The organism is Bradyrhizobium jicamae, assembly GCF_018130215.1.
Classification (GTDB): Bacteria; Pseudomonadota; Alphaproteobacteria; order Rhizobiales; family Xanthobacteraceae; genus Bradyrhizobium; species Bradyrhizobium jicamae_A.
Map to the genome: position 1 here is coordinate 1 of NZ_JAFCKQ010000028.1, position 57,671 is coordinate 57,671.

General features: G+C 64.6%; 48 protein-coding genes and 1 pseudogene (1 of these 49 running past the window's edge). 25 read left to right on the forward strand and 24 right to left on the reverse strand.

All coding sequences use genetic code 11. The features are described 5' to 3' along the window. Nucleotides 1-534: 534 nt before the first annotated feature. Nucleotides 535-1,488: an oxygenase MpaB family protein gene (locus JQ586_RS25625; protein WP_212397396.1), complete on the reverse strand. Its 954-nt coding sequence runs from the start codon at nt 1,486-1,488 to the stop codon at nt 535-537. A gap of 336 nt (nt 1,489-1,824) precedes the next feature. Here JQ586_RS25625 and JQ586_RS25630 point away from each other — a divergent pair, with 336 nt between their 5' ends. The 5 genes from JQ586_RS25630 (at nt 1,825) to JQ586_RS25650 (ending at nt 7,179) form a co-directional block, all read left to right on the forward strand. Continuing rightward, on the forward strand, nt 1,825-3,423 hold the full coding sequence (locus JQ586_RS25630) for an FAD-binding oxidoreductase (RefSeq protein WP_212397467.1): 1,599 nt from the start codon (nt 1,825-1,827) through the stop codon (nt 3,421-3,423). Nucleotides 3,424-3,588: 165 nt separating this feature from the next. Next, the gene (locus JQ586_RS25635) at nt 3,589-4,626 is read left to right on the forward strand and encodes a L,D-transpeptidase (RefSeq protein WP_212397397.1); all 1,038 of its coding nucleotides are present in this window, start codon (nt 3,589-3,591) and stop codon (nt 4,624-4,626) included. A gap of 188 nt (nt 4,627-4,814) precedes the next feature. Then, a complete protein-coding gene (locus JQ586_RS25640; RefSeq protein ID WP_212397468.1) occupies nt 4,815-5,834 on the forward strand; it encodes an amino acid ABC transporter substrate-binding protein in 1,020 nt (339 codons plus the stop codon). Between the two features lie 15 nt (nt 5,835-5,849). Next, entirely contained in the window at nt 5,850-6,737 is an 888-nt protein-coding gene (locus tag JQ586_RS25645; RefSeq protein ID WP_212397398.1) for a L,D-transpeptidase, read from the forward strand. A 61-nt stretch (nt 6,738-6,798) separates the two neighbouring features. Then, nucleotides 6,799-7,179, forward strand: coding sequence for an HdeA/HdeB family chaperone (locus JQ586_RS25650; protein WP_212397399.1), 381 nt, complete (start codon nt 6,799-6,801; stop codon nt 7,177-7,179). Between the two features lie 136 nt (nt 7,180-7,315). Here the strand turns inward: JQ586_RS25650 and JQ586_RS25655 are convergent, their stop codons facing one another. Further along, complete coding sequence (locus tag JQ586_RS25655; protein WP_212397400.1) at nt 7,316-7,486, reverse strand: hypothetical protein; 171 nt, start codon at nt 7,484-7,486, stop codon at nt 7,316-7,318. Between the two features lie 215 nt (nt 7,487-7,701). On the opposite strand from JQ586_RS25655, the gene JQ586_RS25660 reads away from it, so the two are divergent. Further along, nucleotides 7,702-7,965 (forward strand): hypothetical protein, encoded by a 264-nt coding sequence (locus JQ586_RS25660; RefSeq protein WP_249148137.1) that lies wholly within the window; start codon nt 7,702-7,704, stop codon nt 7,963-7,965. A 36-nt stretch (nt 7,966-8,001) separates the two neighbouring features. Here JQ586_RS25660 and JQ586_RS25665 read toward each other — a convergent pair whose 3' ends face one another. Beyond that, nucleotides 8,002-9,651, reverse strand: a complete 1,650-nt coding sequence (locus tag JQ586_RS25665) for an ATP-dependent acyl-CoA ligase (protein ID WP_212397402.1) — start codon at nt 9,649-9,651, stop codon at nt 8,002-8,004. A gap of 152 nt (nt 9,652-9,803) precedes the next feature. On the opposite strand from JQ586_RS25665, the gene JQ586_RS25670 reads away from it, so the two are divergent. Continuing rightward, complete coding sequence (locus JQ586_RS25670) at nt 9,804-11,426, forward strand: AMP-binding protein (protein WP_212397403.1); 1,623 nt, start codon at nt 9,804-9,806, stop codon at nt 11,424-11,426. 4 nt (nt 11,427-11,430) lie between these two features. On the opposite strand, the gene JQ586_RS41345 is transcribed toward JQ586_RS25670, so the two are convergent. From JQ586_RS41345 to JQ586_RS25700, 7 genes and pseudogenes are all read right to left on the reverse strand, one after another. After that, nucleotides 11,431-12,090 carry an ABC transporter substrate-binding protein gene (locus tag JQ586_RS41345; protein WP_409411012.1) on the reverse strand — a complete coding sequence of 220 codons (660 nt, stop codon included), beginning with the start codon at nt 12,088-12,090 and terminating at the stop codon, nt 11,431-11,433. Continuing rightward, nucleotides 11,981-12,589: pseudogene (locus JQ586_RS41350) on the reverse strand (ABC transporter substrate-binding protein); the annotation flags it as partial. The pseudogene JQ586_RS41350 and the gene JQ586_RS41345, both read right to left, overlap by 110 nt. 34 nt (nt 12,590-12,623) lie before the next feature. Next, on the reverse strand, nt 12,624-13,406 hold the full coding sequence (locus JQ586_RS25680; RefSeq protein WP_212397404.1) for a cyclase family protein: 783 nt from the start codon (nt 13,404-13,406) through the stop codon (nt 12,624-12,626). A gap of 26 nt (nt 13,407-13,432) precedes the next feature. Continuing rightward, nucleotides 13,433-14,674, reverse strand: a complete 1,242-nt coding sequence (locus JQ586_RS25685; protein ID WP_212397405.1) for an SDR family NAD(P)-dependent oxidoreductase — start codon at nt 14,672-14,674, stop codon at nt 13,433-13,435. Next, nucleotides 14,671-15,849, reverse strand: coding sequence for a thiolase family protein (locus JQ586_RS25690; protein ID WP_212397406.1), 1,179 nt, complete (start codon nt 15,847-15,849; stop codon nt 14,671-14,673). Before JQ586_RS25690 ends, JQ586_RS25685 begins: the two co-directional genes overlap by 4 nt. Before the next feature lie 23 nt (nt 15,850-15,872). Beyond that, entirely contained in the window at nt 15,873-16,673 is an 801-nt protein-coding gene (locus JQ586_RS25695; RefSeq protein WP_212397407.1) for an aspartate/glutamate racemase family protein, read from the reverse strand. 477 nt (nt 16,674-17,150) lie between these two features. Further along, a complete protein-coding gene (locus JQ586_RS25700; RefSeq protein ID WP_212397408.1) occupies nt 17,151-17,972 on the reverse strand; it encodes an alpha/beta fold hydrolase in 822 nt (273 codons plus the stop codon). A gap of 82 nt (nt 17,973-18,054) precedes the next feature. Here JQ586_RS25700 and JQ586_RS25705 point away from each other — a divergent pair, with 82 nt between their 5' ends. The 4 genes from JQ586_RS25705 to JQ586_RS25720 are packed head-to-tail and all read left to right on the forward strand — an operon-like array spanning nt 18,055 to nt 22,780. Then, a complete protein-coding gene (locus tag JQ586_RS25705) occupies nt 18,055-19,215 on the forward strand; it encodes an ABC transporter substrate-binding protein (protein ID WP_212397409.1) in 1,161 nt (386 codons plus the stop codon). A 45-nt stretch (nt 19,216-19,260) separates the two neighbouring features. Next, nucleotides 19,261-20,304 (forward strand): branched-chain amino acid ABC transporter permease, encoded by a 1,044-nt coding sequence (locus JQ586_RS25710; protein WP_212397410.1) that lies wholly within the window; start codon nt 19,261-19,263, stop codon nt 20,302-20,304. Continuing rightward, entirely contained in the window at nt 20,301-22,070 is a 1,770-nt protein-coding gene (locus JQ586_RS25715) for an ABC transporter permease subunit (RefSeq protein ID WP_212397411.1), read from the forward strand. The genes JQ586_RS25710 and JQ586_RS25715 overlap by 4 nt, the downstream gene beginning before the upstream one ends. Further along, nucleotides 22,067-22,780: an ABC transporter ATP-binding protein gene (locus JQ586_RS25720; protein ID WP_212397412.1), complete on the forward strand. Its 714-nt coding sequence runs from the start codon at nt 22,067-22,069 to the stop codon at nt 22,778-22,780. Before JQ586_RS25715 ends, JQ586_RS25720 begins: the two co-directional genes overlap by 4 nt. Nucleotides 22,781-23,457: 677 nt before the next feature. On the opposite strand, the gene JQ586_RS25725 is transcribed toward JQ586_RS25720, so the two are convergent. The 7 genes from JQ586_RS25725 to JQ586_RS25755 all read right to left on the reverse strand — a co-directional run bounded on the left by JQ586_RS25725 (nt 23,458) and on the right by JQ586_RS25755 (nt 31,084). Continuing rightward, on the reverse strand, nt 23,458-24,888 hold the full coding sequence (locus JQ586_RS25725) for a PAS domain-containing protein (protein ID WP_249148139.1): 1,431 nt from the start codon (nt 24,886-24,888) through the stop codon (nt 23,458-23,460). A gap of 196 nt (nt 24,889-25,084) precedes the next feature. Next, nucleotides 25,085-26,062 carry a 3-hydroxybutyryl-CoA dehydrogenase gene (locus tag JQ586_RS25730; protein ID WP_212397414.1) on the reverse strand — a complete coding sequence of 326 codons (978 nt, stop codon included), beginning with the start codon at nt 26,060-26,062 and terminating at the stop codon, nt 25,085-25,087. Further along, nucleotides 26,059-27,150 (reverse strand): NAD/NADP octopine/nopaline dehydrogenase family protein, encoded by a 1,092-nt coding sequence (locus tag JQ586_RS25735; RefSeq protein WP_212397415.1) that lies wholly within the window; start codon nt 27,148-27,150, stop codon nt 26,059-26,061. The genes JQ586_RS25730 and JQ586_RS25735 overlap by 4 nt, the downstream gene beginning before the upstream one ends. Before the next feature lie 20 nt (nt 27,151-27,170). Further along, nucleotides 27,171-27,818, reverse strand: coding sequence for a flavin reductase family protein (locus JQ586_RS25740; RefSeq protein ID WP_212397416.1), 648 nt, complete (start codon nt 27,816-27,818; stop codon nt 27,171-27,173). A gap of 10 nt (nt 27,819-27,828) precedes the next feature. After that, entirely contained in the window at nt 27,829-28,740 is a 912-nt protein-coding gene (locus JQ586_RS25745; protein ID WP_212397417.1) for a fumarylacetoacetate hydrolase family protein, read from the reverse strand. A gap of 4 nt (nt 28,741-28,744) precedes the next feature. Continuing rightward, nucleotides 28,745-29,878: a cupin domain-containing protein gene (locus JQ586_RS25750; protein WP_212397418.1), complete on the reverse strand. Its 1,134-nt coding sequence runs from the start codon at nt 29,876-29,878 to the stop codon at nt 28,745-28,747. A gap of 30 nt (nt 29,879-29,908) precedes the next feature. Beyond that, a complete protein-coding gene (locus JQ586_RS25755) occupies nt 29,909-31,084 on the reverse strand; it encodes an acyl-CoA dehydrogenase family protein (RefSeq protein WP_212397419.1) in 1,176 nt (391 codons plus the stop codon). A gap of 274 nt (nt 31,085-31,358) precedes the next feature. On the opposite strand from JQ586_RS25755, the gene JQ586_RS25760 reads away from it, so the two are divergent. The 7 genes from JQ586_RS25760 to JQ586_RS25790 are packed head-to-tail and all read left to right on the forward strand — an operon-like array spanning nt 31,359 to nt 39,155. After that, entirely contained in the window at nt 31,359-33,521 is a 2,163-nt protein-coding gene (locus tag JQ586_RS25760) for an indolepyruvate ferredoxin oxidoreductase subunit alpha (protein WP_212397420.1), read from the forward strand. Next, on the forward strand, nt 33,518-35,062 hold the full coding sequence (locus JQ586_RS25765) for an indolepyruvate oxidoreductase subunit beta family protein (protein WP_212397421.1): 1,545 nt from the start codon (nt 33,518-33,520) through the stop codon (nt 35,060-35,062). The genes JQ586_RS25760 and JQ586_RS25765 overlap by 4 nt, the downstream gene beginning before the upstream one ends. Before the next feature lie 2 nt (nt 35,063-35,064). Continuing rightward, on the forward strand, nt 35,065-36,027 hold the full coding sequence (locus JQ586_RS25770) for a PDR/VanB family oxidoreductase (RefSeq protein ID WP_212397422.1): 963 nt from the start codon (nt 35,065-35,067) through the stop codon (nt 36,025-36,027). An 11-nt stretch (nt 36,028-36,038) separates the two neighbouring features. Next, nucleotides 36,039-37,352: an aromatic ring-hydroxylating dioxygenase subunit alpha gene (locus tag JQ586_RS25775; protein ID WP_212397423.1), complete on the forward strand. Its 1,314-nt coding sequence runs from the start codon at nt 36,039-36,041 to the stop codon at nt 37,350-37,352. 1 nt (nt 37,353) lies between these two features. After that, on the forward strand, nt 37,354-37,866 hold the full coding sequence (locus JQ586_RS25780; RefSeq protein WP_212397424.1) for an aromatic-ring-hydroxylating dioxygenase subunit beta: 513 nt from the start codon (nt 37,354-37,356) through the stop codon (nt 37,864-37,866). A 6-nt stretch (nt 37,867-37,872) separates the two neighbouring features. Then, nucleotides 37,873-38,607 carry an SDR family NAD(P)-dependent oxidoreductase gene (locus tag JQ586_RS25785; RefSeq protein ID WP_212397425.1) on the forward strand — a complete coding sequence of 245 codons (735 nt, stop codon included), beginning with the start codon at nt 37,873-37,875 and terminating at the stop codon, nt 38,605-38,607. A gap of 20 nt (nt 38,608-38,627) precedes the next feature. Next, complete coding sequence (locus JQ586_RS25790) at nt 38,628-39,155, forward strand: MarR family winged helix-turn-helix transcriptional regulator (RefSeq protein WP_212397426.1); 528 nt, start codon at nt 38,628-38,630, stop codon at nt 39,153-39,155. A 99-nt stretch (nt 39,156-39,254) separates the two neighbouring features. On the opposite strand, the gene JQ586_RS25795 is transcribed toward JQ586_RS25790, so the two are convergent. From JQ586_RS25795 to JQ586_RS25805, 3 genes are all read right to left on the reverse strand, one after another. Further along, the gene (locus JQ586_RS25795) at nt 39,255-41,402 is read right to left on the reverse strand and encodes an alkaline phosphatase family protein (protein WP_212397427.1); all 2,148 of its coding nucleotides are present in this window, start codon (nt 41,400-41,402) and stop codon (nt 39,255-39,257) included. Beyond that, entirely contained in the window at nt 41,402-43,108 is a 1,707-nt protein-coding gene (locus tag JQ586_RS25800) for a multicopper oxidase family protein (protein ID WP_212397428.1), read from the reverse strand. The genes JQ586_RS25795 and JQ586_RS25800 overlap by 1 nt, the downstream gene beginning before the upstream one ends. A gap of 377 nt (nt 43,109-43,485) precedes the next feature. Further along, nucleotides 43,486-44,142 (reverse strand): hypothetical protein, encoded by a 657-nt coding sequence (locus JQ586_RS25805; RefSeq protein WP_212397429.1) that lies wholly within the window; start codon nt 44,140-44,142, stop codon nt 43,486-43,488. A 372-nt stretch (nt 44,143-44,514) separates the two neighbouring features. Here JQ586_RS25805 and JQ586_RS25810 point away from each other — a divergent pair, with 372 nt between their 5' ends. The 7 genes from JQ586_RS25810 to JQ586_RS25840 all read left to right on the forward strand — a co-directional run bounded on the left by JQ586_RS25810 (nt 44,515) and on the right by JQ586_RS25840 (nt 52,698). Next, nucleotides 44,515-44,889, forward strand: coding sequence for a hypothetical protein (locus JQ586_RS25810; RefSeq protein ID WP_312017024.1), 375 nt, complete (start codon nt 44,515-44,517; stop codon nt 44,887-44,889). Between the two features lie 250 nt (nt 44,890-45,139). Beyond that, the gene (locus JQ586_RS25815; protein WP_249148142.1) at nt 45,140-45,862 is read left to right on the forward strand and encodes a TetR/AcrR family transcriptional regulator; all 723 of its coding nucleotides are present in this window, start codon (nt 45,140-45,142) and stop codon (nt 45,860-45,862) included. 20 nt (nt 45,863-45,882) lie between these two features. Further along, nucleotides 45,883-46,854 carry an ABC transporter permease gene (locus JQ586_RS25820; protein ID WP_212397430.1) on the forward strand — a complete coding sequence of 324 codons (972 nt, stop codon included), beginning with the start codon at nt 45,883-45,885 and terminating at the stop codon, nt 46,852-46,854. 41 nt (nt 46,855-46,895) lie between these two features. Next, entirely contained in the window at nt 46,896-47,912 is a 1,017-nt protein-coding gene (locus JQ586_RS25825) for a sugar ABC transporter substrate-binding protein (protein WP_212397431.1), read from the forward strand. A gap of 75 nt (nt 47,913-47,987) precedes the next feature. Continuing rightward, entirely contained in the window at nt 47,988-50,111 is a 2,124-nt protein-coding gene (locus JQ586_RS25830) for an ABC transporter permease subunit (protein ID WP_212397432.1), read from the forward strand. Then, a complete protein-coding gene (locus JQ586_RS25835; protein ID WP_212397433.1) occupies nt 50,108-51,205 on the forward strand; it encodes a hypothetical protein in 1,098 nt (365 codons plus the stop codon). Before JQ586_RS25830 ends, JQ586_RS25835 begins: the two co-directional genes overlap by 4 nt. Beyond that, a complete protein-coding gene (locus tag JQ586_RS25840) occupies nt 51,202-52,698 on the forward strand; it encodes a sugar ABC transporter ATP-binding protein (RefSeq protein ID WP_212397434.1) in 1,497 nt (498 codons plus the stop codon). The genes JQ586_RS25835 and JQ586_RS25840 overlap by 4 nt, the downstream gene beginning before the upstream one ends. Nucleotides 52,699-52,723: 25 nt before the next feature. Here the strand turns inward: JQ586_RS25840 and JQ586_RS25845 are convergent, their stop codons facing one another. The 4 genes from JQ586_RS25845 to JQ586_RS25860 all read right to left on the reverse strand — a co-directional run. Then, nucleotides 52,724-53,605, reverse strand: coding sequence for a WecB/TagA/CpsF family glycosyltransferase (locus JQ586_RS25845; protein WP_212397435.1), 882 nt, complete (start codon nt 53,603-53,605; stop codon nt 52,724-52,726). A 437-nt stretch (nt 53,606-54,042) separates the two neighbouring features. After that, entirely contained in the window at nt 54,043-55,140 is a 1,098-nt protein-coding gene (locus JQ586_RS25850) for an ABC transporter ATP-binding protein (RefSeq protein WP_212397436.1), read from the reverse strand. A gap of 82 nt (nt 55,141-55,222) precedes the next feature. Continuing rightward, nucleotides 55,223-56,662, reverse strand: a complete 1,440-nt coding sequence (locus JQ586_RS25855; protein WP_409411013.1) for an extracellular solute-binding protein — start codon at nt 56,660-56,662, stop codon at nt 55,223-55,225. A 49-nt stretch (nt 56,663-56,711) separates the two neighbouring features. Further along, on the reverse strand, nt 56,712-57,671 hold the 3' portion of the coding sequence (locus JQ586_RS25860; RefSeq protein WP_212397438.1) for a carbohydrate ABC transporter permease. Its footprint extends 78 nt past the window's final position; the window shows 960 of its 1,038 coding nt (coding positions 79-1,038); its start codon lies off the right edge, out of view; it ends in the stop codon at nt 56,712-56,714.

Sequence of the window (57,671 nt, forward strand, 5' to 3'; positions counted from 1 at the left end):
GAGGGCGCAGGGAAAGCCGGGTGCCGATCGCACCCATGGGCCCCGTGCAATGTAGAAAGCACGGGGGTAGGACCTCAGGTGTAACCGGGAACAACCCGGCTTTCCCTGCGCGATGGGTTACGGCTTATACGTGCTCTCCCCGGCGAGACTGGGCTTTTTTGTCACCGTCGCCAGCGAGAGACATTGCCCTCGCTGATGAGACACCTGCCACCAGGGCGTCAGGCCTGCACGATTTCGCCGTCCGCCTCATGCGCTCTCGTCAGTCACGCATGCAGCGTCCACCGCATCCCACCACCACGTTCGTGACGATCGCGAGCGCCCCTCGAGCGGGTGAGACGGGAAAGTCTATACACCAGTTTTTCATTCCGATAAACGGAAATATTTGAACGGCGCAGGCTTGACAGGATTCTGCTGATTTGCCCGTCGGCCTTGGCCCGCTCGCGGATGAGACGTCCGCTCTCGAACTGATGAGACTGGGAATCGCGACAGGCGGCGGTCGGCCGCACCTGGTATCAGCGGCTGTCCGGGACAGCTTCACCTGTTCCAGCGGTCATCCAGCTGGGGGCGTCCTATCCAGGCCCTGTTCAGGCACCGGGTCGTCCAGCCCAGCTGCGGCGCTCCCTGCAGTCGCGCCTGAGCTTCCTGGTAGGGGCCGACGTGGCGAAGCCGGGTGGGTATTTTGGGATAGATGCGTCGGATCCGCGCGACGGCACGCTCCGCGGCCTTCCTGTCGCGTTCGTCAAAGGCAAATCCGAAGCCTGTGCGCAATCGGTCCGGCAGCAGTTCGGCGCTCAGGGCTTGATACCAGCGCGGCGGCCGCAACCATGGTCGTCCTCCGGCGGCGAAGATCTGTCGGGCCACCTCGCGCGCGGCCGTGCTGACGGACAATGTATCCGATTGCATCATCGTCGCGGTGTAGGCCGCGAATGAATCCCAATCCGCCGGCAAGTCGCTCGACGCCAGCCCGAACAAGGCCCCGAATAGCCGGCTTTCGGTCCAATAGCGCTCGCGCTCTTCGACCGAGAACGGAGGCAGGATCAGGTCGTGGACGGTCAGAGCGGTGTCGACGAGGGTCGCGTGAACCCAGCGCAACGCTGCGACCTCGTTGGCGCGGTAGGGTGAAGCGCTCTCGAACGGACCGACTGCTTCGGGCAGCCGTCCGACGATCATGGTATGGCGGTGGTGCAGGAGCCGGGCAGCGGCAAGGGCCGCATCGAGCGGGCCGAACACCATTGTGAACACGACGTCAAAGGTTCGATGGAAGCGACCGATCGGATCCGCGAAGGTCCGCGAGTGCTCGGCCACGGCCGCGGCGACCCAGGGATGCGCCAGCTGCAGCAGGAGGGCACGACCGGCGCCCAGAAAAGTGATGGCTTCGCGGTCGATCCGCCAGGTCATCGAGCCTGGACCAAAAATGCCCTCGACCGATCCGGCGGCCCGAGCCCGGACGAAATCAAGAGCGAGCTCGAAGTCGCTTTCGGAGACCAAATCCTCACCTTCCGAAGCAGACGGGCAGTATTCCACCGGTCTGTGCAATCAATCGCAATTCAGCAAGCCAAAGCTCTCTCAACGTTGTCGCATGATGTTGCCCTCGCGCGGAATACGGCGGCCTGACCTTTGGTCGTACCCCCTGCGGGTAAGACTGAGCCGGGTGCAGCGGCCGCAGCGGCGCCGTTTGCTGCAGAACTGCCCCGCCGCCGTCTTTCATGCGCCCTCTCGAAAGCGTATTGTTTCGATGGAACGAGCTCACCCTGCAGCGCTGTCGTTCAGGGTATCTTGTTCTTCGATTCAAAAAACTCTCGAAACGAAATGCGGGGAACGCCCATGACCGGCACAAGGCTGAAACATTACGGCTGGGGACGGGAAGGCGAAGGCATGAGCGCGGAAGAGCGGGCGTTTGTCCTCGGCCGCTACCGTGCCAAGTTTGGCACCCGTGATTTCGACACGGTCACCGTTCCCGGCCTTGAAGAGCTGTCCCTGCGGGAGCCGCGCGTGGTGCCACCGGCTACGCTCACGCCGTTCTGCACGACCGAACGCTACGACCGCGCCGCGCACACTTACGGCAAGTCCTACCCGGATTACGTCAGGGCCATGCTCGGCGATTACGACTGCGCGCCTGATGTCGTGGCCTACCCGCGCAACGAGCTGGAGATATCGGCCGTCATGGACTGGGCGGGATCCGTCGGCGCTTCGCTGACGCCGTTCGGAGGCGGATCGAGCGTGTGCGGTGGCGTCGAGCCGCAGGCCGATGGCATCAAGCACAAGGCGGCCGTCACGCTGGACCTGCGCAATCTCTCGGGGGTCGTCGAAGTCGATCCGGTCTCGCGCGCCGCATTGATCGACGCCGGCACCTTTGGTCCATCGCTGGAAAACCAGCTCAAGCCTCACGGCGTCACGTTGCGGCATTTTCCGCAAAGTTTCGAATATTCGACCCTGGGCGGCTGGATCGCGACGCGATCGGGCGGCCACTTCGCCAGTCTCTACACCCATATCGACGATTTCGTCGAAAGCCTGCGTGTCGTAACCCCGGCTGGCGTCGTGGAGACGCGCCGGCTTCCCGGTTCGGGTGCGGGGCCGAGCCCCGACCGCATGTTCATCGGTTCGGAAGGAATTCTAGGCGTGATTTCGCGCGCGTGGATGCGATTGCAGCCGCGCCCAAAATTCCGCGCCGGCGCATCGGTTCGGTTTCCCACTTTCTTCGATGCCGCGCGCGCGGTGCGTGCGGTCGCGCAAGCCGGCCTCCATCCCTCCAATTGCCGCATACTGGATCCGCAGGAGGCGTTCAACACCGGTGCGGCCGACGGCAACTCCGCCATCATGGTGCTGGCATTCGAATCGGGCGATCACCCCCTGGACACCTGGTTCAAGCGTGCGCTCGAATGCTGCGCCGACCACCGCGGGACACCGGAGCCCGCAGAGGCCGGCGACGCGCATCTCGAAGGCGCGGCAGGCATCTGGCGCAACGCGTTCATTCGCATGCCCTATGCGCGCGAATTCCTGACGCCCGCTGCCATCATCAACGATACGTTCGAGACCGCCATCACCTGGGATCGGTTCGAAGGCTTTCACGATCGGGTCAAGGCGGAAACCGAACGCGCGATTCTGCAAGCGACCGGGGTGAAGGGTGAAGTCACCTGTCGCTTCACCCACGTCTATCCGGACGGGCCCGCACCCTACTTCTCGTTCCACGCGCGCGGCCGGCACGGAGCGCTGCTCGCGCAGTGGCAGGCCATCAAGGACGCGGCGAGCGATGCGCTGATCGCGGCGGGCGGCACCATCACGCATCACCACGCCGTCGGCCGTGACCACCGGCCCTGGTACGACCGGCAGCGGCCACAGCTTTTTGCCGCCGCATTGCGGGCCGCCAAACGCGAACTGGATCCCCGCGGCATACTCAACCCAGGCGTCCTGATCGACCCTTAGGCGCGTGTCGTTGATGACACGCGTGGTGATCCGAAGTTCGAGATGGAGACCCATGGCACGGGAATTGGAGAGCACTTGGCGGCCACCTGTGAGCCAGAATCGTGATCCCTGCCATTGCGGTAACGCTCCCGTATGCCGTTGCGGGAGTTGAGCGAGGAAATCGGAATGAAGGCATCGATGAGGTTCACGCGCAGAGAAATTGCGTTCGGCATAGCCGCGAGCTCGTTCTTGATTTCCGATCGCGCGGTCGCGGCGACCGGTGTCGCCGCGATCAAGGCCTTGAAGCCCGGAGAGTTCATCTGGCGGCCTGAAATCTCACCCCGCGGTTCGGTTGTCATCGTCGTATCCCTGCCCGAGCAACTCGTCCACGTTTACCGCAACGGCGTCACGATCGGCGTCTCCACGTGCTCGACGGGGAAGCCGGGTAACCGCACGCCGACCGGCGTATTCACAATCCTGCAGAAGCGCGCCGAACACTATTCCAGCACCTATAACAACGCACCCATGCCGAATATGCAACGACTGACCTGGAAGGGCGTTGCGCTTCACGCCGGCAACTTGCCCGGCTATCCGGCTTCGCACGGCTGCATACGCTTGCCGGTGAAATTTTCCGAGCTGCTGTTTACGGTGACCCAGCTCGGAACGTCCGTCATCATCGCCGATCAGGAGACCGCCTACAGTTCGGTGATCCGACCTGATCTCGTGCTGACGCAGGATATGGCGAAAACTGCACAGAATGCGGCGGCAAAAGGCGCGCCTCCGAGCAAGTCGTCCGTCAACGCCAGCGCGACGAAGATCATGTCGGTTCTCGTGTCGGCAGCCGATCGCAAGGCCTACCTGATCGTCGACGGCGAGGTGACGTTTGAGACCCCGATCAGCGTCGTCGATCCCGACAAGCCCATCGGGACGCATCTGTTCTCGCTCATTGGGCCGTCAACGGACGGACATTCACTCAAGTGGTCGGCGTTCGGTCTTGGAGGCCATCCGCAAGACGGTGTTGTCGTGGATTTGTGGTCCAGCTCCGTCCTGGCTCGAATCGAGTATCTGGACGGGGACGGCGTAAGGCGTGTCGCACGCACGCTGCATCCCGGTACGACGATGGTGATTACCGATGTTGCGGCCAGTCCCGAGACCCGTACTGCGCCCGATTTTACGGTCATTACGGAAGACATGCAGACGCCGGGAAAACGTCGGAAAAACTGATTGGATCTGGTGGCTCGGTCGGCAGGGCACCGGTTTGCGACAAACCGTCAACCGGCGTTGATCCATATCAAGGGCGCAGGTTTGGAGACGACAACACTCAGCCTGACTCGACCGCTCCACCAGCATGCACTGTTCCAGGCATGCACATGGCCACCGCAACAGGATCCGAAGCAAGAATGCCGAATTGTATACGAAGTGTCACCCTCGCGGCCGCGATCCTGCTGGCCGCGTTCGTCATAGGAAGCCCGGCGGGCCGCGCGCAAACTCTCGCGGCGGTCAAGGAGCGTGGTACGCTCAATTGCGGGGTCGGCCAGGGACTGCTCGGTTTTTCGAGCCAGGGAGATAAGAACGACTGGACCGGGTTTGACGTCGATCTATGCAGGGCAATCGCCGCCGCGATCTTTGGCGATCCCGGCAAGGTGACGTTCACACCGCTCGACGCCGCCAGCCGCTTCGCGGCACTGCGATCCTCGGAGATCGACGTGCTGTCGCGGAACTCGACCTGGACGATGTCGCGGGAGACTTCACTTGGCCTGCTGTTCGCCGGTGTCGCCTACTACGACGGACAGGGCTTCCTGTTGCGCCGTGAATCCGGGGTGGACACGGCGTTGCAGCTCGACGGCAAGACCGTTTGCACGCAAACCGGCACGACCACCGAGCTCAATCTGTCGGATTATTTCCGCGCCCACGAAATGAAGCTGAACGTTGTGGCGCTCGGCACCGCCGAAGAGACCCGTGCGGCATACGACAACCGCAAATGCGATGTGCTGACGAGCGACGTTTCGCAGCTCTACGCGGAGCGCCTCAAGCTCGCCGCGCCCGACAGTCACATCATCCTGCCGGAAGTCATCTCGAAAGAGCCGCTCGGGCCAGTGGTACGACAAGGCGATGACCAGTGGTTCAACTTGGTCAAGTGGACGCTCTATGCGCTGATCAACGCGGAGGAGCTCGGCATCAAATCGGCCACAATCGACGACGCGCTGAAATCGCCAAACCCCGACGTCAGGCGTCTGGTCGGCAACGAAGGCGAATTCGGCCAGCAATTGGGGCTCGAGAAGGACTGGGCCGTGCGCGCCGTTCGCGCGGTGGGCAATTACGGCGAAATGTACGAGAGGAACGTCGGAGGGCAGAGCCGACTCAGTATCCCGCGCGGACTGAATGCGCTGTGGACGCAGGGCGGAATCCAATACGCGCCTCCCGTCAGATAGTTGAAGGGTAAGCCCATGAATGTGGATTACTACTCGCTACTGGCGAAGGCCGTTGCCGGCAAGGATGAGGCGGCGCGCGACCAGGTCTACAATGACGCCCGGAACCTCATCAGGAAATCGTCGCACCTGACGCGCGAGGCGGTCGCTATGCACACCGCCGCGCTTGAGGACGCGATCCGGCGGATCGAGCTTGACCTGATTGCTGAAGGGACGAAATCTGCGGCCGAGATCAGCGCGACATTGTCGACGGACAGGAACTGGCGGCCCGCGGTGATCACAGCTTCGGCCGTTGTTGCCCTCATCGCCGTGGCGGCGTTGCTTTACGGTTATCTTGCAAACAAGCAGCCCATTGGCGCCGGCATGACGGCGTCATCCTCAAAGGCGTCGCGTGGCGGAGAAGAAGCCGTCATGGGAGACCTGAAGGCTGGAGTCGATGGCGGCTCATCGGGAGACGTCTTGCCCTTTGCGCTTCAGCGACAGGTGGTGTTCTACCGCACGACCGTTGTTCCCGGCTCCATCGTCATCGATCGGGAAAATCGCTTTCTCTATCTGATCGAGTCCAACAATTCGGCGCGGCGCTACGGCATCGGCATTGCAGACCAGTGCCAGAAAGGCGGCAGCTTCTTCCACATCGCCAGCAAGCTGGAATGGCCCGAGTGGAAAACACCCGGCACGAACACGAAGGACGCGGACGCTCTGCTTGCGTCGACGGGGCGCCCGGGAAGCCCGCTGGGCGCTCGTGCGTTGCTGCTCGACAAGCCGGGTTTGCTGATCCACGGCACCAATTCGCCAAAGACCATCGGTCATCTTGTCGCTTCCGGGTGCATACGAATGGTCAACGACGACGTCGAAGATTTGTATCGGCGAGTGCCTGTGGAAACACGAGTGGTGTTTGTCAGCTAGTTGCTTGCTGGGTCAAGGCGAAGGAAGCCTAATCTGCTACCAGCGGCGCAGGCAGTCGAGCTTGATCCAGATCAAGATCGGCCGCCGTGGCATCCTGCTCGATATCAGGAAGAACCACGAGGAAACAATGCGCAAGTTCATGATCAGTGTCGCGACCATGTTGTCGTTTAGCCCGTACGCGGTCGCCGAGGACAAAATGGTTGTCGATATGAGCAAGTTGACCTGCCGGGAACTGACCAGGCTTGGTTTCCAGGACTTTGCCGGCGTTACCATGTGGCTGAGCGGCTACTATAATGCGAGCGTGCGCAGCACCGTCATCGACCTCAACGAGTTCGCACAGGCCGCCAAGACCGTTAAGGATTTTTGCCAAACGAGCCCGCAATCGACGGTCATGGCCGCAACCGAGCGGGCGCTCGGCATCAAGATGCCTCGACCTCGCTAGGGAAGTTGACAGCTGGGCGCAGAAATCCGTTTTCGCCGCGTTGCCGCTTAGCTTCGCCATCCGCGTTGCCAACAAGCTCAGGAAGATCACACGGCCCCCCGTTCGTCGCGACTTGCGCGCCGCCTGAGCGCACTGGTCAGCCCGCGGACGGCCAGACGGCGTCACGGACGACGATCGGCCCGGGAATGAAACCGACCATCAGGAAGGCGTCGGCGGTTTCCTGCAACTGAGCGACGATCGTGCAGGTGACAGGCCCCGCGACCAGATCGCTGCGATCGATTGCGACACGCACCGCATCAAGGTCCATGCCGATCGCGGCCGAAGTGGCCTCGGCAAACTTTTCGCGATTTTGCGGTCGCGGCGGATGCATCCGAGATGAAGCGACCCGCTATGGTCATTGCCGGCGATCCAACATAGTCTTTTGCAGCACAGTCGATGCGAGGAGAGAGCTTTCCAATGCAGCCAATCGTAAGGGTCTCCATTCTTCGTTGCCCGCCGGACAGGTTTGGCGAAATGCGGCAAATGATGGTCGAGACCGAGAAGGTGCTTCGCCCCGGCATCGAGTCGATGCCTGGATTGCTAGCATTCTATGTCGGCGCGGACGAGGCGACCTCGTCACTCTCGAATGTAAGTCTGTGGACCGACCTGGACTCGGCGAAGCAGCTGGATCGATTCCAGCCGATGCTGGATTCGGGCAAACCATTCGTCGCCAGGGGAGCAACGTTCGAGCGGCCGATCATGAACTACACGACACTTTGGCAGCTGCAACCTGTGGCGAACGGCTGAGTTTCGTCGCGATCTCTCTTTCGCGGCGCCGCCTGGTCAGCGGCGCAGCTTGTACCCTGCGGCTTCGCGGTCCCAGGTGTCGGTGGTCCTGCCGGCCTCGCGCAGCGCGACCTTCTTGATCTTGCCGTTCTCGGTGAGCGGCATCTCGGTGATCAGCCGGACAAATCGCGGCACCGCGAAATAGGCCATCTGCCCCTCGCAATGCCTGACCACGTCGACCGGGTCGAGCGCATGGCCAGGCTTGAGCCGGACGGCCGCGGCCACCTCGTCCTCGCCAAGCTCCGAGGGCAACGGGTAGACGGCGCATGCGTCGATCGCCGGATGCCTCAGCAGCACCTGCTCGACCTCCCAGGACGAGACGTTCTCGCCGCGCCGGCGGATCGAATCCTTCATCCGGTCGATGAAACGAAAGTGGCCGTCCGCATCGCGGACGACCCGGTCGCCACTGTGAAACCAGAGGTTTTTCCAGGCTTCGACCGTCTTCTCAGGCATGCCGAAATAGCCCGTCGCGAATGCAAACGGCTCGCGCGCGCGCAGCAGCAATTCGCCGGCCACGCCGTCAGGCAGCACCGCATCATCGGGATCGACGATGCAGGCCTCCATGCCCTCGGCAAGACGACCCATCGTGCCCGGCCGATCTGACGGGATGCTGCCCGCGAACACGAAATTCGTCTCGGTCGAGCCGTAGCCGTCGAGCAAGGGCACGCCGAAGCGCGCGAGAAACGGACCGTGAAACTGGCCCGGAACGCCGCCACCGAGCGCGACGCGCAGGCAATGTGTCGTGTCATCCTCGGACGGCTTCTGTCCCAGCAGCATCACGGCCATCGCTCCAAGCAGATAGCCGACGGTCGCCTTATGCCGGCGCGCCGCGGTCCAGAAACCGGACGCGGAGAATTTCGGCTCGAGCACATAGGTGCAGCCGTTCAGCACTGCCTGATAGAACGCGTTCAGCGCGTTGGTGTGGAACAGCGGCAGCGTCGTGAACAGGACATCGCCCTCGACAATGCCGAGCGCACGCGCCGAATACACTCCCCACCAGAACAGCTGCGCCTGCGGGCAGCAGACGCCCTTGGAAGGTCCCGTGGTGCCTGACGTATAGAGGATCGCGACGGTGTCGCCAGGCCTGACCTGCGCGGACGGCAATCCCTCCCCCAGCGGGGGCAGTGGCGCGATCGGCACGGACGCGGGCGCTGCGCCCTCACCGATCGTCCAGATCAGGTCGGGTGGCGCGACGTCGCTCTCCAGCGTTTCGAGCGCCGGCACGAAAGGCGTTTCGATGACCAGCAGTCTCGGCCCGGAGTTACGCAGGATGTGGCTGAGCTGGATGCCGCGAAGTGCGGTGTTGATCGGCACGCTCACCGCTCCCATCCAGGCACAGCCAAGATAGACTTCCAGAAACTCCGGCCGGTTCGAGCACATCAGCGCGACGCGGTCGCCCGCGCGGATGCCGGCGCGCATCAGCCGTCCGGCCGACGCGGCCGCGATCCCTGCGGTCTCGGCATAGCTCCAGCGCGTCTCGCCTGACACGAACAGCGTACGGTCACCGTACCGCGCGGCCTGCCGCGTCAGGATGGTCGAGAGAATCCGGTCGGCCGGCGGAAAACGCTCCGTGGCCTGCCGCCAGATCGACGCTCCCGGTCGCTGCCCCGCCGCGCTGCTGTCACCCGCCTGCACGCGCACCTCCATCGCTTCATCGTCCGATCTGTCGAGATCGCCACTGGCCAGCCAGATAGTTTAGGCTTAAAGTATTCCCGAAAGCTGCCGCCGCAGCAAGGGCTGCGTGCGGGTTCCACCCGCAATCTGGTGACGGGCTGGAGGCCTCAACAGGAGCACCCGCAATGCGTCGCGAGAACCCCTACCGATCGCCCTCCGATGCCTTCATCGCCACGGCCGCAAGGCGCCCGGACGCGCCGTTCCTGCTTGCGCCTGCGAGCGCGAAACTGGCTTACGCCCCCGACGGCTTCGAGATTGCGTATGGGCCGTTCAAGGCGGAGGTCGATCGCCTGCGCGCGGAATACGCGGCCGCCGGCTATGGTCGCGGCGCGAGGGTCGCCCTGCTGCTGGAAAATCGGCCGGTGTTCTTCCTGCACTGGCTCGCGCTCAATGCACTCGGGGTTTCGATCGTGCCGATCAACCCGGACGTCCGGCCCGATGAGCTGTCCTTCCAGCTCGAACTGTCGGGAGCGGACCTGCTGGTAGCGACACAGGATCGCATCCACGTGACGAAGGATGCGACGCTCGGACGTGTCCGCCTGATCGACACGGAGAGCCGCATTCCGCCGTGCCGGAGCGACGTCACAGCGCAGGAGCCCGCCTTCGACGCCGAATGCGCGCTGCTGTTCACCTCGGGCAGCACCGGCAAGCCGAAAGGGTGCATGCTTTCAAATCGCTATTTCCTGCAGGTGGCCGACTGGTATCTCGCGCAAGGCGGCGTGGCCGAATTGCAGCCGGACCGCGAGATCAGTTTGACGCCCCTGCCGATGTTTCACATGAACGCACTTGGCTGCAGCGCAGTCGGGATGATGGTGCTCGGCGGCGCCGTGGTGCCGCTCGACCGTTTCCATGCCAACCGCTGGTGGCAGTGCGTCGCTGACAGCGGCGCAACCATCGTGCATTGTCTCGGCGTCATCCCCGCCATCCTGCTGCAGCTGCCGGTGACCGACGTCGAACGGCAGCACCGCGTGCGCTTTGCGTTTGCGCCCGGCGTCGATGTCCGCCACCGCGCCACCTTCGAGGAGCGCTACCGAATTCCGATCGTCGAGGCCTGGGCGATGACCGAGACCGGCGGCGCCGCCGCAACGACCACCGCGCGCGAGCCGGCAGGCTTCGGCGCGCGCTGCGTCGGCCGGCCGTCCGACGGCATGGACTATCGCCTCGTCGATGACCGGGGTGCCGATGTTGCGCTGGGAAAGCCCGGCGAATTGCTGGTCCGCGCCAAGGGCGAGGACGCGCGGGCGGGATTCTTCAGCGGCTACCTGAAGGACACGGAGGCCACCGAAGCGGCCTGGGACGGCGGCTGGTTCCACACCGGCGACCTCGTATTCGCCGACCAGGACGGGCTGATGTATTTTTTCGACCGCAAGAAGACCATCGTGCGGCGCAGTGGCGAGAATATCGGCGTGCTCGAGGTCGAAAGCGCGCTCTACATGGACACGCGCATCGGCAGCTGCGCGGTGACGCCCGTTCCCGACGATATCAGGGGCGAAGAGGTCTTTGCGTTCGTCGTGCCGAATGCCAAGGTTGACGACGCCGACGCGCTCGCGACCTCGATCATCAAAGCCTGCGCCGAACGCCTCGCCTATCACAAGGTCCCCGGTTACATCGCGATCGTCGACGAACTGCCGCTGTCATCGACGCGCAAGCTCGCCCGCGGCGAGATCAAGACGCTGGCGGCCGCAGCGGTCGCCGACAACCGCGCGATCGACCTGCGCGGGCTGAAGGCCAAACTGAGGCGCGGCTGAGCCGCTACGGCAACAGCTTGTACTTGCCGTTCTCGATCTGGACCAGGATCCGCGCGCGGTCGTCGACGCCGTGACGGTCGGCCGGCGTGTAGCTGTAGATGCCGTGCGTGCCGACCACGTCCCTGGTCGCGAACAGCGCCTCTCGCAGCGCATTGCGGAAGCCTTGCGTACCCGGCACAGCACCCGTCGCCTTGGCGCGCCTTGCGGCATCCATGAATACCAGCCAGCCGTCGAAAGCATAGGGCGAGAAGGCATCGGACGGCGGTTCGCCATTGGCCTTCTCATAGGCGGCGCGGAATGCCAGCGCCACCTTGCGGATCGGATTGCTCTCGGGAAGCTGCTCGGCCGCGGTCACCGGTCCGGTCGGGCAGATGATACCCTCCGCCGATTTGCCGGCGAGCCGCAGGAAGTCGGCGCTGATCATGCCGTGATTGCCGTAGAGCGGTCCCTTGTAGCCGCGCTCGGACAGCGCGATCACCGGCAGCGCACCGGGGCGTTCCGGTGCCGCCCAGCATGATCGCATCAGGATGGGTGGAGAGTGCCCGCAGCACCTGCGCGGTGACCGAATTATCGGAGCGCGCGTAACGTTCGTTCGCGACCACCTTGATCCCGGCCTTCGCGGCGCCCTCGCTGAGCGAATTGTACATGAGATCGCCGAACGCATCGGAGAAGCCGATGAACGCCACGGTCTTGATGCCGCGGTTCTTCATGTGATCGACGATGCCCTGAACCAGCAGCGGCGTCGGCTGCGGCGTCTGCACCACCCACGGACCACCCTCGCCTGCCGGCACCGGTGCGATCGGCGAGATCGCCACCATCGGCACCTTCATCTCGATCGCCGCGGTCGCCATCGCCAATGTCTGCGGCGCGCCTGACGTCCCGATCAGGAAATCGACCTTCTCCTGCTCCACCAGCTTGCGCGCATTGCGCGTCGACGCTGCCGGATCGGAGCCGTCGTCGAGCTGGATGACGCGAACCTTCTCGCCATCGACCTCGCCGAGATAGGCCTGGCCGGCGGCCAGTCCCTTGGCATTGGGCACACCGATCGAGGACACCGGACCGCTCAGACCGGTGACGAAACCGACCAGGATTTCAGCATGTGCCGGTATCACGGCGCCGAGCAGAAACGCGGCGCCGACCAGCAGAGTCTTCTTCTTGTTCATGAACTCACTCGATGTGGACGAAAAATCTCCGGCCTTACGCTGAAGGTACCAGCGCAAGCACGCGCAGCGGACTGCCCGAGCCGTTCTGGATCTTCAGCGGCGCGGCAACGACGACGGCGCCGGTCGGCGGCAGCTGATCGAGATTGCACAGGCACTGCAGGCCGTAGCGCCCGCCGCCGTGCAGGAAATGGTGCGCCGGATAGGGCGGATCGAGATGACCGCCCTGCCCGGCATCGGTCCCGATCGTCTCGGTGCCGAAGCCGATGACGCTGCGCTCCTCGACCAGCCATCGCATCACGGCGGCATCCGGCCCCGGCGTATGGGCGCCGTCGTCCTTCAGATTGGCATAGTCGCGCCAGCCCTTCTTCGACCAGTCGGTGCGCAGCAGCACCCAGTGGCGCTGGGGAATCCGGCCGTGGCGCTTCTCCCAGGCCTCGACGGCCGGAATCGTCAGCAGAAAATCCGGGTCCCTCGCGGCATCAGTCGAGCAATCGATCACGCAGGCCGGCGCGATCATGTCGCGCGGCGGCAGCGTGTCGACCGAATTGTTCGGCAGGTCCTTGCCCGTGAACCAGTGGATCGGCGCATCGAAATGCGTGCCGGTGTGCTCGCCGAACGTCAAATTGTTCCAGTACCAGGCGGGGCCCGCAGCGTCGTACTGCGAAATCTTCTGGATGCGCACCGGCGCGGCCTGGCCGAATTCAGGCGGCAGCACGATGACAGGGAAATCCGGACTGAGAGTGAAGGTCAGGTCGACGACCCGCACCGCGCCCGACGCGACCGCGCCGGCAAATTGCATGAGGCTGTTGCTGTCCATTGCGCTTCTCCCGTTTTCAAGCTCGCTTATGCCCCGAGCTCACGCTCGACCGCCTTGGGGTTCGCCGCAAGGCGTTGGCGAACGTCCTCGGCGACATCGCCCACGTAGATGTCCTCCAACCCGCGCTTGAGCGCCGACACGATGGCCGACGCGAGCACGCGGGGCGCGACCTTCGGCGGCGGCACCGTCTGGAACCACTCGGTATCGAGCGGCCCGGCAAACGCATTCACCACCTTGACGCCGCCGGGCCGAAGCTCCGCGCGCAGGCAATGCGACAGCGACAGACAGGCAGCCTGCGACGCCGAATAGGCGCCGAACGCCGGCCAGTTCGCCAGTGCATAGACCGACAGGATATTGACCCAGGCGGCGGCGCTGTTGACGCCGTCGGCGCCCCGCGCGCGCATCGCCGGTCCAAACGCCTGCGCCAGATGCACGAAGCCGAGATAGCTCTGGTCGATCTCGTCGCGCACGACGCTGGTGCCCTGGCGATCGAGCAGCCCGCCGGCTCGAACGTGCTCCGACGTGTTCACGAGGATATCGACCTTGCCGCCGATATCGGCCGCAAGATCCATGACCGACTTCTCGTCGCCGATATCGAGCGGGACGATCTGGACGCCCTCGAGCGCGCGCAACGCCTCCTCGCCGCGGAACGGCTTCCACGGTTCGGCGACGCCGACGAACAGGATCGATGCGCCGGCTGACTTCAGCGCGGTCACCACCTCCTGGCCGACGACGCTCCGCCCGTTGGTCACCAGGACGCGCCGGAATTTCGGGTCGGCGGTCATCTCCCGCCACTGCCTGTCGTCGGTCATGTTGGGGGTCTCACGTTCGGGATATGCGAAGGCCACGGCCTGCCCGCTCTTGTCGAGTTGAAACGACATCACGACCGGCCGGCCCTCCTCGCAATCGGCATGCAGGTGTGTCACCAGCCGCGGCCCACAGTCCATCGCCACCAGGCCGACGCGCCATGGTGCGCGCTCGCGGAAATGCACATCGGCCGGGACGTGCAGCGTGGTTTCGCTGAGCAGCGTGCCGCGCCGCGGCGCGTCCACGAAGGCGAGATCGGCGGACAGGCACGCCGGACAGGCATCGCGCGCCGGATAGCTGAAGGCGCCGCAGGCACCGCAGCGCTGCAGCATGAAGCGGCCTTCGGCTGCGGCGCGCGTCAAACCATGCGACTTGCGACTGCGCGGATGCGGCGGCGACGTCGGCAGCCGGGTCCGGGCAAGCGGATTCTTCCGGCGCGGTTTTGCAATCGGCTCGATCATGCGCCTGGTCCCGCGAGGATCGCTGCGCCCGAGGCAAGGCCGCGATCATAATTGATCATTCCAAAGCCCGATGCCAACCCGATGCGCGCATCCTTGACCTGGGTCGGGCCGGCGAGCCCAAGAACCTGGCGCATCGCCTCGACAACCCCGAGATAGGCGCCGCCGGCGCCGGCCTGCCCGACCGACAATTGGCCGCCCGAGGTGTTGTGCGGAAACGAGCCGTCGATCGTGAAGTCGTGTTGCCGCACGAAGTCCGGTCCCTCGCCCTTGCGGCAGAAGCCGAGATCCTCGAACTGCATCATCGAGATCACGGGGTAGTCGTCATAGGTCTCGACGAAATCGAGATCATCGGGCTTGACTCCGGCCATCGTGTAGAGCTCGTCGACATCCATCGCCCAGCCGCCACGCACCTGCACCGGGTCGTCCCCAAATGCGTTGTGGCGCTCGATCGTGGCAAGGATTTTCACCGCCGGAAGCTTCAGCGACGCGGCGACATCCTCTCCCATCACCAGGAACGCCTCGGCGCCGGCGCAGGGCATAACGCAATCGAACAAATGGATCGGGTCGGCGATCGGCCGCGCCGCCATATACTGCTCGATGGTCAGCGGCGACTTCATCAAGGCGTTGGGATTGCGCAACGCGTTGGCGCGCTGTGCCACGGCGATCTTTCCGAAATCCTCGCGGCGCGCGCCGAACGTGCGCATGTAGTTGCGGGCGATCAGCGCAAAGCTGGCATTGGCGCCGCCCGCACCATAGGGATAGACGGCGTCTTGGTTGAAGCGCGAGAAGTTCTCCAGCGTAAAGCGGAACGAATCGACGTGGTTGGTGTCGCCGGCCACGCAGGCCACGATCCGGGCGTCGCCGGCCTGCACCGCCCGCGCGGCGCGGCGGAGCGCAGCGATCGCGCTGGCTCCGCCGAGCGGAATGGTGTCGACCCAGCGCACGCAAAGGCCGAAATGCTGGGTCAGGCCGATCCCGCTGTCGAGCCCGGCCGTGAAGCTCGACACGCAGAATCCGTCGATGTCGCGCGGCGTGATCCCGGCGCCATCGACCAGCGATCTCAGCGCGCGGCCGATCCACCATTGTGCGCTCTCGATCGAGTAGCGCACGTAGGGAATCGTCACGGGAACCGCCATCACGACCCGGTCGTAAGGTGTGCGGATGGTGTTTTGCATCGGGCTGCCGGGTTCCTGTGCTCTCAACGAACCTTGGGTTCGGCGGTCGGGATCGTCGCCACCAGCGCGCGAAAATCCTGACGGGCGCGCGCATTCGCCAGTGCGAAACTCGGCCCGCGGCTCGGCCCGGTGCCGTTGAGACGCTGCAACTGCACCCACATCTCGGCACTCTTCAGCGCGACCGCCGCGCAGTTGACCACCGGCGCATGACCGATCTTGAAACCGTGCTCGCTCGCGATCAGCAGACCTGGCAAAACGCCGGCAGGGATCACCACATCGGCGCCGTGATCGAGCAGCGGCTGCGCGCAGGCGGCGAAGTCGCGCAGCATGCGCGCTTTGGCCTCGGCATCGCCGGCGAACGCGGCGCTGAAATCCTCGGGACGGCAGCCCATGCCGGTGACGTGCACCACGCGGCCGCCGAGGCCGTATCGGTCAGCCTGCTCGTAGTGCCAAACCTCGAAAGCCTGATCGAGCGTGACAAGCCCGAGTCGACGACCCAGCTGCGACGCTGCGAGCAGCGTCGCCTCGCCGGCACCGATCACCGGTATCGCCAGGGCCGAGCGAAGCTCGTACAATCCGGGATCCTGGAAGTGACCCATCACGTAGGCGTCGAAGCCGCGATCCTCGGCCGCAAGCCCGTTGTCGACCGCCTGGATCGCGCAGCGGAATTCGCTCAGGCGTCCGAAATCGCGATCGGCCGGCGTGATGCCCTCGACATGGACAGTGGTGCCGGGTGCGGCGATCTCGTTCAGATAGGCTGCGAGCTGCGCCATATAGGGCGCGCTGGTGGCCTGGTCGACGAAGCTCTGCCAGAAGATGCGCACAGCGGATATCCTGCTCACAGGCGACCGTGCCGATCCTCGAACCGTCAAAGTCTGGGCCGACGACACACACAAGCCTGTCGTGGTCAACGCGTGCCGCAGCAACGGCGCGGTCTCATCGACGGAATTATTTCAAGCACAAAATAATTTTGGCGTCAATTGAACGGCACGCCAGCACACTTCACCAACGGCGGGAACGGCTTGCCGAAACGACAGGCAGACTGCGCCTTTCCCTTTTGCACAAGCGAATTCGGCTTTCGCGACGGCACCTGCCGCGGCCAATTTTTCGTCGAAGGGTGTATTGACGTTCGACCGACAGATACTTTAGGCTTTAAATAATTGGCAAGCGACGCCGCGCGGACGCATGCCGCGTCCCAAGTCGCGTCGATCAAGGGTTTCTCCATCGTGGCTGAGATCATCGACCTCGGAACAACAGGTGCTGCCGGCGGGGCTCCCCTCGCCTGCCGCGGCCATACCGGGTCAGGCTTCGACGTGAGCGACCACGAATTCACGCACGAGGCCGGCGAACGCCTCCGGCATCTGGTCGGGAAGCGGCACCATGCCTCCTGACAGCTCGCGCAGGACACTGCCGCCGATCGCTCCAGCGACTTTGGGAGCCGCAGGATGAGCGTGCGGATCGCATGTCGGAGCAATGACCAGAGTTGGGCAGCGGATGTGTCCGAGACGGTCCTCCATCCGATAGCGGTTTACCACCCGATGGCCTTCCGCGGCCATCTCGCCGGCGCGCAAGGCATCGATCATGAAGCGTCGCAGCAGATCAGGATTCTCGGCAGGATAGAACGGCTGGCGGCGCGCCCACAGCTCGGCGAGATGCGCGCCGTCGGCGCGCGTTTCGACATCGTCGATCACCCGCATCCCCTCGTGCTTGGCGCGCCGCGCCGCATCGACGAAGGGACAGGCCGACAGCACCAGCGCGCCGACACGTGCGGGCGCGGAAGCCGCGATTTCCACCGCGATCGCGGCTCCAGTGTGATGGCCGACGATCGCGGCGCGAGGTGCATCCAGCGCGTCGAGCAGCGCGAGCGCGGCCTGCGCCCACAATTCGATCGAGGGTTCGCCGGCCGGCCGGTCGGAATCCCCGAAGCCGAGGGTGTCCATCGCGATCGCGCGGAAATCGCGGCCGAGCAGCGGCAGCACATCGCGATACTCGTCCCACGAGCGCGGCGTCTGGTGCAGCAGCAGCACCGGAAAGCCTGCTCCGGCCATGGCCACGTGAATGCGACCATGCTGCGTTGCCACGAAGCGGCGCTCGAGGCTCAGGCCGGCTCTGCTCGTGGTCATTTTCACCACTCCCATCGATCCCGTCTCTGTACACACTGACATCTCGCTCAGCTAGCGGCTGTTTTCAACCAAGGGGAACGCAATGCGCAAGATCTTGAGTTTGACTGCACTCGTGGCAGGACTCTCTGCAGGCCTCGTCACGGCCTCGACCGCGCGCGCCGACATCGTCGTCGGATTCGTGACGTCGCTCAGTGGACCCGGCGCGTCGATCGGCATCCCCTATGGACGCGGCATCCAGGCCGCGCTGGAATACAAGGGCGAGGTCAACGGCGAGAAGATCCGGCTGATCCAGCTCGACGACGGCTCGGATCCCTCCGCCGCGACCCGCGCCGCACGCAAGCTGATCGAGGAAGAAAAGGTCGATCTGTTGATCGGCACGGCCACTGCGCCCTCGACCATCGCCATGATGGCGGTCGCGACCGAGCTGAAGGTCCCGATGATCGCCGTCTCCCCGGTCACCGGACAGCCGAATCCCGAGGATCAATGGGGCATCTCCGTTCCGCAGCCCGCCTCGCTGCTGGTCAAGGTCGTCGCCGACCGCATGAAGCGCGATGGTGTCAAGAACGTCGGCTATATCGGCTTCTCCGACGCATGGGGCGATCTCGTCTACAACGGCGCCAAGGCGGCAGAAGCCGGCGAAGGCATCAAGGTGCTGACCAACGAACGCTACGCGCGCGTCGACACCTCGGTCACGGGCCAGATCCTCAAGGTGCTGGCGACACGTCCCGATGCGGTGCTGATCGGTGGCTCCGGCACGCAGGGCGCGCTGCCGCTGCTTGCGCTCGCCGACCGCGGCTTCAAGGGCAAGACCTACGGCACGGTCGCGCTGGTCAATCCCGATTTCGTGCGCGTCGGCGGCAAGGCTGCCGAGGGGATTCAGGTCTCGGCCGGTCCGGTGATCGTTGCCGAACAGCTTCCGGACAGTCATTTCGCCAAGAAGCTCGCGCTCGAGTTCCGCGCGGCCTACCAGAAGGCCAACAACATGCCGACGACGGACGGCTTCTCGGCCTATTCCTTCGACGGCTGGAAGATCTTCACGACAGCCGCGGAGCGCGCGCTGAAGACCGCGAAGCCCGGCACCGCCGAGTTCCACAAGGCCCTGCGCGACGAGATCCTCAACACCAGGGAACTCGCCGGCGTGCATGCGATCTACAACTTCAAGGCCGGCGCCTATCACGGCGTTGACGAGCGCGCGCTGGTGATCGTCCGCCTGGTCAACGGCGCCTGGACCTACGAGCCCTGAGCAGAGGGCCAACGGCAAAGGACGGCGCAAAGGACGACCCAAGGCATGACGGCAGACATCGCAGCGATCCTTGCAATCGATGGAATAGCGACCGGGGCAGTCTATGCCCTGGTGGCGATCGGCACCGTGCTGATCTTCACCGTGACGCGGGTGATCTTCATTCCGTTCGGCGACATTGCGGCGTTCACTGCACTCACGCTGGCGGCGCTCGACGCCAGGCAGCTTCCCGGTACGGTGGGGCTCGTTGTCGTGCTGGCCTGCATGGCCTGCGTGATGGAGCTGGCGTCGCTCGCGCGCGCCGGCGAGCTTCGCGCGGCGCCGAAGGCCGTGCTCGGCTATCTCGTGCTTCCCCTGCTCGCGGTCGGGATCGTCTGGCTTGTGATGCGTATCAGCCCGCCGATGCCGATCAGGATCGTGCTCGCGCTGCTGCTCATCCTGCCGATCGCACCGCTGCTCGACCGGATCGTGTTTCGCCCGATCGCAGATGCCTCGGTTCTGCTGCTGCTGACGGTTTCGGTCGCGCTCCATTTCGCGCTGGTCGGGCTCGGATTGCTGTTCTTCGGTCCTGAAGGCGTCAGGACCGAGCCGTTGACATCGCTCGCGCTCGACATCGGCGACGTGCACGTTCCCGGACAGACGGTGCTGATCCTGACCGCGGCGCTGGTGTTCAGCGGCCTGCTGTTCCTGTTCTTCGATTTCACCCTGCTCGGCAAGGCGCTGCGCGCCACGGCCCTCAACCGGACCGGCGCCAGGCTGATGGGCATCAGGCCGGCACGCGCCGGGACGATCGCCTATCTGCTGGGATCGCTGATGGCCGGTGTCTCCGGCATCCTGATCGCTCCGGTCAACACGATCTTCTACGATTCCGGATTCCTGCTCGGGTTGAAGGCGTTTGTCGGCGCCATCATCGGCGGCATGATCAGCTACCCCGGGGCCGCGCTCGGAGCGTTCGGCGTCGGCATCCTCGAAAGCTTCGCCTCGTTCCAGAGCAGCACCCTGAAGGACGTCATCGTCTTCTCGCTGCTGATCCCCGTCCTGCTCTGGCGATCGCTCGCCTCGCAGCATTCCGAAGAGGAAGTCGAGGAATGACCCTGGCGCAGATCCGCCTCATCGTTGCAGCCGTGGTCGCCTGCATCATCGCAGCGCCGCTTGTCCTCAATCCCTTCAGCATCACCTTGCTGAACTACATCGGCATCTACGCGCTCGCCGCCATCGGGCTTGCGCTATTGACCGGGGTCGGCGGCATCGTGTCGTTCGGCCAGGCGGCCTTCGTCGGCATCGCGGCCTATTCCACGGCGTGGGTGACGGCGCTGAACGGTTATTCGCCCTGGCTCGGCCTTGCACTGGCGGTCGTCCTGACCTGCAGCGTCGCAGCGATCCTGGGTCTCGTGACGCTGCGCCTGCAGGGACATTTCCTGTCGCTGAGCACGGTCGCGTGGGGATTGGCGATCGCGTTCCTGTTCGGCAACATCGAGGGGCTCGGCGAACATAACGGCATCTCCGGCATTCCCCCGATCTCGATCGGCCCGGTCGCACTGGTCGAAAGCTGGCAGATCTATTTCCTGATCTGGGCCATCGTCGGTGCCGTCCTGCTGCTCTGCTACAACCTGCTGGATTCCCGCATCGGTCGCGCCATGCGCGCGCTCCGCGGCGGCAACACGCTGGTCGAAAGCCTCGGAATCAGCGCATTCCGGATCCGCCTCGTGACGTTCGTGATCGCCGCATTCCTCGGCGCGCTGTCCGGCTGGCTCTATGCTCATCTCGGCCGCTTCGTCAGTCCCGGGCCGTTCGATGCCAGCATGGGAATCGAGTACCTGATGATGGCCATGGTCGGCGGGTCCGGCAGCATCCTGGGCGGCGTGGTCGGCGCCGCCATCGTGACGCTGCTGAAGAACTCCGTGCAGGACTACCTGCCGCTGATCGCCAAGGGCGCCTCGGGCCAGCTCGAGATCGTGGCCTTCTCGGCGCTGTTCATCCTGTTCCTGCAACGGGCACGGCAAGGCATCGTGCCATTCTTCTCGGGCTTCCTGCCGGGCCTGAAAATGTCCCGCCCGCAAACCGCCGCGCCGCTGCCACGCCGCGAGCAGCCGGCACCCGGCACCCTGCTCCTCAAGGTCAGCGGTGCCCAACGACGATTTGGCGGCCTGGTCGCTGTCAACAATGTCAGCTTCGAGGTGCGCTCCGGCGAGATCCTCGGTCTGATCGGGCCGAACGGCGCCGGCAAGACCACGATGTTCAACCTGCTCACCGGCGCGCTCCGCACCAATAGCGGCGAGATCAAGTTCGCTGACCGGTCGATCACCCATGATCCCCAGTTCCGCATTGCCCGCTCCGGAATCTCCCGCACCTTCCAGCACGTCAAGCTGCGTCCGCACATGACGCTGCTCGACAACGTTCTGCTCGGCACCTATTCGCGGACCACGACCGGCTTGCTCGCCGGCGCCCTGCGGCTCAATCATGCCGAAGAAGCCAGTGCTCGCTATGAAGCGCTGCGCCAGCTCGAACGGGTCGGCCTCGCCGACAAGCCGTTCGAACTCGCCGGCAATTTGCCGCTCGGCAATCAGCGTGTGCTCGAGATCGCCCGCGCGCTCGCCGCCGACCCGACCCTGCTCGTACTCGACGAGCCCGCCGCCGGCCTGCGCCGTCAGGAGAAGCAGAAGCTCGCCGAGCTGCTGCGCTCGCTGCGCGCCGACCATTTGACGATCCTGCTCGTCGAGCACGACATGGAGTTCGTGATGTCACTGGTCGACCGCATCGTGGTGCTCGATTTCGGCTCTAAGCTCTGCGAGGGCGGACCGGCGGCGATCCGCAGCGACGCCCGGGTTCAGGAAGCCTATCTCGGAGGCGTCGCATGACCGGGATGCTCTCGATCGAGAATGTGTCCGTCAGCTACGGCAAGGTGGAGGCGGTGCGGAACGTCTCGCTGTCCGTCGAGGAAGGACAGATCGTCACCGTGATCGGCCCGAACGGCGCCGGCAAGACGACGCTGCTGATGGCGGCGATCGGTCTGCTGCGCTCGACCGGGCGGATGCTTTTCCGGGGCGCCGATCTTGCGAAGGTCGACGTCGAGGGCCGCGTCGAGCGCGGCCTCTGTCTGGTGCCCGAGAAGCGCGAGCTGTTTTCCGACATGTCAGTCGCCGACAATCTGTTGCTCGGCACCTACAGCCTGCGCGATCGCTCGACGACACGAAAGAGTCTCGACGACGTGTTCGACCGCTTCCCGCGACTGAAGGAGCGCAGCAAGCAGGCCGCCGGCACGTTGTCGGGCGGCGAGCGGCAAATGCTGGCGCTCGGCCGCGCGCTGATGGCGAAGCCGAAGCTGCTCGTGCTCGATGAGCCCAGCCTCGGCCTGGCGCCGCTGATCGTCCGCGAGATCTTCCGCACCATCGCCTCGCTGCGCAGTCTCGGCGTATCGGTCCTGATCGTCGAGCAGAACGCCCGCGCCGCGCTGGAGACCGCCGATTACGGCTATGTGCTTGAAACCGGCGAGGTCATCCAGTCGGGGCCGGCGGACACCTTGATCCACGATCCGAAGTTGATCGCGGCCTACCTCGGCGGACATTAGAGACCAGTTGCGGGACTTAGAACCGCACCTCGCAGGGCATCAGAGGCAGGTCCATTCCTAGTGATGCCAGAACAGCGCAATAAGCAAAATGACGGGCAGCGGCACACCAAGCAACCAAAGGATGGCACCCTTTCCGAAATCCATAATTTCCTCCTGAGTTGTTCGCCGATAACTCACAGGCCCAAACCCAGTTCCAGAAAAACCTTCTTCAACGTCAGCATCGTTAATGTCACCAAAGCGGTCGATTGGGAAAAAGCCAAATTGGAACCTCGCCCTTTCTGTGACGTTTGGAAAGCACTGGAACCACAGAGGAGGAATCGCTTATGAAACTTCTGTCACTGGCTGGTGCACTGGCGTTTGCAGGCTTCGCTATCGCGACACCGATCTCCGTTGGCCCCGCGTCGGCTCAGGTTGCCGTTGAAACTCCACTGGGCGGCGTCGTAGTTGGTCCGCACCACCGCTATTACCGAGATTATGATCGGCCCGCTTATCGCGCCTACGACTATGATCGCGGATATCGCGGATGCCGCACCGTTACGATCGAGCGCGACGACGGTTCGGTCCGCAGGGTCCGCCGTTGCGACTAGCGTTATCGGACGGATTTCACCGGTCAGGGCCGCTTCAGCTAGCGGCCCTTTTTCCGTGTTTCGCAAATCGCATCGACTGCAAATGAAGGACTAGACCCCAAGGCGATCCAAAGGAACCGTCACCCTTAGCTTGAGGCCGTTCCGCTGCCAGTCGTACTCGATCTTGCCACCAAGTTGATCCGTGATACTGCGCTGCGTAAGTATGCTGCCGAATCCTTCAGCTTGCGGCGGGGCGACAATCTGAGGGCCACCGGTCTCCTCCCACTCAAGATGGAAGTCGCCATCCCTCGCCTCCCATTTGATGCGGATCGCACCGTTCGGCTCCGACAATGCACCATACTTTGTCGCATTCGTCGCGCTCTCATGCAGCGCAAGGGCAAGGCTGGTCACGGCCCTCGCACCCACCGTTACATCAGGCCCGCCCATGACGATGCGAGAGGTGCCATCGTCATGAGGCATCAGCACCGTTCGCACAAGTGCATCCATCGTCGTCCGCTCGCTTTCGTGTTCCGTACCCATGATCCCCGGACGGATAAGATCCTTGGCCCGCATCAGTGCGTCGAGCCGCCCCCGAAGAGATTGAGCCATCTCCTTTGGCGTTCGCGCCGACCGCGCGCTCAGACTGATGATGCCATGGAAGACGGCGAACAGGTTTTTAACCCGGTGGTTTGCCTCCCGAGCGAGCAGCCGTTGACGCTCCTGGGCTTCCTTTTGGTTGGTGATGTCCACCACGACGCCGACGAAGTGGGAAGGGTTGCCATTGTCGTCGCGCAGACACTCGCCACGCGTCTCCACCCAGCGTATCGTTCCGTCCTTCTGGAGCAGCCGGTATTCTTCGATGTACTTCTCTACGCTGGCGAGCGCATGGTTCACGGCCTCGGTAATCCGCTCCACGTCCTCGGGATGAATGCCCGCGAGGTACTCGGCCAAGGGGGCGCCTTTTTCGCTCTTGGCGGGATCGACCGAGAACATCTCTGCGAAGCGAGCGTCGGAATAGAAGGTGTCCGTTTGCACATGCCAGTCGAAGGTGCCTATCATCCCGGAGGCACTCAGGGCTTGGCTAAGCCGCTTTTGGGTCTTCGCCAGTTCTCGCTGAGCTACCACCCGCTCGGTTGTCTCGCTGACGATACAGAGGACGCCCCCGATCTCTCCCGCCTCGTCGTGAACCGGAGAGTAGGAGATGTCGAAATAAACATCCTCGGGGTAGCCGTGCCGCTCGATGTAGAAGGGGCGGTCCTTGGCGAACACCGTCTCGCCGGTTTCGAGAACGCGCCGCAGCAAAGGCTCGAGGTCATCCCATAGTTCCGCCCAGTTCTCCCGCGCAGGTCGTCCAAGCGCCCTCGGATGCTTCTGACCGATGGTGGGTGCGTAGGCGTCGTTGTATAGGGCGATGAACTCCGGCCCCCAAAACAGCACGATCTGCGCCTTGGCAGGCAGCATGAAGCGGACCACGCTCTTGAGATGCGCAGGCCACTCGGATATCGGCCCCAGGGTGGTCGTGGACCGATCGAACGCACGCATGAGCGCGTCCACCCCGCTCCCGCCCGGCGGGAAGCCATCTTCCCATCTGCCGCTTCGGCCCTTCTTGCTCATGGTCACATAAGCAAACAGAATTTTGTGTCCCGAGACAAGGCTCCCGGTTGCGGACTACAGTCCTAGCTCAGCTGAGTGAGCCAATGCGCGTGTGCTGGATGGTCGCGGCTGAGTTGAAATTCCTTCAGGCGACAGGCTCGCGCGCAAGGCCCATGGCGCGCAGCGCCGAGGCAAAGGCCGCAAGGCGCCGCTCGCGATAGGCGGCCTGATCGAGGCCTTCATAGTTCATGAAGCCCTGCCCCGTCTTCATGCCGATGCGGCCGTCGCGCATGTTCGCCGCGATGATGTCGGGCGCCGCGTAGCGGCTGTCGCCGAGCGCCTCGGCCAGGTAACGGCTGGCGTGATGCAGGATGTCGCCGCCGCCCCAGTCGATGAATTCGAGCAGGCCGAGCACCGCGAAGCGGAAGCCAAAGCCGTAGATGACGGCTTTGTCGATATCCTCTGCCGACGCGACGCCCTCCTCCACCATGCGCGCCGCCTCGTTCATCGCGAGCGTCTGGATGCGCGGCACGATGAAGCCGGGCCGTGCCGCGCACACCACCGGCACCTTGCCGATGCCTTCGAGCAGCGCCTTCATCCGCGCCGTGACATCAGGCGCGGTGAGCTTGCCGGGCGACAGCTCGATCAACGGCACCAGATAGGCCGGATTGAGCCAGTGCGCGTTGAGGAAGCGGTTGGGATGCTCGATCGAGCCGGAGAGATCGTCGACCAGGATCGTCGACGTGGTCGAGGCGATGATCGGGCCCTCGCCGGCGAGGCGCGAGGCCTCGGCCAGCGCTGTCCGCTTCAGGTCGAGTATCTCCGGCATACCTTCGAAGACGACGCCGCAGCGCGGCAGCACGGCCGCGGCCTCATCCCTCGGCACGATCCTGATCCGGTCGGCGATCGTAGCCACGAGCTCCGGCCGGAGCAGATCGATCCGCGCGAGGATATCAAGCGTCGATCGGATCTCTGCAGCAGCCTCGGCGGCCAACGCATCGAATGCCGACCGCTCGCGCTGCTTGAAGTCCACGACGACAACCTCGTGGCCGGCGAACGCGAACACGACAGCGATGCCGCGGCCCATCCGTCCGGCGCCGAGACAACCGATCACCGGTTTCATTTGAAGCCCTCGGCAAGATGGATCTGCAACGCGGCCCGGTCGAGATCGCCGAGGCCGACCGAGGACAATGTGCGGCCGGTCACCGCGAAGTCCTGACCTGTGATGGCGGAGCCGATCGCAAGGAACGCCTTCACCAGCGGCGTCTGGACGCCCGCAAGGGCGGCCACCGACGCGAGGAACGACAGGCCGAGGCGCAGGTCTTCCAGCATGTAGCGGTGCTCGACCAGGATGAGGCGCTCCGACCAGTCGCCGGAATCCGTGAGCTGCTCGTGCGCGTCGCGGGCATACATCCAGGGTTCGCCGTCGCGCGAATAGTGGTCGGCGAGCGGGAAATGCGGCCCGCGATAGCCGAGGGCTTCGCGGATGGCGATGCGTTCGGCGTCGAGCGCATTGGTGACACGACGGATCGCGGGCTGCGTTCCCTCCTTGTGGATGTCCCATTTGTCGAAATGCTCGATCGGGCCGGCGTTCATGGTGATCAGCGGCGGATGGATGATCGGACCGGCGTTCATCAGGGCACCCGACAGCGCATCGCCGCAGGGCTCGATCGCGTTCGGAAACGCGCGTCCGATCACGGCGAGCGCTTGCGGTGCCAACCGTGACGGGAACACGCCGGTCGGCAGCCGCGCGCCGCGACCGGAGATGCGGACCGCGTAGGTTCCCTGCTTGCGCGCGAGCCACGGCAGGGTACCGGTCTCCGCCGTTGCGATTTCCGCGTGATTGCCGGCATCCCGCGCGGCACGGGCGAAGATGTAGGAGCCGAACGTGCCGGGCGGCAGGAACACGACCTGGCCGTCACGCAGATGCGGCGCGGCGAGCTTCGCGATCGCTGCCTGCGCGAACGCTGGAGCCGGACAAAGGATCAGGTTGGCCGACTCGATGGCGTCCGCGATCGACGGCGTGATCGTCGCGAGCTTCGCGTCACGACGGCCCGACCGGTCGATGACCTCGATCGTGCCACCCTGCGCACGGTGCGCCTCGACATCCCCGGGGTTTCGCCGCCACAACCTGATATCGTGACCGGCCAATGCCAGGTCCCCGGCCGCCGCGAACGAACCGTTTCCTCCACCCAATACCGCGATCTTCAAGATGCCCTCCGGTCCAGCGCTTAAGCAGGATTCGCTTCGATGTTGTTCTGCTGCCGGGCCGCCCAGGTCGGCCGATCGATCTGGAACAGGTCGGTCGAGCGCGCATACCAGCCGCTGCCGTGCATGCGGGCGATCAGGCGCAGCCGCTCGGTGTCGATGTGACAGCGCTCCTTGTCGAGGATCACTTCGTCATCGACATGGGCGCACACCACGCGGCCGATCACCGCGGTCTGCCGCGGTCCCGTTACCAGCGAGGCGAGGACGCGGCATTCGAACGATACCGGCGATTCGCCGATGCGCGGCGGACGCACCGCCTGCGAGGCAGCCGGCGTCAGCCCGGCCAGTTCCAGTTCGTCGATCTCGGGCGGCGCGTCGATGCAGGTGACGTTCATGGCCTCGGCATTGCGCTCCGCGACGAGGTTGACGACGAACTCGCCGGTATCGAGGATGTTCGCGGCCGTGTCCTTGAACCGCCCCGTGCCTGCCAGCAGCCCGATCGCAACCGTCGGGGGTTCATGCCCCATCACGTTGAAGAAGCTGAACGGCGCAGCATTGACCACGCCGGCCGCGGAGAGCGTGGTGACCCAGGCGATCGGTCGCGGCGTCACCGTGGCCGTCAGGATCTTGTAGCGGTTCTGCGCCTGCAGCGTCTCCATGTCGAAGATCATGCGGACCTCTTCAGATCGCCACCACGGGATGGCGCAGCCGGCCGATCCCGGTGACCTCCGCCTCCACCACGTCGCCCGGCCACAGCCATTCCTGCGGGTTGCGCCCGGCGCCAACGCCCTCCGGCGTGCCGGTCGCGATGATGTCGCCCGGCTCGAGCGTCATCGCGGCCGATATGTCGGCGATCAGATGCGGGACCTTGAACAGCATGTGGCGTGTGTTGGAACGCTGCTTCTCGATACCGTTCACGGTGAGCCAGAGATCGAGCGCCTGCGGGTCGGCAATCTCGTCCGACGTGACGATGCACGGCCCGAACGGCGCATAGGTATCCTGCCCCTTGGAGTAGATCCATTGGCCGGCGCGGCGATTGTCGCGGGCGCTGACGTCGATCATCACGCTGTAGCCGAATACGAAGCCGAGCGCCTCCGCCTCCGGAACACGCCGCGCGGTCCGCCCCATCACGACCGCAAGCTCGACCTCCCAGTCGAGCTGCTGCGTGATCGCCTTGTCGTGGTGGATGGCCTCGTCAGGTCCGATCACGCTGGTCGGCGGCTTGGAGAAGACGACGGGCTGTTTCGGCAGGTCCCTCGCGGTGTCGAGGGCGCGCGAGGATTCCGCGACATGCTCGACATAGTTCAGGCCGATGCCGAAGATGTTCTTGCGCGGGCGCGGGATCGGCGCCAGCAGCCTGACATTGGCAAGCGGCAACGCGGCGCCGACCGGCCAGCGTCCCTCGCTGTCGTGCAAGACCTGTTTGAGCGCTAGGAGCGCCGGCGGCCCCAGATCGATGAAATCGAGCATCGATGCTGGGAAAGCAATCCCGGCATGCGCACCGATCTTCTCGACGTCGACAACGAGATCGCCGACGACAGCACCAAGACGGGCGGCAGCCTCGATGTTGCAGCGATAGGTGACGAGACGCACGATGTCACTCCTGGGACACGAGAGGCTGGCGGCCGCCATTGTCGCCAAAGGCTTCCTCGCGGTAGAGCCCGAGTGCGTGCATGACCGGCAGATCGTTGAAGGTGAAGAGACAGGCGTCTTCGCTGGCGGAGGCGTTGACATGCTCATGCCAGGCCCAGGACGGCACGCAGAAGATGTCGCGCTCCTGCCAGTCGAAGCGCTTGCCGTCGATGATCGAATGCCCCCGTCCCCTGGCGACCTGATAGATGAAGCTGCCGGTGTGACGATGCGCGCGTGTGCTTTCGCCAGGCCGCAGCATCTGCATCGATGCGCCGATGGTCTGCATCACGGGACCGCCGGTCACCGGATTCACATAGTTCATCAGGATGCCGTCATACGGCGAGCCGTCGGTCGACTTGCCGTAGCGCTGCAGCGCCTCGTAGGTCGGGCCCCATTCGTATTTCAGCAGCGGCGAATAGCCCCTGGACCATTCGGCGCCCGCCGGACGCAGCCCGGGATTACCCCAGCTGTGCGTCATGTCGTCCACGGGATAGCCGACGGACTGCTGCAGGTCCGAGTGCACCACGTAGAAATTGGCTTCGAGCATGTTGACGAGGGGAATGTCGAGGCCGTCCTGCCAGATGCAGGGCGTGCCGTCGCCGGAGACGCCATGCTCGTGCCAGGTGCCGTTCGGTGTCAGCACGAAATCGTTGGCGCCAAGCGTCATCTTGTGACCGTCGACGATGGTGTAGGCGCCCTCGCCTTCCATGATGAAGCGCAACGCCGACGCCGAATGGGCGTGGGCGGTCGCGACTTCGCCCGGATGCATGACTTGCAGGCCGGAATAGAGCCAGCCGACCGCGGCGGCGTGCTCGCGGCGACCGGGATTGTTGAGGTAGATGACGCGGCGCCCGGCCTTCTCGGGCGACACCAGCTCGACCGAACGCAACACATGCGCCCGGAGGTCCTGATAGCGCCAGACCACCGGCACCGACGACGATTTGGGCTGCCAGGGCTCGATCTTGTTGGCCACGGTCCAGAGCGCGCCCGCCTCGAGCCTTTCCAGCTCGTCATAGTAGGCGAGCAGCTCGGGCGTATCCTCGACATTGGCCCGTCCGGCCACGTCTTCCCGGTGGTTCTCACGCGCTGTCGTTGCCATGCCGCCCTCCTGTGACGTCAGCCGTGTCGATCAGGCTTCCTTCAGAATGTCGCGTCCGATGATGAGCTTCTGGACCTCGGTCGCGCCTTCATAGATGCGCAGTGCGCGTATCTCGCGGTAAAGCTGCTCGACGGTCTCGCCCGAGCGCACGCCGCGACCGCCGAACATCTGCACGGCGCGGTCGATCACCGTCTGCGCGGTTTCGGTTGCGACCATCTTCGCCATCGCCGCCTCGCGCGTCGTGGATGCCTTCTGCACGTCGCGCCGCCACGCCGCGCGATAGGTCAACAGCGCGCTGGCATCGACACCGGCGGCCATGTCCCCGAGCGCAGCCTGGCTCAATTGCTGGTCGCCCAGCACGCCGCCGAACATCCGCCGGCTCCTGGCATGGGCTGTCGCCTCGTCGAGTGCGCGGCGGGCGAACCCCAGCGCGGCGGCGGCGACCGAGGCGCGGAAGATATCGAGCGTGCGCATCGCGATCTTGAAACCTTCGCCCGGCGAGCCCAGCAGCCGTGCCGCCGGAATCCGGCAGCCTTCGAAGCGCAGCGTCGCCAGCGGATGCGGCGCCATCACGTCGATGCGCTCGGCAATCGAAAAGCCGGGATCATCAGGAAGCACCACAAAGGCCGAGATGCCGCGCGCGCCGGGCGCCTCGCCCGTGCGCGCGAACAGCGTATAGACGTCGGCGATGCCGCCGTTGGAAATCCAGGTCTTCTCGCCATCCACGATGTAGTGGTCGCCTTCGCGCCGCGCGCTGCAACCCATGGCGGCGACGTCGGAACCGGCCTCCTTCTCCGACAGGGCGAAGGCTGCGACCCATTCACCGCGCCGCGCCTTCGGCAGCACCAGGGCGCGCAGTTCCGGGGAACCGGAGATCGCCACCGCGCCGGTACCAAGTCCCTGCATCGCGAAGGCGAAATCAGCAAGCCCGCTGTGCCAGGCCAGTGTCTCGCGGGCGATGCAGATCAGTCGGGAATCGATCACCGCGTCAGGCCGGTCGCCGGCGACCGAGGCCTCGAGCAGCCCCGCGGCGCCGAGCCGGCGAACCAGCGAACGGCAGGTCGCGTCGACGTCAGGGCCATGCGTATCGCCGAGACCGGCCGCAAACGCATCGAGCGCGGCCGCGTAGTCGGCGTGCCCGGTGTCGAAGAACGGCCATGCGAGGTGCTGGCGCGATGGACCGCGCAACTGCGAAACCGGGGTCATGTCTATACTCCCGCATACGCCGCCTTTGCGTGCGCCGACAGGCGCGAGGCGCAGCAATAACGTTTCATGTCTAAAATATTCTGTCAAGCGAGCCGATGCGCGCCCAAGCCGGCTCGTCGCGCGAAAAGCCTACGAAACAGGCGAAAACCGCGAATAGTCGAGCAATTGCCATTTTGTCCCGGCGAACTCCCCGAGTCCGATTGACAGCATTTTTGTTTGAGGTCTAAAATTATCTGCGGTCATCCCGAGTTCCTGCGAGACCGAGGAGACGAGCATGGCAGAACGCTCTTTCGCACGCGAGGTCGAAGACCTCAGGCTCGGCGCCGGCCAGGAATTCCGCGGCGAAGGCATCCTCGCGATCACCAAGGCCCTGCTGGAATGCGGCGTCAGCTATGTCGCCGGTTACCAGGGTGCGCCGATCTCCCATCTGATGGACGTGCTGTCGGACGCGCAGGAGATTTTGTCCGATCTCGGCGTGCATTTCGAATCCAGCGCCAGCGAGGCGACGGCCGCGGCCACGCTGGCGGCCTCGGTGATGTATCCGGTGCGCGGCGCGGTCACCTTCAAGGCGCCGGTCGGCATCAACGTCGCCTCCGACGCGCTCGCCAACCTCACCTCGGGCGGCGTGACCGGCGGCGCACTCATCATCATCGGCGAGGACTACGGCGAAGGCTCCTCCATCATGCAGGAGCGCTCGCACGCCTTTGCGATGAAGTCGCAAATCTGGCTGGTCGACCCGCGGCCCGACGTGGCCTCGATCGCCAAGGCGGTGCATGATTCCTTCGAGCTGTCCGAGGCGTCGAACACGCCGGTCATGCTGGAGGTGCGGATTCGCGCCTGCCATGTGCACGGGCGCTTCGCCACCCGCGACAATGTCCGCCCCGCCTTCCCGTTGTCCCGCGCGCTCGAGCAGCCGTCGCGCGACACCAACCGGATCGTGCTGCCGCCGGCCTCGTTCCTGCACGAGAAGGAGAAGATCGAGCAGCGCTGGCCGGCAGCGGTCGAATTCATCCATGCGCGCGGCATGAACGAGACGTTCGACGGCGATATCGGCGATATCGGCATCATCATGCAGGGCGGCATGTATAACGGCGTGATCAGCGCGCTGCGCGAGGCCGGCCTTGCCGACGTCTGGGGCGAGACGCGGGTGCCGCTCTACGTGATGAACGTGACGTACCCGATCGTCGACCGCGAAGTGATCGATTTCTGCCGCGGCAAGAAGGCCGTGCTGATGGTCGAGGAAGGCCAGCCGGAATTCATCGAGCAGGCGCTGCACAAGATCCTGCGCAATGCCGACATTCCGGCGAGGCTCCACGGCAAGGATCTGTTCCCGATGGCCGGTGAATACACGGCGCAAGTGATGGGGACCGCGATCGGCGCCTTCATCCGGCGCTGGCGCTCCGATGTGCTGCCGGATTCCGCGCGCGCGCCGAACATCGACCGGGTCGAGGTCGACGACAAGATCCGCGCGCTGGCCGACGTGGTGCCGCCGCGACCTCCCGGCTTCTGCACCGGTTGCCCGGAGCGGCCGATCTTCTCCGCGATGAAGCTCGTCGAGAAGGAACTCGGGCCGCACCACGTGGCGGCCGATATCGGCTGCCATCTGTTCTCGATCCTGCCGCCGTTCAATATCGGCGCCACCACGATGGGCTACGGGCTCGGCCCGGCGTCCGCCTCGGCCTTCAACATTCCAGCGGGGAAGCGCTCGATCTCGATGATGGGCGACGGCGGCTTCTGGCATAACGGGCTGACCAGCGGCGTCGGCAATGCCGTCTTCAACCAGCACGACGGCGTGATCGTCGTGGTCGACAACTACTACTCCGCCGCGACCGGCGGCCAGGACATCCCCTCCTCGCGCGCCGACAATCGTTCGCGCTCGACCAAGCATCCGATCGTGGAGGCGGTGAAGGGCGTCGGTGCCAAATGGGTGCGCCAGATCGACCGCACCTACGACGTGACGCGGATGCGCGACACATTGCGCGAGGCGCTGACGACGAAGGAGAAGGGACCGAAGGTCATCGTCGCATCTTCGGAGTGCATGCTGAACAAGCAGCGGCGCGTGAAGCCACTGACGGCGGCCGCCGCCAAACGCGGCGAGCGCATCGTGCGCGAGCGCTTTGGTGTCGATGAGGACGTCTGTTCCGGCGACCACGCCTGCATCCGCCTGTCCGGCTGCCCGTCGCTGTCGGTGAAACCAACCAGCGATCCGCTGAAGGACAATCCGGTCGCCGCCGTCGACAACTCCTGCGTCGGATGCGGCCATTGCGGCGAGGTTGCGGACGCGGCCGTGCTGTGCCCGTCCTTCTATCGCGCCGACATCGTCTCCAATCCGACCGCGTTCGAAGCGCGGCTGGACCGGCTCTGGCGGCGGATGATCGGCGCATTGCAACGCTGGCGGGCAGGCCGGCGGGTCATGTTCGAGCAGGAGGCGGCATGAACGTCTCGGTTGCCCCCACCTCCGTCGGCCTCAGCCAGGCACGCCCCATCAGCATCGCGGTGCTGGCGATGGGCGGCCAGGGAGGCGGCGTGCTGGTCGACTGGATCGTGGCGCTGGCCGAGCGGCGCGGCTGGTTTGCGCAATCGACCTCGGTGCCCGGCGTCGCCCAGCGTACGGGTGCCACGATCTACTACATCGAGATGATCGCGCCCGACCCGAGCAGGCCCGGCCGCAGCCCCGTGCTGTCGCTGATGCCGGCGCCCGGCAAGGTCGATATCGTGATCGGTGCCGAACTGATGGAAGCGGGCCGCGCCATGCTCCGCGGACTGGTCTCGCCCGACCGCACGCTCCTGATCGGATCCTCGCACCGCTCCCTGGCAGTCGTCGAGAAGACCGCGCCCGGCGACGGAACGGCCGACGCCGCCCAGGTCTATGACGCCGCGAATGTCGCGGCCAATCGCTTCATCGCCTTCGACATGGCCGAGATTGCCGATGCCACCGGCAGCGTGGTGTCTTCCGTGCTGTTCGGCGCGCTCGCCGGCTCCGGCGCCCTGCCCTTTGCGGTCGAGGACTTCGAAGCCACCATCCGCGCGGCCGGCGTCGGTGTTGATGCCAGCCTGCGCGCCTTCACTGCCGGTCGCGAGCGCGCCATTGCGACGCTGAAGCAGGACCCGAAGATCAAGCCCGCAGCGAAGCCGCCGCTGGCCAAGCGCTTTCCAACACTCGCGCCGATCGGCCACGCGGGCTACGACGCGCTTGTGGCGCGGGCGCAGCGCTTGCCAGTCGAGTCGCACGGCATCGTCGCGGCCGGCCTGCGGCGCGTGGTCGATTTCCAGGACGTCGCCTACGGAAGCGAATATCTCGACCGGCTGGAAGCTATGCCGCGTGATGCGATCGGCCTGCTGCAGGCCTTCGCAAAATATCTCGCGGTCGCGATGGCCTATGACGACGTCATCCGCGTCGCCGATCTCAAGACGCGGGCCGGACGGTTCGACCGGGTGCGTCGCGAGGTGCGGGCCGGCGACGACCAGGTGCTCGCCGTCACCGAGTTCTTCCATCCCCGGATCGAGGAAATGGCCGGCATGCTGCCGCGGCGGCTCGGCGAAAGGCTCGAACGCAGCGAATGGATCGCCCGGCTGATCGATCGCGGCCGCAAGCTCCGCACCACCGCGCCGTCTGCCTTCCTGCTGCTCTACTGCATCGCCGGCCTGCGCCGCTTCCGCCGCGGCTCGCTGCGGCATGCCCGCGAGATGCGCCATCTCGACGATTGGGCGCAACGCGTCGGCAAATTCGCCTCCGGCGACATCGCGCTCGCGACCGCCGTGTGCGAGGCGCGCCGCCTCGTCGGCGGCTATTCGGACACCCACTCCCGCGGCGAATCGAAATTCGACAAGGTCATGCGCGCGTCCGAGCGCCTGGCCGGCCGCCCCGACGCCGCCGAATGGGTGCAGCGGTTGACCAAGGTCGCGCTGAAGGATGCCGATGGCACCGGTCTCGACGGCGCACTGCGCACCGTCGAAACCCTGTTCGAGGACGCCTGAGGATGGATCAATTCGAAGTCGTCGTGTCGAAGGCGGAGCGGCTTACGCCGCGCATCCGTGAGTTCGTGCTTGCACGCGGCAATGGTGCGCCGATGCCAGGCTGGGCACCCGGCGCCCATATCGATGTCCATCTGCCCGACGTCGGCCGCCGATCCTATTCCTTGATCGAGACGCTCTCGCCGCGCGCCGTCGAGCACCCGACCGGCTATCGCATCGCCGTGCTGCAGGAAAGCAGGAGCCGCGGCGGCTCGACCTACATGCACGGTCTCAAGGCAGGCGATCGCCTGACGATCTCGCCGCCGGCGAACAATTTCCCGCTCGGTGCCGGCGCAGGCGAAGTCGCCCTCGTTGCGGGCGGTATCGGCATCACGCCGCTGCTCACGATGGCCTGCGAATTGAGCGCCGCGAAACGGCCGTTCTCGTTCCACTACGCCGGCCGCAGCCGGAGCGAACTCGCCTTTCTCGGCGAGGTAGAGCGGCTCACCGGCGCCAATGCAACAATTCATTCCGACGACGAGGCCGGCCGCTTCTTCGATCTCGAGGGCCTGATGACGCGGCTTGCGCCCGACGTACCGCTCTATCTTTGCGGGCCGCTGCCGATGATCGAATCAGCGATCGCACTGGCGAAGCGGATGAACTGGCCGCTGGGCCGGCTCCATTTCGAGATCTTCACCGCGCCGGAAGAGAAGTCCGGCGATACCAGCTTCGAGGTCGAGCTTAAGAGCAGCGGCCGCGTCTACGAGATTCCCGCCGGCAAGACCATCCTCGACGTGCTGCTCGAGGCTGGAGAGGATCCCATCCATGACTGCAAGCGCGGCGATTGTGGAATCTGCCAGACCGGCGTTGTCGAGGGCATCCCCGATCATCGCGACTACATCCTGAGTGAAAGCGAACGGGCATCGAACAAGGTGATGCAGATCTGCATTTCGCGCGCGAAGACCAGGCGGCTCGTGCTCGACCTGTGATGGAGGAACGCATGATCAGATATGCCGGCAACTCCGAGGCGATCCGTGCCCTGGTACGTGAACAGGCCGTTCACCGCGACGTCTATGTCAACGAGGAGGTGTTCCAGCTCGAGATGGAGCACATGTTCCCGAACAGCTGGGTGTATGTCGGCCACGACAGCCAGGTTCCCAATCCCGGCGATTATTACGGCACGACGATCGGCACGCAGCCGGTCCTCTTGGTCCGCCACACCGACGGCACCGTGCATGTCCTGCACAATCGCTGCCCTCACAAGGGCACGCGCATCACCTCCGAGACCTGCGGCAACACCGGAAAGTTCTTCCGATGCCCCTACCATGCCTGGAGCTTCAAGACCGATGGCTCGCTGCTGGCGATCCCCCTGAAGAAGGGCTACGAGAACACCGGCTTCGAACAGAGCCAGGCCGCGCGCGGCATGACGCCCGTGCGCCATGTCCGCAACTACCGCGGCTTCGTGTTCGCCAAGATCAACGATGGCGGCCTCGATTTCGAGGAGTTCTTCGGCGAGAGCCTCACGAGCTTCGACAACATGATCGATCGCTCGCCGGTCGGCCGGCTCAAGGTCGCCGGCGGCGTGCTGCGATACATGCACAACTGCAACTGGAAGATGCTGGTCGAGAACCAGACCGACACCTGCCATCCGATGGTGGCCCACGAGTCCTCCGCCGGAACCGTGGTCGAGGTCTGGAAGAAGGCGCCGCCCGGCACCAAGAAGCCGATGGCGGTCGAGATCATCGCCCCCTTCATGAGCCCGTATGAGTTCTTCGAGAACATGGGCATCCGGATCTGGGACAACGGCCACGGCCACACCGGCGTGCACCACTCGATCCACTCCGACTATTCCGCGGTGCCCGGCTATTTCGAGAAGATGACCGCGGCCTATGGCGAGGACCGGGCCAAGGCGATCCTCGGCGAGAACAGGCACAACACGGTCTATTTCCCCAATATCATGATCAAGGGACCGATCCAGCTGTTGCGGCAGTTCAAGCCGATCGCCGCCAACAAGACGCTGGTGGAGTCCTGGACATTCCAGCTCGTCGACGCGCCCGACATGCTGCTCGAGCGCACGCTGATGTACAACCGCCTGATCAACGCGCCGACCTCGATCGTCGGCCATGACGACCTTGAGATGTACGAGCGCGCGCAGGAGGGCCTGCATTCGAACGGCAACGAATGGGTCAATCTGCAGCGCCTCTACAGTCCCGACGAAGCCGGGCAGACGAACGTCGCGGTGAACGGGACCAGCGAATGGCCGATGCGCCACCAGTTCCGGGCCTGGACCAAGTTCATGACGATGGGGATGTGACATGAGCACCGTTGCCGAGGTCCCTGTCGTGAACACGGTTCCGACGGATCAGGAATTGATCGACTTCGTCGTCCGCGAAGCACGGCTGATCGATCAGCAGCGTTTCGACGAATGGCTCGACATGTATGCCGATGACGCCTTCTACTGGATGCCGCTGGAATGGAATCAGACCGACCCGCGGCTGACCTGCTCGCTGATGTACGAGGACAAGCTGCTGCTCTCGATCCGGGTGGAACGGCTCAAGGGTGCGCGGACCTTCAGCCAGAAGCCGAAGAGTCGCTGCCATCACGTGCTGCAGACCCCGCAGGTCGATTCACGCGATCCTTCCACCAACAGCTACGTCACCTGGACCCCGATGCACTACGTCGAGACCCGCCTGGACGAGCAGACGCTCTATGCGGCCTGGGTAACGCATCATCTGGGTGTCGAGAACGGCAGGTTGAAGATCAAGCTGAAGCGGGTCGACCTGATCAATTGCGATGCTGCCTTCGGCAACATCCAGCTCTTCATGTAGGGAACGATGGGTGTGACCGATTACACGGCGATCGTCAGCGGCGGCAATACCGGCATCGGGGCGGCGATCGCGCGCGGCCTGCTTGCAGAAGGATATGAGGTGATCTCGCTGTCGCGGCGCAAGCCGGACTGGAGTCATCCGAAGCTCTCCGCTTACGAAGTCGATCTGCTCGATGCCACCGCGACGCGCCAGGTCACCGCCGAGGTCGCCGCCAAGGTTGCGATCACCCATGTCGTGCACAATGCCGGCGCGATCCGCGCCAGGCTGCTGGAAGAGGTCGAGGACGAGGATGTCGGCGCGCTGGCCCAGCTGCATTTCGGCGCCGCGATCGCGCTGGCGCAGGCGGCGTTGCCCGGCATGAAGCAGGCGCGCTTCGGCCGCATCGTGCTGCTGTCGTCCCGCGCTGCGCTCGGGGCCGTCACCCGAACGGTCTATTCGGCCACCAAGGCCGGCATCATCGGCATGGCCCGGACCTGGGCGCTGGAGCTCGCGCCGTTCGGGATCACGGTCAATGTCGTCGCGCCCGGCCCGATCGCGGATACCGAAATGTTCGAGAGCGTGATGTCGCCGGAATCCGAACGCGCCAAGGCGCTGGCGCGGGCGATCCCGCTTGGCCGTCTCGGCAAGTCGAGCGACGTTGCACGCGCAGTCAGTTTCTTCAGTTCACCGGATGCGGATTTCATTACCGGGCAGACGCTCTATGTCTGCGGCGGGGCCAGCATCGGGTCGATTTCCATCTAGCTTCGGTGAGAACGCCAGCCATGGATGCGACAGTCAAGCGAAAGGCCCGTTCCCCGAAGAGCACACGTCCGCCGCCGCTCCAGCCGGTCGAGCCCGTGCATGACTCCGATGGCGCGCATCTCGAGCTGCGGATCTGGCTTCGGCTGCTCGCCTGCGCGACCCGGATCGAGAAAGCGCTCAATGCGCGCCTGCGCAAGGAGTTCAATACCACGCTGGCCCGCTTCGACCTGCTGGCGCAGCTTGCGCGCAGGCCCGAGGGCGCAAGCATGTCCGTGGTTTCCGACCTCCTGATGGTCTCGAACGGCGCCATCACCGCGCTGGTGCAGAAGCTGGAAGCCGATGGATTGATCCATCGAGAGGTCGACACCGCGGATCGCCGCACCTTCCGCCTGCGGTTGTCGCAAGACGGCGCAAGGGAATTCGACCGGATGGCGCGCCGGCACGAGGAGTGGGTGATCGCCCTGATCGGCGAGTTGTCACCCGTTGCGCAGTCGGACCTGCTGCAACATTTGACCCTGCTCAAGCGTCGTCTGGACAAGCACGCCTGACGGTCGTTTCGGCAACACCGGCAGGCGCCGGTATTCCCACGTATTGACCCCGCCGGCTTCCTGGCCGGCGGGATCTTTGTTCGTCACGAGCGGCTGACGTCAGTGATCCGAGTTGCCGTGACCGCCATCGTCGAAGTCGAAGAAGTCGAACAGATCGCTCAGCGCCGGGCTGTTGACCGGAACGTAGGGATTGTTCGGCACGACGACCGGGTTCGGGTAGTTGTCGCGGCTGCGGTTCGTGATCGGCTCCAGGCGCCAATTCCGCTCGATGAACTTGATGATCGAGACGTGGTCGGCGTAGCTGTGCGAGATGTGACCCTGCTTCACGCGCGGCGAGACCACGATCAGCGGAATACGGGGCCCGTCGCCGAAGAAGTCGAGCGGCTGCACGTAGCCCGAATCGAAGTAGCCGCCGCCTTCATCGAAGGTGATGAAGATCGCGGTATCCTTCGCGTAGTCGGATGCTTCGACCTGGTCGACGATCTTCTTCGCGAAACCCTCGAACAGATTGAGCTTGGAGGAATTCGGGTGACCATCGGTGAAGCCGCTCGGCTTCACGATCGACACTGCCGGCAGGGTGTGCTGGGAGATATCGGAGTACAGGTCGACCGAGTCATGGATATGGGCTGCGACCTGATCCGGGTGCGACATGATCGACCTGTCGTACTGGAACGGATTGCAGATGTTGCAATACTCGTCGGCGGTCGGGCCAGCGACACCCCAATTGATCTGGTACGGATCGTCGACGTAGTTGTTCCACTGATCGCCGTAGTACTTCCACGAGATGTGCCTGTCGTTCAGGCTGTCGCCGATGCTCCTCGTCGACGACGGCGGGATCGTGAACGGCGTGTTAGCCGGATTGGTGTCGGTATAGGCGTTCTTGCCGTTGCCGAAATAGCCAGGGTTGTAGTTGTTCATCAGATAATAGTGCCCCGGCTCGCAGTTGGGGTTGATCCGCAGCCCCGCGAGATAGTCCCGGATCGGCTTGACGCCGGGCTGGCTGGGATCGGAGCAGTTGGTGTAGGAGCCACCGCCGGAGACAGGGTTCGCGGAATAGGGCGGCGGAAAGCCACCGTTGCCGCCGGCGCCGTAGCCGTCCTGGATGTACCAGTTGTTGGTGCCCTTGGCAGGGTTGGGGTTCTCGATTTCATTGACGACGCCGGCGTCGGGCGTGCCGCCGAACACCTGCACGCCATTGGGTGGCGGGACCGCGATGCCCGATGCATCGATGAAGTGGATCATGTCGGCGTGGCCGAACATGATGTGGTTCGCACCGGTGCCGCCGTTGACCGATTGGTGGAAGTTGTCGCTCATCGCATACTTCTGCACGAGGCTCGTGAAATACGGCACGTCGCCCTTCTGCACGTTGTAGAAGCCGAGCGCCGTCGACCCCTCGCCCGTAGTCGTTGCGGTCGTCGAATATTCGGTCGAGAAGTTGGCCGGCTGCGCCGCTCCGTTGGCGCCGGCCCCGACAGTCACCTCGACCCAGGCGAACAGGTTGCCGTTGCAACCCGACGGATTGTCGCGGCTGGCAGCGGAATGGCTGCAGTTCAGCTGCTGCCACATCTGATAGAAGCGATGCACCGGGCTCGCCGCATAGGCGTCATAGGGCATCGTGTCGCCGTTGGTGAGCTGGAACGGACCGGCCGGCAGCGCGCTGACGTTGCTGATGCGCTGGTCGGCGGTCTTCGACGTCTGACCGGTGCCGCCGGTGAGCAGGTACTGGTAGTACTCGGAGGGCAGGCCGGATTCGGATTGCTGCGCCAGCGCAAGCGACGCCTCGCAGGTCGTGATCGGCGAGCTGCCGCACTGGTTGGGGATATAGGAGACCTTCGGACCGCCGACCAGCGGAGCCGGCAGCTGGTCCTTCGGGAACGACTGCTTCGGCGGGCTCAGCAGGAAAGCATCGTTCAGGCCGGTGTCGGTGGCGGCGAGTTGATGAGCCTTTTCGAAATTGGGTCCGGGGACGGCGTTCTTGTTGCCATCGAGCTTGACGATGCCCTGCGACAGCAGGTTCATCACGCTCTCGCCGGACCGGTTGGGCACATAGGTGGCGAACACGTGATCGAAGCTGCGGTTCTCGCCGATGATGACGATGACGTGCTTGATCGGTGTCCGGGATTCATGCTCCCCGAGGTGCCGCCCTTCGTCGGCGAGGACGGGGCCCGCGGTGAACTGGCCCAGCGCCAGCGCGCTCAGCGTAAGTCGGCAACCGTACAGCCAACGTGATTTGTGCCTGCTATGCATCAAAGCTCTCCTTTGGTCCTTTGGTTAGGTGGAGTAGTCGAACTCGCGGTGTTCGCCGGCACGACCCTGATCCGTCCCATCATGCCGCCGTCCTCGTGTTCGAGGACGTGACAGTGGTAGACAAAGGTGCCGATGATGTTGGGGTCGCGGAAATCCATGCGCAGGCGCACGCTGGGATATTTCAGCATGCGGCCGTTGTAGTAGGGAACGTTGACCGTATCGCGCAGGAACGGCTCATTGACCGCGATCCCGGACCAGTCGAGCAACTGGAAATGAAGCTGGTGGATGTGGAAATCATGCAGCTCCATCGAACGGTTCTCGATGATCCAGTCTTCGACCTCGCCTTGCTTCACGGTGATGTCCGGAACGTCGGATTGCGGGTCGAACGGTTTCGGCGTCTCGCCGTCGATGGTCATGAAGAACTTGGTCGGGCTGTTCGGGTCGTTCGGATTCTCCGGCTGCTCGGAGAAGAACAGCTTCCTGACGCGGACCGGTGCGACGTCCCCGACCCACGGCCGATCCGGTCGGGGCAGCGGCTCGGCATGCGCGGGCAGCGCGGCCTGCGGCTCGCCCGCATCCGCCGATGCCGTGATCGTCAGCAGAGCGCGGTTGGGATCGTTCTCGCCGGCGGGTCCGGTATCGACTGCGCGTGTCACCAGCAACGCCGATGCGCCGGCCGGCGGGCCCTCGACGATGAACTCGGCGCGCGAGCCAGGCGGCAGGCCGATATGGTTGACCCATTGCACTGACGGCGACGGGCTGCCGTGGAACTGCAGCGGCACCCCGTCGAGACCGACGATGCCGATCTGCTGTGGTGCGCGGCCGACCAGCAGGGCCAGGTTGAGATAGGTGATCGCGGACGCGTTCAGCACACGCCAGAGCTGCCGCTCGCCCGGCTTCATCGACAGTGTCGCCGGCGGATAGTTCGGATATGGCACCGGCACGAAGTTGACCGAAAGGTCCTTCGACGGCTTGCCGAAGCCGGTCCCGGAATTGGCGACGTCACCGTCACTGTCGAGCTGGCTCTTGGACATCACCGGCTCGGATTTCGACGGCTGTGCGTCGGGATTGGCGAGATCCTGGTCACGGATCACGAGCACACGCTCGGGCAATCCCGCGAGTGACGGATCGGCGCGCTCGATGCCTTCGATGATGATCGCGCCGGAAGCGCCGCCGAGCACCTGCGTCTTGCTGAAGCCGTGAAGATGCGGGTGATACCAATAGAGGCCTGGGGGCGCGTCGTCCGGGATACGCAGGCGATACTCGAACGGCGCGTCATCGGGCTGGATCGAGGTCTTCAGCACATCGTCCTGGTGACAGACCGGCGGCACGGTCAGTCCATGGAAGTGCAGATTGGTCGAGATCGGCGTCATCGCGCCGCTTTCGCAGGGATTGGCCGCCTTTTTTGCCGTGCAGATCGGCGCGCCGGCGAGCGCCCGGTCAATCGCAGGCGTTGCCGTATCGAGGTCGACGAGGTCGTTCTTGAAATGGATGACCAGTTGGTCGCCCGGTTTGAGGCGCAGGGTCGGCGATGGCTTCCCGTCTGATGTCAGATAGCAGTAGCGGGTCGTTCCGTCCGGCAGCTTCTCATCGTGGACACTGAGGTCGGTTTCGAGGATGCCGTCATGGCTGCGCAATTCCGCCGGTTCAGCAATCGCACTCCCGGGTCCGGGGCGGTCGCAAACATCCTGCGGCGCGCGCTGCATTTCGGTAGGGCTCGTTGCGCCGAGCCAGGCCGTTACGCCACTCACCGCCAGCCCGAGGCAAGCTGCGACGAGGACACGGAAAATGGTCGAATACCGTCGAAACACGCCGCCCCGCCAAATAGGTGCGGCCGTCAGGCGCGCGACAACGCGCTGAGGCCAACGATGGCTTCAGCCCGCTGTTGCGACTGCGGTCGCTAACAAGTGCTTTTTTTGACGAAGTCGACGCTACATGCGCGTTGTTGCGGTATTCTGGCAGGTTTCTAACAGGCAAATGACAGTGGATTGCGACATATGGGCACGGAACTTTTGTCGAAGAAGCTGACGCCGCTACGGGCAGCAGGGCTGGCGGGCAGCGAAGCGAGGAATTTTCGAAAGTCTCAGCGCCGCTTCAACTCGGCCAGCGGCGTCGAGCCGTCGATATTGGCGGGCGTCGGCGGCACCTGACCATTGGCGCGATCATTGGCGCCTTGCGCAGGTGCCGGCAATGTCAGCACAATGCTGTCTCGATCCTTCTCCATCGTCGCCTCGCGGCTCCGGATCGTGCGCAGCTTCCAGCCCTGATAGTCGTCGTCGAGCCTCAATCGAAGCGATCGTTTGGTCGACTGATCGAGAAATATACCGAAGCTCTCCTCGTCGCTCGCAATCGTTCCGACCAGCGACAATGGCGGCGGCACGGCTTCCTTGGTCTGCGGCGGTGGCGGCGGCGGCGCAGGCGCCGGCTCCGCGGCCAGCACTGGAGGCGGTGGGCGGCGCGTCGCGGAAAAGATCGGACGATCTCGCGTGGCCGACAATCGCGTCAGCGGAATCGCCCACAGCGGGTTGCCGCTCAGCGGTCGCTGCGGCTCCGGTCGCTGCGTGAAAGCACGGACGGATGTCACCCGTTCGCCGGATGATGGCGTGAGCCGCGTTTCCTCGGCGATCCCGGGATCAAGGGCGTCGGTCGTGATCGCAACAGCCGCTGCCGCAACAGCATGAGGCGACGACGCGAGCATCACGAAAGCGATTGTGACGTGGTGTATCGCGCGGCAGATCATCTGAGCCCTCGGCGCCTCGACACTGCGGCGGAACCCGCGATCTGCCGGGGTTCACCGGAAAAAGCCATTCCCGCCACGTTACAACCGAAGCGCGAGATGGCCGAGCGACAATTCGTGAGCAAGGAAGTGTTGCGGCCTCGCGCGGCATTGCCGCGGAGGTCGTGCTCAACAGGCGGTAAATAAAGCGATGACGATTCTACCTGTCACGTCCGCCTGCGACCGGCTACGATGTCGGTGTCGTCTTTGCCGTTCATGACTGCGAGGTCGCGGTCGACAGGGAGACCGGGCATGTCGAGGTGCTGAGCTATCGCGTGGTCCAGGACTCGTGCGCTGAACCGGCGCGCGATCTATGGCCAGATCCAGGGCGGCGTCGTGCAAGGCCTCGGCTACGCCCTGCACGAAGAGGTGACCATCGGGTCCAACGGATGCGTCCGCCAGACCGGCTTCGAGACCTATCGCGTGCTGCTGGCGCTCGACGTCGTTCCGGTCGAAATCAGCCTGTACGAAGGCGCGCCATCGATCGGGCCGCTCGGAACCAAGGGCGCCGGCGAGGTTCCGATCCTCAATGTCGGCGCCGCCATTGCGTGCGCCGTCGCCAACGCGACCGGAAAGCGCGTCCAGGAGCTGCCGCTCACGCCCCCGCGGGTACTCGAACTTCTGCTCGACCGCAACCGGCCGCTCTCACTGCCGCACATCGCCGATGCCTGGGCGAATAATCTCGTGCGCCCGCACGGCACGGCCGGATAGTGCTCGAACGGCGGATTCCCGGGGATCAGGGCCGGCACACCTGGCGCCAATGCGCATTTCCCGTGCAGCGCACAGAAAAAAAGAACGGGCGCTCGCTCAGAAAATTTTCGCCGCCCCCTTTTCCGATGGCCGCGCTCTGCGCTAGGAATGATGCAAGGGCGCAAAGCCCGCGCTCGGACCCAAGCAATGGATGGGTACGAGACGACATATCAGGGGAGGCAGCGTGGCTCTCGCGCGCCAACGGCCAGGAATGACTGCTGCGTTCGCGATGGACGCGCTTTGCGCGCGCATCCTCGAGCGCCACAGGGATTCCATAAAGGTCCAGAAGCCCCACCTCGCCGTCCCCAACCTGACGCGCATCATCGGCGCGACGCTCACTTTGTCCAACAAGCACGGGTTTCACGCGACGACGCTGCGCCAGCTTGCCGAAGCCTCCGGGCTGAGCATGGGCGGCCTCTATACCTATTTCGACAGCAAGCCGACGCTGCTGGCCATGATCCTCGGCGAGGTTGCGGAGACGGTGAACGAAGTCCTCACCGCGCCTCCCGCCGACGTCCGGCAGGACGCCCGCAAGCATCTGCACTGGTTCATCGCGACCCATGTTCGCATGAGCGAGGCGATGCAGCCCTGGTTCGTCTTCTCCTTCATGGAGGCGAAGTCGTTTCCGCCGGCGGAACGCCAGCGCGCTATCGACATGGAGGTGATGACCGAAAGGATCATCGCCGACATCATCAAGCAGGGTGTCGCCGGCGGAGTCTTCTCCGTCGACCAGGTCACGCTCACCGCATCGCTGATCAAGCCGCTGCTGCAGGACTGGTACGTCAAGCGCGCGAAATACCGCCGGCGCGGCACCTCGATCGAGGCCTACATCAACGCCGTCGGAACGTTCGTCGACGCCGCGCTGTCGGCGCCGAGCCGCAGCCGCACGACGGCGGGTTCCCGCTCAAAATCCAGGCCGATGGCGCACCCATAGCCCGTAACAAGGACCAGGCGATGAAGCGTTTTCGATTCAATCAGCAGGAGATCGTCTTCGCCGTCTTCGCCATCCTGTTCCTCGTGTTCTCGATTTTCCTGCGCGGTTTCCTGACGCCCGAGAACATGCTGACGCTGCTGCAGAACGTCGCCGTGCTCGGCATCCTCGGTCTTGCCATGGCGATCGTCGTGATCGGCCGCGGCATCGACATCTCGCTGATCGCAGCGCTCGCGGTGCCCCCGGGCCTCGTGCTGCAGATGGTGCAGAACGGCCACTCGCTGACGGCGTCGGTGCTGACGGCGGTGCTGCTGACGATCGCCTTCGGCCTCGTCAATGGCTGGCTGATCGCCTATGCCGAAGTCCCTTCCCTGTTCGCGACGCTGGCGACCGGCCTTCTGCTTGCCGGACTCGGACAGGCCGCGCTGTTCCAGCTCGACGTCGTGCAATGGAGTGACGGCATGGCCGGCTTCGAGCGGCTCGGACAAGGCACCATCCTCGGCATCCCGACCTCGATCGTGATGTTCGCGCTCGCCTGCATCGTGGTCGCGTTCCTGCTGCGCCGGACCCGCTGGGGTGCCTACATCTACGCGATCGGCGACAACCCCTATGCGGCCCGCGTCACCGGCATTCCGTCGCGGCCGATCATCGTCCTGCAATATGTGATTGCCGCGCTGATCGGCTGCTTCGCCGGACTCGTGATGGCGGCGTCCGTGAACTCGATGCCGACCCGGATCTTCAACTCGACCCTGATCTACGACGTGATCCTGGTCGTCGTGCTCGGCGGTATCGGCCTGTCGGGCGGCCGCGGCGGCGTGCTCAATGTCATCATCGGGACGCTGCTGATCGGTACCATGCTCAACGGCATGACCATCATGGATATCTCCTACGCCGGGCAAAACCTCGTCAAGGGCGTGGTCCTGCTGCTCGCGGTCATAACGGATTCGTTCCTGAATCCGCGCAACGAAGAAACGGCACAGCAGGGCGACATCTGAGTGAAGCGATGAGAACACCAACCAAACCCATGGAGGAAGCAATGAAGCGCGTTGTCAGTTCTGCCAAGGTCATCGTTGCGGCGTTAGGGCTTGCGGCCATCGCCGCGCCGGCCCTGGCGCAGCAGGGACTCGACGAGCCGTTCCAGAAACCGTTCAAGGAAGCTCTCGCCGGCAAGACGGTCGCCTATGTTCCGGTCGCCATGAATTTCGACCTGACCGAAGGCTGGTACGCCGGCATGAAGAAGGAGCTCGAGCCCTACGGCGTGAAGTTCGAGATCCGTGACCCGAACTGGAACACCAATGCCGGCGCGCAGGCGGTGACCTCGCTGATCTCCGAGAAGCCGGCCGTGATGATCATCCACAATCCGGACGTGCAGACCTATGCGAAGCTGCTGCAGCGTGCCGAGAATGAGGGCATCTACGTCATCCAGATCAACATGGGCTCGGCCTATCGCAGCTCGGCCTTCGTCGGCGCCAACTGGATCGAGATCGGCGAGCGGGACACCGATGCGGTGGTCAAGTCCTGCCAGGGCAAGTCGAACAAGATCGCGATCGTGCAGGGCGCACTGTCGGCGGCGGCGAGCGCCTACACGCTGAAGGGAGTCGAGAACGTTCTCGCCAAGCATCCGGAGATCAAGGTGGTATCGAGCCAGGCGGCGGATTGGGATGCGGCGAAGGCCAAGGCGATCACCCAGACCGTGCTCAAGCAGAATCCGGACCTCTGCGGCATCGTCGGCTTCTGGGACGGCATGGACATCGGCACCGCGGCGGCGGTCAAGGAAGCCGGCCTCACCGGAAAGGTGTTCGTCGCGACCTCCGGCGGCGGCGAGCGCAAGGGCGCCTGCGAGCTCGTCAAGTCCGGCGCCTTCGACCTCAACCTGAGCTACGACGTGCCGACGCAGGCCGCTGATCTCGCCGCCATGATCAAGTGGCTGCTGTCGTCCGGTGCCAAGGCCGGCTCGGTCAAGGGATCGGCCTACACCACGCTGGTGCCGATCACCAAGGAGAACGCCGACAGCGCGACCGCCTGCTGGAATCTCAGCGATCTGAAGAAATAGTCCGGCCCCCTCCGCATGGCGTCCCGGATCCGGCTGACCCGGGACGCCAATCACCGATATCCAACGCCTGCTGGAATGCCGATGCGCGACACCCTGACGAGCCTGCGTTACCGCTATTGGCCTGATCATCTGCTCGGAGAGATCCTGTCCAAGCGGTGGACCGAGACCGCGATCCCGGTCATCCTCCTGCTGATTGTCGGCTTCGCGCTCAGCCAGTCCATCGATCATTTCCTGTCGCCGGCGAGCCTTGCCGATACCGCGCGCCAGGCCGGCGAGATCGGCTTCATCGGTCTCGGCATGGCGCTCGTCGTCATCGTTGGCGGCATTGACCTTTCGGTCGGGTCGATCTTCGCGCTGACGGATTTCTGCGCGCTCTATCTGCTCGACGTGCTCAACTGGCCGGTGCCCGCGGTGGTCGCCGCCACCCTCGTCTGCGGCGCGCTGTTGGGTGCCGTCAACGGCGTCCTGATCGGCTATATGCGCTTGCGCGCCTTCATCACCACGCTGATCACCCTGATCATCTACCGCTCGGCCTTCGACCTGCTGATCCAGCGCTACTCCAACGCCATTGCCGCCGCCTTCCCCGACATCCCCTCCTGGAACTTCATCGGCGGCGGCGACGTGTTCGGCATTCCGAGCGTGGCACTGGTCTATATCGCGATCGCCATCTTCGGCCACATCTTCATGACGCGGCTGCGCCCGGGCTGGCACATTACCGCGATCGGCGGCTCGCGCCGCTCGGCCTATAACTCCGGCATTCCGGTTCGCCGCACCATCGCGCTTTGCTACGTCGCGAGCGGCGTGCTCACCAGCATCGCCGCGCTGTTCTTCGCCGCGCGTCTCGGCACTGTCGGCGGCGACATCGGCGTCGGCCTCGAGGTGATCGTGCTGACCGCGACCGTGCTCGGCGGCATCACTCTCGGCGGCGGCAAGGGCTCGGTCGCCAAATCGCTGGTCGGCGTCCTGATCGTGCTGCTGATCACCAACGGCCTGACGACGCTCAATGCGCGCGGCGGCATCAACCGCATGGCGCTCGCCGGCATCCTGCTGGTCGCCGCCATGGTCGACATCCGCTGGCAGAAGAACCGCACCCGCATCATCAGCAAGGTCTATGTCGCGCCGACCTATCACGCGCTCCCGCCACCGCCGGCAACCGAGATCGGCCGGGGCGGCCCGTTCGAGCAGAACGACAAGCTGCGCGATGTCACGCTGATCGGCCTCGGCCGCATCGAGGCGCCGGAGGACGTGATCCTCGACCGCAACGACAATCTCTACGCCGGCTCGCGCCATGGCGACATCATCCGCTTCTTCGCACCGGACTATCAGCGGATGGAGGTGTTCGCCCATATCGGCGGCCAGCCGCTCGGCATGGCCTTCGACCGGCAGGACAATCTCTATGTCTGCATCGGCGGCATGGGGCTTTACCGCATCAAGCCCGACGGCACCGTCGAGAAGGCCACCGACGAGACCAACCGCAGCATGCATTCGGTCAACGACGACAGCCGCCTGCGGCTCGCCGACGACCTCGACATCACCGATGACGGACTGATCTTCTTCTCCGAAGCCACCGTGCGCTACGAAATGGACGAGTGGCCGATCGACGGCCTCGAGGCGCGCGGCAACGGCCGCATCATCTGCTACGACACCAAGACCGGCAACACCCATACCGCACTGCGCGGTCTCAAATTCCCGAACGGGATCTGCGTCGCCAGCGACGGCCAGTCGATCCTGTTCGCCGAAACCTTCGGCTGCTCGATCAAGCGCTTCTGGTTTGCCGGCGCCAAGAAGGGCACGGTCGAGGTCGTTATGGACAATCTGCCCGGCTATCCTGACAACATCAATCTCGCCTCGGACGGCAATTACTGGCTGGCGCTGGTCGGGATGCGCAGCCCCTCGCTCGACCTCGCCTGGAAGATGCCCGGCTTCCGCCGCCGCATGGCCAAGCGGGTTCCGGTCGACGAATGGCTGTTCCCCAACATCAACACCGGCTGCGTCGTCAAGTTCAACGAGCAGGGCAAGATACTCGAATCGTTCTGGGACCTGCGCGGCGAAAATCACCCGATGATCACGTCGATGCGTGAGCATCGCGGCTATCTCTATCTCGGCGGCATCGCCAACAACCGGATCGGCCGCTACAAGCTCGACAACGCCGACCCGAACTACGTGCAGTATGACAGGCGATGGGGGAAGCTGTCGTGATTGCGGCCGTCAGAGATTTCGCCAACCGCTTCCTCGGGCGCGGCGAAGCCACCATCACCGTGCCGTCCTTCGACGGCGCGCTGAAGCCGAACCAGAAGCTGGAGTCCGCGACGACCTTGCTGGAATGCGAGGCGCCCGAGGATTTCGCAACCGATGGCCGCAACCTCTATCTCGCCGACGGCCGGCGCCTGCTGCGCCTCGACGGCAGCACGGCAACGGAAATCCGCAGCTTCGAGCAGCCGATCTCGGCACTGTGCTCACTTGCGAACGGAGGCATTGCGGTCGCGCTCGGCGGCCGCGAGGTGAGCCTCTATTCCGATCCCGCGTCGAGCGCGCCGAGCCTGACTTTCAACGACGCCACCTTCAACGCTATCAACGCGCTGGCGCTGGCGAGCGACGGCGCCCTGATCGCGACCGACGGCTCCATCACCTGTGGCGTCGACGACTGGCCACGCGACCTGATGGAACTCAACCGCAGCGGCCGCGTCTTCCGGCTCGATCCCAGGACCGGATCGGCCAAGCCGATTGCCTCCCGGCTCGGTTACGCCTTCGGTACCTGCGCACACAGGGACGGGGTGCTGGTCAGCGAGAGCTGGCGCCATCGTCTTGTTTTCGTCAGGGACGGACAGTCGCCGCAGGTCGTGCTGGGTCACCTCCCCGTCTATCCGTCGCGGCTGTCGAAGGCGGCCGGCGGCGGCTATTGGCTGACGGCCTTCACGGCGCGCACCCAGCTCATCGAGTTCGTGCTGCGCGAGCCGGCCTACCGGCGACGCATGATGGCCGAGATCGATCCGGCCTATTGGGTCGCGCCCCGCCTGCGCTCGGGCTTCTCGTTCAAGGAGCCGATGCAAGGCGCACACATCAAGACCATGGGCGTCATCAAGCCGTGGGCGCCGCCGCGTTCCTATGGCCTCGTCATTCGCCTTGGCGAAGACGGCAAGCCGCTCTACTCGCTGCACAGCCGGGTCGACGGCATCAATCACGGCGTCGTCGCGGCCGTCGAGGTCGGCAGCGACCTCATGCTGATTGCCAAGGGACCGGGCCGAATCCTGAAACTGCCCCTGGCCGGGCTTGCCGAGGAGTTCGGCGCATGACCGACATCGTGTTGTCCCTGCGCAAGGCGACCAAGCTCTATGCCGGCGTCCCCGCCATCGAGGGCGTCGACTTCGATCTCCGCCGCGGCGAGATCCACGCGCTGGTCGGCGAGAACGGCGCCGGCAAGTCGACCCTCACAAAGGTCATGGCTGGTGTCGTGACATTGACCTCGGGCAGCATGACTGTCGACGGCGCGGAGGTCACCCCACGAACGCCGCTGGAGGCCCGCAACCTCGGCATCGCCATGGTATTCCAGGAAAACAGCCTGGTGCCGACCATGACCGTGGCGCAGAATCTCTTCCTCGGGCAGGAGAAGTTCTACAATCGCCTGCGCGGCATCTACATCGCCGCACAGCAATTCCTGCAATCGCTCAATTTCGACGTCACGCCGACCGCGACCGTCGGTGCACTTGGCGCCGCCAAGAAGCAGATGGTGGAGATTGCGCGCGCGGTCCTGCACAAGGCCAAGGTGATCATCTTCGACGAGCCGACCGCAACCCTTACTCCGGAGGAGAAGAAATACTTCTTCGACCTCGTCCGTGACCTGAAGAAGCGCGGCGTCTCGATCGTCTTCATATCGCATGCGCTGGAGGAGGCGCTGCTGCTTGCCGACCGCATTACCGTGCTGCGCGACGGCAAGCACGTCGTCACCGACGACGCCGCAAAGTTCGATCGCGCGGCGATCGTGCAGGCAATGGTCGGGCGCGACCTCTCCAATACCCTTTACGGCGCAAGGAAGAGCAGCGTTCGTCCGGCCGGTGCGCGCGTTCTCACGGTGCAAAATCTCAAGATGGCGCCGATGGTGAAGAACAATTCGCTGTCGGTGTTTGCCGGCCAGATCACCGGCGTGTTCGGCCTCGTCGGCGCCGGCCGGACCGAGACGTTCAAGATCGTCTCGGGCGTATTGAAGCGCGATTTCTTCCATGGCGGCGAGATCCTGCTGCACGACAAGCCGGTGCGTTACCGCGTGCCCGCGCCCGCCGTGAAGGCCGGCATCGCCTATGTAACCGAGGATCGCAAGGTCGAGGGCTTCTTCGAGACCTCCTCGATCGCCCGCAACATCTATCTCGGGCTGCTCTCCAAGTTCCCGAGAGGACGGATGATGCTGTCACGGCGCGAGACCAACAAGGTCGGCAAGTCCTGGATCGAACGGCTGAAGGTGCGCGCCATCGGCGACGAGGCCAAGGTCGTCGAGCTCTCGGGCGGCAACCAGCAGAAGGTCGTGATCGCCAAATCGCTGGTGCAGGAGCCGGACCTGATCATCTTCGACGAGCCGACGCGCGGTGTCGACGTCGGCGCCATCGTCGAGATCCACGAGCTGATCAACCACCTCGCCGACGAAGGCAAGGCGGTGGTGGTGATCTCGTCCTACCTGCCCGAGATCATGGCGCTCTCCGACCGCATCCTGGTATCGCGACAGGGCAAGGTGGTCGAGGAGTTCTCCGCGCTGGAAGCGACGGAGGAGAGGATCATGTACGCGGCCATCCATTGATCGGTGAAGCTATCCCGCCTCGGGGTCACCTCAAGGCCGAGACAGGATCGGTCGGATCGGAGGGCACGTCGCATTCATCGCCTCTGGTCGGCGTGATCCCGGTGGTGAGCGGAGGCCGGGTCTGGTGGAAAAGCAGATAGAGCGCGCGTGGATTGGTCGTCAGATAGCGCCAGAGCAATCGGCGCGGCTCGAGCCAGACCCGCCAGGCCCATTCCAGTCCCACGTGCTGCATCCATTTCGGCGCTCGCGCGTGGCGGCCAGACAGGAAGTTGAACAATCCTCCCGACGTCTTGATGGCGCCCACATTGCCGAGCCGCGGCATGAACTCTTCGACGAACGCCTGCTCGTGGGGCACGCCAAGTCCGACCCAGAGGAAGGCCGGCGCCAGAGCGTTGATCTCGTCGACCTTGGACTGCAACGCCTCGCCGCGAAGATAGCCATGCGAATGGCCGATGATCTTGAGCCTCGGATACATCCTGCGGACGTTGTCGACCGCCGCCCGGTTCTCGGCTTCATTGGCACCGAACATGTAGAAGCTCAGCCCCTGCGCCTCTGCTTTGCGCGCAACGACATGGAACAGGTCCGTCGTGGCGACGCGTTCTGGAAGCGGCTTCGGCAGCCTCAGCTTCGATACGGTGACCAGCGGCTGGCCGTCGGCGTTGATCAGATCGGCGGCGCGAAACAGCCGGTCGATCATCGGTTCGGTCGAACAGCGCGACAGCACCTCGCCATTCGCCGAAGTCAGATACAGGGGCCGGCCGACGCGTCGACGCGGATGCACCATGTCGATCATGAAGTCAGCGGTTTGCTCGAGATCAAGCACCGCCAGTCGCAGGCCGCCGATCGTCGCCCTGGGGACACTTGCGGTCGCAGCCCTGCCGACCGGGTTGGCGCGCCGGTCGCGCACGCCCGCCATTCCAGTCCGCGTTGATGATCGTGCGCGTACGTCCGCGGCGGGTGCCGCCGGCATGCCGGGCGAAGTGTCGTGAATCCGGACAGGCGGGACAACCTTACCGGAATCGGCACACCGAGCGTGTGCAAGGTCATCTCGCGGCACTAAAATAGTGTCGAAGACGCAGGCTTTTTGACTTTGGCTCAAGATACTCACCGGACTTCCAATGCTTGCGCGAATGGAACTGCAATATCCGGTCCAGATCCGCCTTCGCTGCCACGTGGATCTGCGGTGGCCGCACGGCGTCGTTAACCATGGCGGCACGAAATGCGAGCCCGGCCGTACATCGAAAACAACGGCGGTCACCGTTTTGGGATTGGCATCACGCGGCGGCAGCGAAGGTGATTGCAAGGCGCGCGCAATGCCACGCAGATCGCCGCGATCGTGGGACGTCACGCCGCCGCAATTGCCTGTCCTGACGCACGATCGAACAGATGGGTGCGCCGGAGATCAAGGGCCAACTCGAAGGGACGATCGGGCTCGGCGGCGACGCCGACCGGCATCTGCGCCGTGAATGGAAAGGCGCCGACGCTGCCGATCACAAGCGTATGCGGTCCGAGCGGCTCGACGTCCTTCACGACCATGCGGATCGAAGTGCCCGCCGGACCGCCCTGGTGCAGGACATGGTCGGGCCGCACGCCCAGCACCACCGGCTTGCCGACGTGAGCCCCATAGGCCGCCTCGCGGGACTTCGGCAAGATCAGCCCCGTGCCTGACGGTTCGGCAAAGACCAGCGCGCCATCGCGGGCGGCGATCTCGCCATGGATGAAGTTCATGCTGGGCGCGCCGATGAATCCGGCAACGAAGAGATTGGCGGGCTTCTCGTAGATCGTGATCGGATCGGCCGCCTGCTCGATCCGCCCGCGGTTCATCACCACGACGCGGTCAGCCATGGTCATGGCCTCGACCTGGTCGTGCGTCACATAGACGATCGTCTTGGCGAGCCTGCGATGCAGCGCCTTTATCTCGGTGCGCATCTCGATCCTGAGCTTGGCGTCGAGATTGGACAGCGGCTCGTCGAACAGGAAGACGTCAGGACTGCGCACGATGGCGCGGCCAATCGCGACGCGCTGGCGCTGGCCGCCCGAGAGCTGCTTGGGGCGGCGGTCGAGATATTGCTCGAGATCGAGCACGCGCGCGACGTCCTTGACCGCCTTGTCGATGCTGGCGCGGGACTCGCCGCGCACCTTCATGCCGTAGCCGATGTTCTCGCCGACCGTCATGTGCGGGTAGAGCGCATAGTTCTGGAACACCATTGCGCAATTGCGCAGGCCCGGGCGCAGCTCCGTCACATCACGGCTGCCGATCCGGATCGTCCCGCTGGTGACGGTCTCGAGCCCCGCGACCATCCGCAGGGTCGTGGTCTTGCCGCAGCCGGACGGCCCGACCAGCACGACAAACTCCTCGTCGGCCACGTTGAGATCGAGCCCCTCGATGATCTTGTAGGGGCCGTAGGCCTTGCTGACATTCTCGATCTCGACGTGCGCCATGGAGTGGTTTTCTGTCTCTCGCAGAGTAAGCGTTGAGGCCCGGACGACGCTCGCGCGTCACCCGGGTCCTTTCATTAGCATGCTAGTTCTTGGGTGGCAGGCCCATCGCCGCACGATAGGCGGCGAGCTGCTTGGCCCGGCCGAACTCGTCGGTCAGCCGGTTCCACTCCTTCGCCATCGCATCGAGCGCAGCCTGCGGCGTGGTCTGGCCGGCCAGCGCCTTGCCGAGCTCGATTTCGACCACCTCGGTGTAGGAGAAATAGCCGGGCAGACGCATGTCGAGCGCGACGTTCTTGGCGTTGATCGAGTCCGACTGCGCGCCGAGATATTCCTTGGCCTCTTCAGGCGTGAAGATCTTGCTCCAAAGCTGCAGATTGGCCGTGTGCGATTTGCGATAGGGGTTGACGCCGCTGCCGCCGGTGATCGCCGCCTGGCCCGAGACTTCGGGGCTGGTCAGCGTCTTGACGAAGTCCCATGCCGCCTGCTGGTTCTTGCCTGCCTTCGGCACCGCGATCTGCCAGCCGCCGAACGCCATGAACGGACCGGGCAGCACGGACGGGAACTTGTCCCACGTCTTTGTCTTGGCGTTCCATATCTGGTCCGATCCGGGCAGCATCGCCGAGCCGACCTTGCCCGAAATCTTCGACTGCTTGGGGTCGGCCGCAATCACGCCGGTATCGCCCCAGCCGATCGACTCCGCCACCTGGCCGCCGGCCACCGCCGCGTTCACCTCGCCGAACGAGAAGTTCAGCGCGTTCGGCGGTCCGAGCTTGGAGGCGCGGATATATTCCTCAAGCCCCTTCACCCAGCCCGGATTGTTGATCTGGGCGTCCATGGTTTCGGGGTCGAAGAACATCGCGCCCGGATAATTCGGGTTGTTGGTGTAGGCCGCTGCGTGGCTGAAGAAGAACCAGAACTGCTGGCCGCCGCGGCGGAAGGCTTCCGCCGTCCCCCACAGCCCCTTGTCGGGACGCTGGAAGAACTCGGCGATGTCGAGATACTGCTTCCAGGTCTTCGGCGGCGCGAGGTCGTAGCCATATTTGGCCTTGAAGGCGTCCTTCTCCTTGGGATCGCTGAACAGATCGGTGCGATAGGTGTAGGTGTGGACATCGCCGTCCATCGATTGCGAATAGATCTTGCCTTCCCACACCATCAGCCGTTCGCGATAGGCGGGCTCGATGTCGTCCCAATCCTTGCCGGACTGCATGTCCTTCGGCATCTCGCTGAGATACGGAACGAAGTCCGGCAGCCAGGCCGGCGCGAAGCTGACCAGATCGAATGTCGCATCCGACGCGGTGAGCGAGGTCGCGATCTTCGGGTAGAGCTCCGACCACGGAAACTCCACGACATTGACCTTGCCGCAGGTCTTCTTGGCCCATTCGTCGGCACCGGCCTTGAGCGCGGACGCAATGTAGGGCCCGGTCTGCGATGCCACCGTAAGCGTGACACCCGTATAGTCCGGGCTGCAGGCCGCATTTGCCTGACTCACGGCACAGGCAGTCGCGAGTGAGGTCGCAAGCATCAGGAACGTTCGTCGCAACATGGTCTAGTCCTCCCTATTCTCAGTTTTCTTACTTGATGGCTCCGAGCAGCAGGCCCGACCGCATCATGCGGCTGAGCAGGCCCGCCATGATCATCATGGGAACGATGGCGACCAGCGCCGCGGCCGAGATCGCCCACCACTCGTCGCCGCGCTGGCTGTTCTGTCCCGCCACCAGGATCGGCAGCGTCTGCCACCTGGAATTGGTCAGGAACAGCGCGAACAGGAACTCGTTCCAGACGAAGGCGAGCGTGATCATGAAGGTCGCGAGCAGGCCGTTCATCGACATCGGCACCACGATGCCGAAGAAGATGCGCCAGGTCGGCACATTGTCGACCATCGCCGCCTCCTCGACCTCGATCGGAACGGCCTCGAAGAAGTCGCGCATCAGCCAGACCACGATCGGCAGCGAGAACGCGACATAGCACAGCGTCAGGCCGATATAGCTGTCGATGAGCTGGAAGCCGAGCCGGCCGATCTCGCTGTAGAGCAGATACAGCGCAAAGGCCGTGACGATCGGCGGGAACATGCGCTGGCTGACGAACCAGAACAGGATATCTTCATTCCCGAGGACCGGCCCCGGCAGCGGCAGGCGGTTGGCGACGACGGCAACGACCAGCGCGACCGGGAACGCGAGCAGCAGCGCCTGCGGCCGCGTGAATCCGAGCGAGGTGTTGAACAGGAGATAGCCGCCGAGCGCGAGCAGGAAGAAGATCAGGCCGGCGCCGAACCGGACCTTGAACTCGAAGCGCACCAGCGCATAGGCCGCCATCGCGCCGATCGCGGTCGCGATCGCCGCCGCCGACAGGCCGACGATGGTCGAATTCAGGAAGGTGCGGAAGAATTCGCCGCGGATGCCCTGATAGAGATCGATGAAGGGCTGCAAGGTCGGCGTAAAATCGATGAACGGCAGATAGGTCGGTCCGCCGACGACGCCGGGCGGCGTCTTGAATGCGGTGACGACCACCCAATAGAGCGGAAACACCGTGAT

Excerpts from the sequence above, each read along its gene's own strand:
- JQ586_RS25815 (WP_249148142.1), top strand. The coding sequence starts at position 45,140 with ATGACTGCTGCGTTCGCGATGGACGCGCTTTGCGCGCGCATCCTCGAG.
- JQ586_RS25700 (WP_212397408.1), bottom strand. The coding sequence starts at position 17,972 with ATGACCACGAGCAGAGCCGGCCTGAGCCTCGAGCGCCGCTTCGTGGCA.
- JQ586_RS25780 (WP_212397424.1), top strand. The coding sequence starts at position 37,354 with ATGAGCACCGTTGCCGAGGTCCCTGTCGTGAACACGGTTCCGACGGAT.
- JQ586_RS25805 (WP_212397429.1), bottom strand. The coding sequence starts at position 44,142 with ATGATCTGCCGCGCGATACACCACGTCACAATCGCTTTCGTGATGCTC.
- JQ586_RS25655 (WP_212397400.1), bottom strand. The coding sequence starts at position 7,486 with ATGGACCTTGATGCGGTGCGTGTCGCAATCGATCGCAGCGATCTGGTC.
- JQ586_RS25775 (WP_212397423.1), top strand. The coding sequence starts at position 36,039 with ATGATCAGATATGCCGGCAACTCCGAGGCGATCCGTGCCCTGGTACGT.
- JQ586_RS25840 (WP_212397434.1), top strand. The coding sequence starts at position 51,202 with ATGACCGACATCGTGTTGTCCCTGCGCAAGGCGACCAAGCTCTATGCC.
- JQ586_RS25670 (WP_212397403.1), top strand. The coding sequence starts at position 9,804 with ATGCGTCGCGAGAACCCCTACCGATCGCCCTCCGATGCCTTCATCGCC.
- JQ586_RS25720 (WP_212397412.1), top strand. The coding sequence starts at position 22,067 with ATGACCGGGATGCTCTCGATCGAGAATGTGTCCGTCAGCTACGGCAAG.
- JQ586_RS41345 (WP_409411012.1), bottom strand. The coding sequence starts at position 12,090 with ATGCGTTCGGCGATCTCATGTACAATTCGCTCAGCGAGGGCGCCGCGA.
- JQ586_RS25715 (WP_212397411.1), top strand. The coding sequence starts at position 20,301 with ATGACCCTGGCGCAGATCCGCCTCATCGTTGCAGCCGTGGTCGCCTGC.
- JQ586_RS25770 (WP_212397422.1), top strand. The coding sequence starts at position 35,065 with ATGGATCAATTCGAAGTCGTCGTGTCGAAGGCGGAGCGGCTTACGCCG.
- JQ586_RS25730 (WP_212397414.1), bottom strand. The coding sequence starts at position 26,062 with ATGAAACCGGTGATCGGTTGTCTCGGCGCCGGACGGATGGGCCGCGGC.
- JQ586_RS25830 (WP_212397432.1), top strand. The coding sequence starts at position 47,988 with ATGCCGATGCGCGACACCCTGACGAGCCTGCGTTACCGCTATTGGCCT.
- JQ586_RS25740 (WP_212397416.1), bottom strand. The coding sequence starts at position 27,818 with ATGATCTTCGACATGGAGACGCTGCAGGCGCAGAACCGCTACAAGATC.
- JQ586_RS25755 (WP_212397419.1), bottom strand. The coding sequence starts at position 31,084 with ATGACCCCGGTTTCGCAGTTGCGCGGTCCATCGCGCCAGCACCTCGCA.
- JQ586_RS25690 (WP_212397406.1), bottom strand. The coding sequence starts at position 15,849 with ATGCAAAACACCATCCGCACACCTTACGACCGGGTCGTGATGGCGGTT.
- JQ586_RS25665 (WP_212397402.1), bottom strand. The coding sequence starts at position 9,651 with ATGGAGGTGCGCGTGCAGGCGGGTGACAGCAGCGCGGCGGGGCAGCGA.
- JQ586_RS25750 (WP_212397418.1), bottom strand. The coding sequence starts at position 29,878 with ATGGCAACGACAGCGCGTGAGAACCACCGGGAAGACGTGGCCGGACGG.
- JQ586_RS25725 (WP_249148139.1), bottom strand. The coding sequence starts at position 24,888 with ATGCGTGCGTTCGATCGGTCCACGACCACCCTGGGGCCGATATCCGAG.
- JQ586_RS25790 (WP_212397426.1), top strand. The coding sequence starts at position 38,628 with ATGGATGCGACAGTCAAGCGAAAGGCCCGTTCCCCGAAGAGCACACGT.
- JQ586_RS25685 (WP_212397405.1), bottom strand. The coding sequence starts at position 14,674 with ATGATCGAGCCGATTGCAAAACCGCGCCGGAAGAATCCGCTTGCCCGG.
- JQ586_RS25710 (WP_212397410.1), top strand. The coding sequence starts at position 19,261 with ATGACGGCAGACATCGCAGCGATCCTTGCAATCGATGGAATAGCGACC.
- JQ586_RS25635 (WP_212397397.1), top strand. The coding sequence starts at position 3,589 with ATGAAGGCATCGATGAGGTTCACGCGCAGAGAAATTGCGTTCGGCATA.
- JQ586_RS25630 (WP_212397467.1), top strand. The coding sequence starts at position 1,825 with ATGACCGGCACAAGGCTGAAACATTACGGCTGGGGACGGGAAGGCGAA.
- JQ586_RS25820 (WP_212397430.1), top strand. The coding sequence starts at position 45,883 with ATGAAGCGTTTTCGATTCAATCAGCAGGAGATCGTCTTCGCCGTCTTC.
- JQ586_RS25660 (WP_249148137.1), top strand. The coding sequence starts at position 7,702 with ATGATGGTCGAGACCGAGAAGGTGCTTCGCCCCGGCATCGAGTCGATG.
- JQ586_RS25785 (WP_212397425.1), top strand. The coding sequence starts at position 37,873 with ATGGGTGTGACCGATTACACGGCGATCGTCAGCGGCGGCAATACCGGC.
- JQ586_RS25795 (WP_212397427.1), bottom strand. The coding sequence starts at position 41,402 with ATGCATAGCAGGCACAAATCACGTTGGCTGTACGGTTGCCGACTTACG.
- JQ586_RS25850 (WP_212397436.1), bottom strand. The coding sequence starts at position 55,140 with ATGGCGCACGTCGAGATCGAGAATGTCAGCAAGGCCTACGGCCCCTAC.
- JQ586_RS25705 (WP_212397409.1), top strand. The coding sequence starts at position 18,055 with ATGCGCAAGATCTTGAGTTTGACTGCACTCGTGGCAGGACTCTCTGCA.
- JQ586_RS25760 (WP_212397420.1), top strand. The coding sequence starts at position 31,359 with ATGGCAGAACGCTCTTTCGCACGCGAGGTCGAAGACCTCAGGCTCGGC.
- JQ586_RS25800 (WP_212397428.1), bottom strand. The coding sequence starts at position 43,108 with ATGCAGCGCGCGCCGCAGGATGTTTGCGACCGCCCCGGACCCGGGAGT.
- JQ586_RS25855 (WP_409411013.1), bottom strand. The coding sequence starts at position 56,662 with ATGCTTGCGACCTCACTCGCGACTGCCTGTGCCGTGAGTCAGGCAAAT.
- JQ586_RS25680 (WP_212397404.1), bottom strand. The coding sequence starts at position 13,406 with ATGGACAGCAACAGCCTCATGCAATTTGCCGGCGCGGTCGCGTCGGGC.
- JQ586_RS25645 (WP_212397398.1), top strand. The coding sequence starts at position 5,850 with ATGAATGTGGATTACTACTCGCTACTGGCGAAGGCCGTTGCCGGCAAG.
- JQ586_RS25825 (WP_212397431.1), top strand. The coding sequence starts at position 46,896 with ATGAAGCGCGTTGTCAGTTCTGCCAAGGTCATCGTTGCGGCGTTAGGG.
- JQ586_RS25765 (WP_212397421.1), top strand. The coding sequence starts at position 33,518 with ATGAACGTCTCGGTTGCCCCCACCTCCGTCGGCCTCAGCCAGGCACGC.